This is a genomic window from Nocardia sp. NPDC056564, from assembly GCF_042793755.1.
Lineage (GTDB): Bacteria > Actinomycetota > Actinomycetes > Mycobacteriales > Mycobacteriaceae > Nocardia.
Genome location: NZ_JBHTUR010000008.1, coordinates 283,880 through 338,666, shown reverse-complemented (window position 1 = coordinate 338,666; position 54,787 = coordinate 283,880). Strand labels below are relative to the sequence as shown.

The 54,787-nt window shown below is 67.4% G+C and carries 49 protein-coding genes and 1 pseudogene (1 of these 50 only partly in view); 17 read left to right on the top strand and 33 right to left on the bottom strand.

The genetic code is table 11. From position 1 onward, the window contains the following. Window positions 1-792: 792 nt before the first annotated feature. Window positions 793-1,740 (bottom strand): helix-turn-helix transcriptional regulator, encoded by a 948-nt coding sequence (locus tag ACFQ9K_RS22350; protein ID WP_378718005.1) that lies wholly within the window; start codon window positions 1,738-1,740, stop codon window positions 793-795. Window positions 1,741-1,839: 99 nt separating this feature from the next. Here ACFQ9K_RS22350 and ACFQ9K_RS22345 point away from each other — a divergent pair, with 99 nt between their 5' ends. The 3 genes from ACFQ9K_RS22345 (at window position 1,840) to ACFQ9K_RS22335 (ending at window position 3,918) form a co-directional block, all read left to right on the top strand. Further along, entirely contained in the window at window positions 1,840-2,250 is a 411-nt protein-coding gene (locus tag ACFQ9K_RS22345; protein WP_378718006.1) for a VOC family protein, read from the top strand. Window positions 2,251-2,581: 331 nt separating this feature from the next. Then, a complete protein-coding gene (locus ACFQ9K_RS22340) occupies window positions 2,582-3,136 on the top strand; it encodes a sigma-70 family RNA polymerase sigma factor (RefSeq protein ID WP_378983503.1) in 555 nt (184 codons plus the stop codon). Continuing rightward, window positions 3,133-3,918 (top strand): anti-sigma factor domain-containing protein, encoded by a 786-nt coding sequence (locus tag ACFQ9K_RS22335; protein WP_378983500.1) that lies wholly within the window; start codon window positions 3,133-3,135, stop codon window positions 3,916-3,918. The genes ACFQ9K_RS22340 and ACFQ9K_RS22335 overlap by 4 nt, the downstream gene beginning before the upstream one ends. Window position 3,919: 1 nt before the next feature. Here the strand turns inward: ACFQ9K_RS22335 and ACFQ9K_RS22330 are convergent, their stop codons facing one another. From ACFQ9K_RS22330 to ACFQ9K_RS22315, 4 genes are all read right to left on the bottom strand, one after another. Further along, complete coding sequence (locus tag ACFQ9K_RS22330) at window positions 3,920-4,792, bottom strand: cyclopropane mycolic acid synthase family methyltransferase (protein ID WP_378726595.1); 873 nt, start codon at window positions 4,790-4,792, stop codon at window positions 3,920-3,922. Between the two features lie 270 nt (window positions 4,793-5,062). Then, window positions 5,063-5,857, bottom strand: a complete 795-nt coding sequence (locus ACFQ9K_RS22325; protein ID WP_378726597.1) for an HAD family hydrolase — start codon at window positions 5,855-5,857, stop codon at window positions 5,063-5,065. A 126-nt stretch (window positions 5,858-5,983) separates the two neighbouring features. Next, window positions 5,984-6,574, bottom strand: coding sequence for an AAA family ATPase (locus tag ACFQ9K_RS22320; protein ID WP_378726599.1), 591 nt, complete (start codon window positions 6,572-6,574; stop codon window positions 5,984-5,986). A 69-nt stretch (window positions 6,575-6,643) separates the two neighbouring features. Continuing rightward, window positions 6,644-8,665, bottom strand: coding sequence for an Hsp70 family protein (locus ACFQ9K_RS22315; protein WP_378983495.1), 2,022 nt, complete (start codon window positions 8,663-8,665; stop codon window positions 6,644-6,646). A gap of 531 nt (window positions 8,666-9,196) precedes the next feature. On the opposite strand from ACFQ9K_RS22315, the gene ACFQ9K_RS22310 reads away from it, so the two are divergent. Further along, window positions 9,197-9,958, top strand: a complete 762-nt coding sequence (locus tag ACFQ9K_RS22310; RefSeq protein ID WP_378726603.1) for an SDR family NAD(P)-dependent oxidoreductase — start codon at window positions 9,197-9,199, stop codon at window positions 9,956-9,958. Window positions 9,959-10,137: 179 nt separating this feature from the next. Here the strand turns inward: ACFQ9K_RS22310 and ACFQ9K_RS22305 are convergent, their stop codons facing one another. From ACFQ9K_RS22305 to ACFQ9K_RS22265, 9 genes are all read right to left on the bottom strand, one after another. Further along, window positions 10,138-11,721 carry an FAD-dependent oxidoreductase gene (locus ACFQ9K_RS22305; RefSeq protein WP_378718823.1) on the bottom strand — a complete coding sequence of 528 codons (1,584 nt, stop codon included), beginning with the start codon at window positions 11,719-11,721 and terminating at the stop codon, window positions 10,138-10,140. A 1-nt stretch (window position 11,722) separates the two neighbouring features. Beyond that, complete coding sequence (locus tag ACFQ9K_RS22300; protein ID WP_378718825.1) at window positions 11,723-12,727, bottom strand: diiron oxygenase; 1,005 nt, start codon at window positions 12,725-12,727, stop codon at window positions 11,723-11,725. 156 nt (window positions 12,728-12,883) lie between these two features. Further along, on the bottom strand, window positions 12,884-14,020 hold the full coding sequence (locus ACFQ9K_RS22295) for an Hsp70 family protein (protein WP_378718827.1): 1,137 nt from the start codon (window positions 14,018-14,020) through the stop codon (window positions 12,884-12,886). A gap of 559 nt (window positions 14,021-14,579) precedes the next feature. Next, window positions 14,580-15,245 (bottom strand): hypothetical protein, encoded by a 666-nt coding sequence (locus ACFQ9K_RS22290; RefSeq protein WP_378718828.1) that lies wholly within the window; start codon window positions 15,243-15,245, stop codon window positions 14,580-14,582. Between the two features lie 253 nt (window positions 15,246-15,498). After that, a complete protein-coding gene (locus ACFQ9K_RS22285; protein WP_378718830.1) occupies window positions 15,499-16,494 on the bottom strand; it encodes a sulfate/molybdate ABC transporter ATP-binding protein in 996 nt (331 codons plus the stop codon). Further along, window positions 16,491-17,297 carry a sulfate ABC transporter permease subunit CysW gene (cysW, locus tag ACFQ9K_RS22280; RefSeq protein WP_378718831.1) on the bottom strand — a complete coding sequence of 269 codons (807 nt, stop codon included), beginning with the start codon at window positions 17,295-17,297 and terminating at the stop codon, window positions 16,491-16,493. The genes ACFQ9K_RS22285 and cysW overlap by 4 nt, the downstream gene beginning before the upstream one ends. After that, window positions 17,294-18,169, bottom strand: coding sequence for a sulfate ABC transporter permease subunit CysT (gene cysT / locus ACFQ9K_RS22275; RefSeq protein ID WP_378718832.1), 876 nt, complete (start codon window positions 18,167-18,169; stop codon window positions 17,294-17,296). The genes cysW and cysT overlap by 4 nt, the downstream gene beginning before the upstream one ends. A gap of 31 nt (window positions 18,170-18,200) precedes the next feature. Further along, complete coding sequence (locus tag ACFQ9K_RS22270) at window positions 18,201-19,247, bottom strand: sulfate ABC transporter substrate-binding protein (RefSeq protein ID WP_378718834.1); 1,047 nt, start codon at window positions 19,245-19,247, stop codon at window positions 18,201-18,203. A 202-nt stretch (window positions 19,248-19,449) separates the two neighbouring features. Continuing rightward, window positions 19,450-19,539 (bottom strand): Ms4533A family Cys-rich leader peptide, encoded by a 90-nt coding sequence (locus ACFQ9K_RS22265; protein ID WP_317983926.1) that lies wholly within the window; start codon window positions 19,537-19,539, stop codon window positions 19,450-19,452. Window positions 19,540-19,610: 71 nt separating this feature from the next. Between ACFQ9K_RS22265 and ACFQ9K_RS22260 the strand changes: the two genes are divergently transcribed. After that, complete coding sequence (locus ACFQ9K_RS22260) at window positions 19,611-20,669, top strand: M48 family metallopeptidase (RefSeq protein WP_378718836.1); 1,059 nt, start codon at window positions 19,611-19,613, stop codon at window positions 20,667-20,669. A 73-nt stretch (window positions 20,670-20,742) separates the two neighbouring features. On the opposite strand, the gene ACFQ9K_RS22255 is transcribed toward ACFQ9K_RS22260, so the two are convergent. After that, a complete protein-coding gene (locus tag ACFQ9K_RS22255) occupies window positions 20,743-21,009 on the bottom strand; it encodes a hypothetical protein (protein WP_378718838.1) in 267 nt (88 codons plus the stop codon). A 127-nt stretch (window positions 21,010-21,136) separates the two neighbouring features. Between ACFQ9K_RS22255 and ACFQ9K_RS22250 the strand changes: the two genes are divergently transcribed. Then, window positions 21,137-23,134, top strand: a complete 1,998-nt coding sequence (locus tag ACFQ9K_RS22250) for a glycoside hydrolase family 15 protein (protein WP_378718839.1) — start codon at window positions 21,137-21,139, stop codon at window positions 23,132-23,134. A gap of 12 nt (window positions 23,135-23,146) precedes the next feature. Here ACFQ9K_RS22250 and ACFQ9K_RS22245 read toward each other — a convergent pair whose 3' ends face one another. Together ACFQ9K_RS22245 and ACFQ9K_RS22240 are read right to left on the bottom strand one after the other, a co-directional pair. Continuing rightward, the gene (locus ACFQ9K_RS22245) at window positions 23,147-24,946 is read right to left on the bottom strand and encodes a dynamin family protein (RefSeq protein ID WP_378718841.1); all 1,800 of its coding nucleotides are present in this window, start codon (window positions 24,944-24,946) and stop codon (window positions 23,147-23,149) included. 74 nt (window positions 24,947-25,020) lie between these two features. After that, window positions 25,021-27,258: a hypothetical protein gene (locus tag ACFQ9K_RS22240; RefSeq protein ID WP_378718843.1), complete on the bottom strand. Its 2,238-nt coding sequence runs from the start codon at window positions 27,256-27,258 to the stop codon at window positions 25,021-25,023. Window positions 27,259-27,640: 382 nt separating this feature from the next. Between ACFQ9K_RS22240 and ACFQ9K_RS22235 the strand changes: the two genes are divergently transcribed. From ACFQ9K_RS22235 to ACFQ9K_RS22225, 3 genes are read left to right on the top strand one after another with little or no spacing between them, the layout of a single operon-like run. Continuing rightward, complete coding sequence (locus ACFQ9K_RS22235; RefSeq protein ID WP_378718845.1) at window positions 27,641-28,018, top strand: hypothetical protein; 378 nt, start codon at window positions 27,641-27,643, stop codon at window positions 28,016-28,018. A gap of 23 nt (window positions 28,019-28,041) precedes the next feature. Next, entirely contained in the window at window positions 28,042-28,731 is a 690-nt protein-coding gene (locus tag ACFQ9K_RS22230; protein ID WP_378718847.1) for a response regulator transcription factor, read from the top strand. After that, window positions 28,728-30,074, top strand: a complete 1,347-nt coding sequence (locus tag ACFQ9K_RS22225; protein WP_378718849.1) for a sensor histidine kinase — start codon at window positions 28,728-28,730, stop codon at window positions 30,072-30,074. Before ACFQ9K_RS22230 ends, ACFQ9K_RS22225 begins: the two co-directional genes overlap by 4 nt. A gap of 10 nt (window positions 30,075-30,084) precedes the next feature. Here the strand turns inward: ACFQ9K_RS22225 and ACFQ9K_RS22220 are convergent, their stop codons facing one another. Both ACFQ9K_RS22220 and lepA read right to left on the bottom strand, forming a co-directional pair. Then, window positions 30,085-30,669, bottom strand: a complete 585-nt coding sequence (locus ACFQ9K_RS22220) for a Uma2 family endonuclease (RefSeq protein WP_378718850.1) — start codon at window positions 30,667-30,669, stop codon at window positions 30,085-30,087. Between the two features lie 106 nt (window positions 30,670-30,775). Then, window positions 30,776-32,623 carry a translation elongation factor 4 gene (lepA, locus tag ACFQ9K_RS22215; RefSeq protein WP_378718852.1) on the bottom strand — a complete coding sequence of 616 codons (1,848 nt, stop codon included), beginning with the start codon at window positions 32,621-32,623 and terminating at the stop codon, window positions 30,776-30,778. Window positions 32,624-32,924: 301 nt separating this feature from the next. On the opposite strand from lepA, the gene ACFQ9K_RS22210 reads away from it, so the two are divergent. Then, on the top strand, window positions 32,925-33,476 hold the full coding sequence (locus ACFQ9K_RS22210) for a type II toxin-antitoxin system PemK/MazF family toxin (RefSeq protein WP_378718854.1): 552 nt from the start codon (window positions 32,925-32,927) through the stop codon (window positions 33,474-33,476). A 55-nt stretch (window positions 33,477-33,531) separates the two neighbouring features. Here ACFQ9K_RS22210 and ACFQ9K_RS22205 read toward each other — a convergent pair whose 3' ends face one another. The 4 genes from ACFQ9K_RS22205 to ACFQ9K_RS22190 all read right to left on the bottom strand — a co-directional run bounded on the left by ACFQ9K_RS22205 (window position 33,532) and on the right by ACFQ9K_RS22190 (window position 38,002). Then, complete coding sequence (locus ACFQ9K_RS22205) at window positions 33,532-34,317, bottom strand: aquaporin (protein WP_378718855.1); 786 nt, start codon at window positions 34,315-34,317, stop codon at window positions 33,532-33,534. A 97-nt stretch (window positions 34,318-34,414) separates the two neighbouring features. Further along, entirely contained in the window at window positions 34,415-35,257 is an 843-nt protein-coding gene (locus ACFQ9K_RS22200) for a transglutaminase domain-containing protein (protein WP_378718856.1), read from the bottom strand. Continuing rightward, entirely contained in the window at window positions 35,254-36,225 is a 972-nt protein-coding gene (locus ACFQ9K_RS22195) for an alpha-E domain-containing protein (protein ID WP_378718858.1), read from the bottom strand. Before ACFQ9K_RS22195 ends, ACFQ9K_RS22200 begins: the two co-directional genes overlap by 4 nt. 7 nt (window positions 36,226-36,232) lie before the next feature. After that, the gene (locus ACFQ9K_RS22190) at window positions 36,233-38,002 is read right to left on the bottom strand and encodes a circularly permuted type 2 ATP-grasp protein (RefSeq protein ID WP_378718860.1); all 1,770 of its coding nucleotides are present in this window, start codon (window positions 38,000-38,002) and stop codon (window positions 36,233-36,235) included. A gap of 269 nt (window positions 38,003-38,271) precedes the next feature. On the opposite strand from ACFQ9K_RS22190, the gene rpsT reads away from it, so the two are divergent. Both rpsT and ACFQ9K_RS22180 read left to right on the top strand, forming a co-directional pair. After that, window positions 38,272-38,532, top strand: coding sequence for a 30S ribosomal protein S20 (gene rpsT, locus ACFQ9K_RS22185; protein ID WP_378718861.1), 261 nt, complete (start codon window positions 38,272-38,274; stop codon window positions 38,530-38,532). Between the two features lie 163 nt (window positions 38,533-38,695). Further along, entirely contained in the window at window positions 38,696-38,947 is a 252-nt protein-coding gene (locus ACFQ9K_RS22180) for a hypothetical protein (RefSeq protein WP_378718862.1), read from the top strand. Here the strand turns inward: ACFQ9K_RS22180 and ACFQ9K_RS22175 are convergent. Further along, window positions 38,931-39,866, bottom strand: coding sequence for a helix-turn-helix domain-containing protein (locus ACFQ9K_RS22175; protein WP_378718864.1), 936 nt, complete (start codon window positions 39,864-39,866; stop codon window positions 38,931-38,933). The two genes, ACFQ9K_RS22180 and ACFQ9K_RS22175, sit on opposite strands and share 17 nt — an antisense overlap. 125 nt (window positions 39,867-39,991) lie before the next feature. Here ACFQ9K_RS22175 and ACFQ9K_RS22170 point away from each other — a divergent pair, with 125 nt between their 5' ends. The 3 genes from ACFQ9K_RS22170 to ACFQ9K_RS22160 all read left to right on the top strand — a co-directional run bounded on the left by ACFQ9K_RS22170 (window position 39,992) and on the right by ACFQ9K_RS22160 (window position 42,333). Further along, window positions 39,992-41,062, top strand: coding sequence for an aldo/keto reductase (locus ACFQ9K_RS22170; protein WP_378718866.1), 1,071 nt, complete (start codon window positions 39,992-39,994; stop codon window positions 41,060-41,062). A 116-nt stretch (window positions 41,063-41,178) separates the two neighbouring features. Further along, window positions 41,179-41,811 carry a maleylpyruvate isomerase family mycothiol-dependent enzyme gene (locus ACFQ9K_RS22165; protein WP_378718867.1) on the top strand — a complete coding sequence of 211 codons (633 nt, stop codon included), beginning with the start codon at window positions 41,179-41,181 and terminating at the stop codon, window positions 41,809-41,811. Window positions 41,812-41,859: 48 nt separating this feature from the next. Beyond that, window positions 41,860-42,333, top strand: a complete 474-nt coding sequence (locus tag ACFQ9K_RS22160) for a GNAT family N-acetyltransferase (RefSeq protein WP_378718869.1) — start codon at window positions 41,860-41,862, stop codon at window positions 42,331-42,333. Window positions 42,334-42,440: 107 nt separating this feature from the next. Here the strand turns inward: ACFQ9K_RS22160 and ACFQ9K_RS22155 are convergent. From ACFQ9K_RS22155 to ACFQ9K_RS22130, 6 genes and pseudogenes are all read right to left on the bottom strand, one after another. After that, a pseudogene (locus ACFQ9K_RS22155) lies at window positions 42,441-43,673 on the bottom strand (LCP family protein); the annotation flags it as partial. Window positions 43,674-44,710: 1,037 nt separating this feature from the next. Further along, complete coding sequence (gene holA / locus ACFQ9K_RS22150; protein ID WP_378718871.1) at window positions 44,711-45,679, bottom strand: DNA polymerase III subunit delta; 969 nt, start codon at window positions 45,677-45,679, stop codon at window positions 44,711-44,713. Between the two features lie 143 nt (window positions 45,680-45,822). Beyond that, a complete protein-coding gene (locus ACFQ9K_RS22145; RefSeq protein ID WP_378718872.1) occupies window positions 45,823-46,074 on the bottom strand; it encodes a hypothetical protein in 252 nt (83 codons plus the stop codon). A gap of 57 nt (window positions 46,075-46,131) precedes the next feature. Next, window positions 46,132-46,422 (bottom strand): hypothetical protein, encoded by a 291-nt coding sequence (locus ACFQ9K_RS22140; protein WP_378718874.1) that lies wholly within the window; start codon window positions 46,420-46,422, stop codon window positions 46,132-46,134. A gap of 39 nt (window positions 46,423-46,461) precedes the next feature. Next, window positions 46,462-49,368, bottom strand: a complete 2,907-nt coding sequence (locus ACFQ9K_RS22135; protein ID WP_378983491.1) for a ComEC/Rec2 family competence protein — start codon at window positions 49,366-49,368, stop codon at window positions 46,462-46,464. Between the two features lie 348 nt (window positions 49,369-49,716). Then, window positions 49,717-51,048 carry a helix-hairpin-helix domain-containing protein gene (locus ACFQ9K_RS22130; RefSeq protein WP_378983487.1) on the bottom strand — a complete coding sequence of 444 codons (1,332 nt, stop codon included), beginning with the start codon at window positions 51,046-51,048 and terminating at the stop codon, window positions 49,717-49,719. 350 nt (window positions 51,049-51,398) lie between these two features. Between ACFQ9K_RS22130 and ACFQ9K_RS22125 the strand changes: the two genes are divergently transcribed. Then, window positions 51,399-52,181, top strand: a complete 783-nt coding sequence (locus tag ACFQ9K_RS22125; RefSeq protein WP_378718880.1) for a DUF5984 family protein — start codon at window positions 51,399-51,401, stop codon at window positions 52,179-52,181. On the opposite strand, the gene ACFQ9K_RS22120 is transcribed toward ACFQ9K_RS22125, so the two are convergent. After that, complete coding sequence (locus ACFQ9K_RS22120) at window positions 52,157-52,669, bottom strand: GNAT family N-acetyltransferase (RefSeq protein WP_378718882.1); 513 nt, start codon at window positions 52,667-52,669, stop codon at window positions 52,157-52,159. The two genes, ACFQ9K_RS22125 and ACFQ9K_RS22120, sit on opposite strands and share 25 nt — an antisense overlap. 676 nt (window positions 52,670-53,345) lie before the next feature. On the opposite strand from ACFQ9K_RS22120, the gene ACFQ9K_RS22115 reads away from it, so the two are divergent. Then, window positions 53,346-53,831 carry a hypothetical protein gene (locus tag ACFQ9K_RS22115; protein WP_378718883.1) on the top strand — a complete coding sequence of 162 codons (486 nt, stop codon included), beginning with the start codon at window positions 53,346-53,348 and terminating at the stop codon, window positions 53,829-53,831. A 59-nt stretch (window positions 53,832-53,890) separates the two neighbouring features. Here the strand turns inward: ACFQ9K_RS22115 and ACFQ9K_RS22110 are convergent, their stop codons facing one another. Beyond that, window positions 53,891-54,733: a DegV family protein gene (locus ACFQ9K_RS22110; RefSeq protein ID WP_378718885.1), complete on the bottom strand. Its 843-nt coding sequence runs from the start codon at window positions 54,731-54,733 to the stop codon at window positions 53,891-53,893. Between the two features lie 3 nt (window positions 54,734-54,736). Next, window positions 54,737-54,787, bottom strand: partial view of a diglucosylglycerate octanoyltransferase gene (gene octT, locus ACFQ9K_RS22105; protein ID WP_378718888.1) — the 3' end only. 636 nt of this gene lie beyond the right edge of the window; 51 of the gene's 687 nt are visible here — the last part of the coding sequence; its start codon lies off the right edge, out of view; its stop codon occupies window positions 54,737-54,739.

Sequence of the window (54,787 nt, the reverse complement as noted above, 5' to 3'; positions counted from 1 at the left end):
TGACCGCGCGATCGTGCGAGTACCAACCCCGTGAAGTCCCGTTCAGCCACCAGCTCCCTTCCGAACGGGAGGTGGCTGTGGCATCGGCCCAGTAACGCCCCCGTCATGTCCCCTCCGACAACCGATCACCAGCCGAACAGAACATGACCGCGCGATCGTACGAGCACCTCCCCGGGAAGTCCCGTTCAGCCACCAGCCCCTTCCGAACTGGAGCTAGCTGCAGCATCGGCCGAGTAGCGCCCCCGTCATGTCCCCTCCGACGACCGATCACTAGCCGAACGGGACATGATCGCGCAATTGTGCGAGTACCAGCACCGTGAGGTCCCGTTCGGCGATCAGCGCCCTTCCGAGCGGGAGGTGGCTGCGGCATCGGACGAGTAGCGCCTCCATGGGGGCCCTTCCGACGACAGATCGCCTGCCGAACGGGACGTGACCACGGCATCGGACTAATGCCGCCTCCATGGGATCCCGTTCGATGGCTGAGTGTGCTTGCGGCATCGGACGAGTACCGCGCCCTGTGGCCGGCCCTGGCGTTGGGGGCGCGGTGTTGCTCCAGTGCGATTTCTATGAACACCTGCCTGGTGTCCCACTGGCAGCCGGAGGCGAACGGATTGGGAAATCAGCCGGACACCCACCTGCTCGAAATCCCACCGACGACCAGCCCTGCCGAGTCAGTCATACTGCGGCGGCGGTCGAGTACCGCCTCTAATAGGTCCCGTTTGCTGTGTGCGTCTCCGACGGGGGACATGGCAAACGCCTCAGCGCGCAGGCTGCGGGGGGCATGTTCGGTGACTATCGCTCCTGGTAGCGGTCGAGGAGTTCGGTTGCTATTCGGACTAGTTCGGTGCGGACTTCGGGTGGGTCCAGGACTTCCAGGGAGGCGCCCCAGCCGGCTAGTTGCTGGGCGAGCATCCAGGGGGTGGGGGCGGTGACTTGGACTTGGATGCGGCCGTCGGGGGTTGGGCCGGTGACTACGCAGTGCCGGCCCTGTTGGTTGCGCAGGATCGGGAGGAGGTGGTCGGGGACGAGGACGGTGGCGGCGGTGGCGGCGCGGCGTTGTTCGAGTTCGTCGACCACCTCGTTCCAGGTGGCGGAGAGGTCGAAATCGGTTGGGCGATAGGCGGGTTCGTCGGTCAGGACGGCGTCGACGATGCGGTCGACGCGGAAGGTGCGCTGGCCGTTGTCGGTGCCGGCGATGAGGTACCAGATGGCGTCTTTGTCGATCAGGCCCCACGGGTCGACCAGCCGCTCGGTGCGTTCGCCCTGCTTGCTGGCGTAGCGCAGTCGAACTTTGTTGCGCTGCACCACTGCTCGCTGCAATAGCGCAACCACCGGAGGCAGCTCACGATCCGTCTGGCCCCATCGGGCCGGGTCGATCACCACCGCATCGGCCGCCGCGGCGGCATCGGTGCGGAACGGCTGGGGCAGGGCCCGAACCAGTTTGCGCAGTGCGGACTTCACCTCCGGCAACGCGTTCGCGGACGGCCCGGCGAGTAGGAACAACGCGCGCGCCTCCCCCGCGGTCAAACCCGTGAGGTCGGTGCGCGCCCCACCGACCAGCGACCACCCACCACCGCGACCGGGCTGCGGATACACCGGCACGCCCGCCGTCGACAACGCCTCGAGATCACGGCGCGCGGTCGCGACCGACGTCTCCAGTTCCCCGGCGACCTCAGCGGCCGTCACTCGTCCGCGCGTCTGCATCATCAGCAGAATCGCCACCAATCTGTCCGCTCGCATACACACAATTCTGCCCAGAAAAGTGCTCATTCGGTGAGCACTTCAACGCGGAGGATGGGTTTCACCAAGCAAGGCACGAACCGATGAAGGAGATCGACAATGCTGCGAGGAATGGCGACGAGCACGTTCTACGCCGACGACCTGGAGGCCGCGAAGGACTGGTACACCGAGTTCCTCGGCGTCGAGCCGTACTTCACCGTCCCCGGCGGCTACTACGAGTTCCGCATCGGCGACTACCTGGCCGAATTCGGCCTGGTCAACCGCGCGTACGGCCCGGCGGGTGCGCGCAACGCCCCCGGCGGGGCGATCGTCAACTGGCACGTCGACGACCTCCAGGCCACCTTCGACCGCCTGCTCGAGCTCGGCGCCGAGGAATACGACCCGATCACCGAGCGCGGCGTGGGCACCGGGTTCGTCACCGCCTCGGTCGTCGACCCGTTCGGCAACGTCCTCGGCCTGATGTCCAACCCGCACTACCTCGAGGTGCTGGCCGCAACCGGCCCGGCCTAGGCAGAAGAACGGAGACATGGTGCCGGACGGGACTCGTTCGTCCGGCACCATGCCCCGCCGCGTGTCCCGGCCGGTCGCCTCGGCCTGGACACTGCGCGAGCCGCCGCTGGCAGGCAGGCTCCGCATAGGAGTCGCAGCCGAAGCGCCCGCGGATTGGTCTGGATTTCTACGGCGCGCGGGGCAGTGCGGACGTTGCGGGGAATCGGTCGTCATATGATCTGGCCCACATCCGCCGCTGCCGTGGCATACGGCTTCCGGCTCGGTCAGGTTTGGAAGGACACCTATGGTCAGCCGCGCCCCAGCTCTACCCGGCGCCCGCACCCTCGACGACATGACCGCACAGGCGAACACCCCGGAACTATTACTGCGCCGCGTGGCCCGCGGCGACGAGCAGGCCTTCGCCGCGCTCTACGACCTCGTGGCCGGCCCGGTGCTCGGCATCGTCGCCGCTGTTCTGCGCGACCCCGCCCGGTCCGAAGAGGTCACCCGGGAGGTGCTGCTGAAGATCTGGCTCGAGGCGGCCCAGTTCGAGGAACACGGCAGCAGTGCCATGGCGTGGGTGCTGACCATCGCGCATCGCCGCGCCGTCGACCGGCTGCGCTATCAGCGTGTCAACGGCGAAAATGACAGCCGCGCAGAGCAATTGGCATCACAGCACGGATCCGATGGAGTGGTGGCCACGGCGCTGGGCACGCTGGAGCACGCGGTCCGGGGCAGGCTGGACGAACTCACCGACCCGCAACGCCGATCGATCGTCCTCGCCTACTACGGCGGCCACACCTATCGCGAGATCTCCGAGGCGCTGGATACGCCGGTCGGCACGATCAAGGCCCAGATGCGCGACGGTCTGCTCCGTCTGCGGGAGAGTTCGGGAGCTCGCTCGTGACCACATCCGACCCGCATACCCGCACGGGCGCTTACGTTTTGGACGCGTTGTCCACCACCGAACGGGTGGTCTTCGAGCAGCATCTGGCCGAGTGCGCGGACTGCCGCACCGAGGTCGACGAGCTGAGCGAGGTCGCGCTGCAGCTCGCGGTCGCCGTGCCGCCGTTGTCCTCCGCGGAGCTGAAAGACCGGGTGCTCGCCGATGTTCGGGCGCGGCCGCAGCGGCGCGTCGACCAGGCGTCCGGGCAGACACAGCTGTTGCCCGCGGTGGATGCGCTCGGCCGTACGGACATCATGCCCGCGCTGAATGGGTTGTCGGACAGCGACATTCCGCCGCGCCGGGAGTGGGTCATCCGGGCGGCGATCGGTCTTGGCGCGGCGATCGCGTTGGTCGCCGTCTTGATCACCGGCCTGTCGTTGATCCGTGGCGAGCAAGGCGGCGAGGCGGTCGCCGCGGATCAGGTGCGCGATGCGGTCACCTGGAACGGCGCACTGACATCCGGCGACGGAACGGCCACGGCGGTGGTGTCGTCCGGCGTGGGCAAGGTGGTCGTCACCGCAACCGGACTGCCCACGCCGGACGACGGGCACGGCTATCAGCTGTGGACCATCCCGGCCGACGGCACGCCGCGTTCGGCCGGGATGATGCACACCTCCGGCGAGCGCGCCGAGCTGACGACGGACCTGACCGGAGACGCCGCGCTGCTCGCCATCACGGCTGAACCGAGTAATGGGTCGGTTCAGCCGACGACGCCCATCCTGGCGCGAATTCCGTTGCGCTGAGCTACTTCACACAGGTGAACTGCATGACGTCGATGTGCCCGGCCCGGAAGTGGTGGGCACATCCGGTCAGGTAACGCATGTACGTCTGATAGGTGTCCGGACCACACAGCGCCTCGGCCTCGTCGCGGCGCTCGGCCAGGGCGGCCGCCCAGAGGTCGAGGGTCTTCGCGTAGTGCAGTTGCAGCGGATGGATTCGCTCGATGGAGAAGCCTGCGCCCTCGGCGTACTGGCGGATGCCCGGCGGGAATTTGCTGCTGTGGAAGGGCAATTGGCCGCCGGGGAAGATGACGTCGCGGATGAACCGGAAGAAGTCGATATCGGTCCGGTCGAACTTGATGTCGTGTTCACGCAGGTAGGTCAGGCCGTAGACGATGATGCTGTGCAACAACATTCGGCCATCCGCGGGCAGAATGCGGTAGGCGAAGTCGAAGAACTCGGCGTACCGCTCGTGCCGAAAGTGTTCGAACGCACCGATACTGACGATGCGGTCGACCTTGTCATCGAACTCCTCCCAGCCCTGCAGGCGGACCTCGGCGCGACCGCCGTAGCCGCCCTCGTCCAGCATCCCCTGGACGTAGCTGTGCTGGTTCTTGCTGAGCGTCAGCCCGATGACCTTGACGTCGTAACACTCCAGTGCGCGCATCATCGTCGAACCCCAGCCGCAGCCGATGTCGAGCAGGGTCAGGCCGGGCCGTAGATCGCACTTGCCCAGTGCCAGATCGATTTTCGCGCGCTGCGCCTGTTCCAGGGTGTAGTCGTCCTGCTCGAAGTACGCGCAACTGTAGGTGCGGGTCGGATCGAGGAACAGGGCGAAGAATTCGTCGGACAGGTCGTAATGGGTTTGCACCTCCGCATAGAACGGCGTGCGGGTCATGTCGATAACCTCCGTCGAGTCCATCGATGGTCGACCGGTCCCGCGAATACGACGGGATCGGCCGAGGAACAGGCGATCGAGCAGCGGCATCGCGGACGACACCGGGACGTTCACGTAGCGGCGATGCTTGGCCAGGCGACGGTCCTGACATCAGCTACGAACATCCGTGTTCACAATAGCGTATATACATAACCCACCAACAGGGGCGGTGTGTTCGATGTCAGACCCGCGCGGTGGTGGGCCGAAGTCAGGGTGAGCCGCGGTGCCGCGTTACGGACGGAACCAGCGCTCCAGCACGGTCGCCACGCCGTCCTCGAGGACGTTGCCGGTGATCTCATCGGCCAGGTCTCTGACGGCGGCGGGTGCGTTTGCCATGGCGACGGAATGGGCTGCCCAGTGGAGCATTTCGCGATCGTTGTAGCCGTCGCCGATGGCGAGGGTGGCGGCGCTCGGGACGTCCAGGGCCAGGCGGAGGCGTTCGAGCGCCCAGCCCTTGGACACGCCCTGGCGGGAGACGGTGAGCCAGGGGCCGAATTCCCCGTGCACCCAGCTGGCGCCGGGCACCTCGAGCGCGTGCAACAGGCGCAGCATTTCCGCCAGCGAACCCTCCGGCCACCAGCCGTTGAGCCGCGGGGTGGGCTCGCTGCTCAGCGCGCTGTGGTCGACGAGCAGGTAGTCGCCGAGCGAGTACTCCCCCGGGCTGTCGCCGGTCGCCCAGTAGCCGACGCCGACCTTCTCCACGGCGAAGATCATCTCCGGGATCAGCGCGCGCAGGGCGAGGACGGCGGGCGCGGGGTCGAAATCCTGCACGGCCAGCGGCTGTCCCTTGGCCACGTCGACGTGCACCGCGCCGTTCGAACACAGCGCGTGCCCCTCGACGAGCCCGAGTTCGGCCAGCACCGAACGGGTCGTCAGCACGGTCCGACCGGTCGTCACCACCACATGCGCACCCGCCTCGACCGCGGCGCGCACGGCCGCGGCCACGCGCTCGCTGATCGGGCTGCCGGTAGCGAGCAACGTTCCGTCTACATCCAGCGCGATCAGCTGGGGTCCCCCGTCGGCCATCACCTCATTGTGCCTCGGCCCCGCGGTGCGCGTCCGCCGATTACCCGCGCCGAGACCGCCACGCACGTCCGATGTTTCAGCCGGTGCGGCTCCCGAGCGAAGTGCGGGTTTCGGATCGGGAGCGCATCAGCGGGTATGGCGGAGTACAGCTTTGGCCAGGTTGGCGGGTGTATCCGTGGTGGTATCGACGGTCATGTCGTAGGCGATGTGGTGGGCGTGAACGCTGTGGAAGTGGCCGCGGGCCAAGCCGGGCTCGTTGCCCCGGGCCTGTTCTCGCCGCTCCGCGACGGCAAGTGGGCAGGTGACAGCTACCAGTCTGACGTCGAGGCCGGCGAGGGCGGTCAGCCACATCGGGAGCAGGTCCGGGGCCAGCAGCATCTCATCGATGACCAGGTGGTCGCCGCCGTGAGCGAAGGCGGCAGCGGCGGCGCAGGCCGAACGCAGCATCCGCTGACCCACCTCGCCGTACCGGATGACCAGCAGCGGGTGCCCATCGGCGGCACGACCGGTGCGGTCATACCAGAAACCGGCGCGGCTCGACGGCCCGTCCCGTCCCCCACCCCAGTTGGGCGGTACCAGATCGAAAAGCGTGTCGATACCCCAGTAGACGAACGGAACGTCGCTCTCGTCCTGGATGCTGCGGGCCAAGGTCGTCTTCCCTGAACTCGATGTCCCGTTGAGGAAGATGACCCGGCTCGGGACTCCACCGCTCCGCATTCGGCAACACTATCGAGTCCCACTGGCGCGTATGGTCTCCCGACGGAAGTGCCGGATCGGGCCCGTGCCTCAGTGGGCGCCGGGGCCGCCACCTGAGCCACCTGAACCGCCGGAGGAGGAGCCGCCGGACGACTCGCCGCCGGACGTGCTTCCCCCGGACGTGCTCCCACCGGACGTGCTGCCGGCGGAGGTCGAGCCGGACGTGGTGGAGCCGCCGGAGGTGCTGCCGCCGCTGGTGGACGTGCCACCTGAGGTGGTGCTGCCGGATGTGGTTCCGCCCGAGGTGGTGCCACCCGCGGTCGTACCACCGGAGGTCGTGTTGCCCGCGGACGGGGTGTTGGAACCGCTGTTGGTGCCGCCCGACGTGGAACCGCCGGTCGAGGTTTCACCGGGGGATGTGCCACCGCCGGAACTGGATTCGCCGGCGGATCCGCCCGACGTGGTTCCGCCTGCGGACGTGCTACCCGGGTTCGATCCAGCCGTTGAGCCTGAAGTGCTTGTGCTGGTTGATGTTCCGACGCCAGCCGTGGTTCCCGCAGTCGGGATGTCCACGGGGCCGCCGGTGGCGGGAGCGCTCGCGACGGGCACCGAGGCTGCCGGGTCCGGTACCGCGGGGGCCGGATTGGGCGCTGGCACAGCGGGTATGGAGCCTACCGGTGGTGTTACGGGGTTGCCCGCGATCGGAGTCGCGGGTTGGGCGGGTGCGGGGGGCTGTCCCGGCTGTGGGATGAGTTGACCGAAGGGCAGCGGGTTGATGAAGTACGCGGGGTTGGCGTAGGTGCCACCGTATGGGGTTGTGGCACCGGGGGTTCGGGGCTCGGTGTGCGAACCGAGGCGCGATTCGGCGACGCTGGGGCCGAGTTTGGTGGCGTGCGAGGCGGGGGTGATGAAGAGGCCGTAGGCCGAGGGTTTGGGCAGTCCGGCGCCGGCGGCCAGGGCCCGGGAGGTGGTCCAGCCCGCCGGCGTCGCCACCCAAGCGTCCCGGTGGCCGGCCAGGTCCGCGCTGGAGTCGTACAGCAAGGTGTCGGCACTCGGGGCGTCGAGGCCGGGGAAGTGTTCGAGCACCGGTGACGCACTGGGGCTGGAGGGACTACCGAAGACGGTCACCGCCGACATGGCGACCGCGGAAACCACGGCGGCACTGGAGAATACGGCCACGCGCGGCGAATGCTCCTTGCCGCCGGACGCCGCGAGGGCCATGGTGCGGGCGGCCATGAGGGCGGCGCCCGCGGCGACGGTCTGGCCGGGGTCGGCCGAAACCACCAGGGGGCGGCCGAGTTCGGCGAGGGTGCGGGCCACCTCGGCGGGGCGGGCCGCACCGCCGACCAGCAGGATGCGGCTGATATCGGACAGGGTGAGGTCGGCGGCTCGAACGGCGGCGCGCACCACCTCGAGCGTGTCGTTGATGTGCGCGGTGCGCAGGCCGTCGATGTCGACCATCGACAGCATCGACGTCGGCGTGGTCGTGCGCGGCCCGGTCTCATGGGCGTAGCGGGCGATCATCGCGCCGAGCGGACGACCGCCGAAGTCGTAGGAGCGCACGGGTTTTCCGACCATCGGATGGTTCTCCCAGTCGGGACCGACCCGCACGATGGTCACGTCGAGACTGGTTCCGCCGAGGTCGTAGACGAGCACGAAGCCGGGTTCCAGCGGACCGTGTTCGTGCTCGAGCCATTCCGCGGCCGCGACCGGCTCCGGCACCAGCGCAACGTCACCCGCGCCGGACAGATCGAGCGCCTGCCGCAGCAACGACACCTCTTTGTCCGAATACGTTGCGGGATAAGTGGCTACCGCACCCGACTCGGTCGCGGCCGGCTCGGCCGCCCGCAGCCCGTTCACCACGGCGGCCACCAGGTTCGCCGACGACCAGATGCGCCCGCCGACGATCATCGGCTCCGGGTCGCGGCTCAGGTCGGCGAAATCCGTTACAGCCATGCTGAATTGCGGGATGCCGCCGATCCGTAGCCCACCCGCGCTGTCGAAGGTCACCGCGGTGCGCCGGCTGCGCACGACGGGCCGGGTTCGCGCACCGGTCACCGAAGCCGTCATAGAGTTCACTGCGCCGATGCTGAAACCCAGACCTGTGGTCATATGCTATCCCGTCAACGTACCGAGACCACGTCCATCACACAGAGAACCATGTGGCCGCGGTCGTCTTCCAAACAGCCAGCACAGATTAGCTGTTCGGCTCGCTGGAAGGATGTGGAATAGACATGAACGGCACGAGAATGGCGAGAAACGTTTAACTCTGGATCACAATGATCCGGATCACCTGCGACTATGCTCTCGCGGCAGAATTGTTCAGCCCACTCGACAGGCACCGGTTCCGTACCGCCCCATCCGATCTGGTTACCTTGCAGCGATTCGGACAATGCTCCGATAACCGATCAAAAACCCGAACCGCGCCGAGAATCCGCCTTCACATAAGACACTGACCGGTCGGTAACCAAACCATAGCCAGCACTGACGATTTCAGCACAGCTCAACTCCGCCCGGGAGATGAATGACGCATCAACTCCAAGACTGTTTCCCGCCAGCACCGTCGGCCCGCACCGGCTTGACTGAGTTCCGCGACCGCACCACGGCGGTGAGATCGCAAGAACGAGAAGGGAAATGGAGACCATGGCGACACGGTTCGCGAACAAGGTCGTGCTGATCACGGGCGCCAGCTCGGGCGTCGGCCAGGCGGTGGCCCTGCGGGTGGCGAGTGAAGGTGCGGCTGTAGTACTCGGCGCCCGCGGCAAGGACGCGGGCGAGCAGGTGGCCGCCGAAATCCGGGCGGCCGGCGGACGCGCGTTGTTCGTGCCGACCGACGTGACGGTCGAGGCGGACGTCGAACGGCTCACCCAGGCGGCGCTCACCGAATACGGCCGCCTCGACGCGGCCTTCAACAACGCGGGCGCGCTCAACTCCTTCGGCCCGATCGGCGAGATCGACGAGGCAGGCTGGCGAGCCGACCTGGAACTCAACCTGACCAGCGTGTTCTACGGACTCCGCCACCAGGTGCCCGCGCTGATCGCCAACGGTGGCGGCGCGATCCTGAACAACGCGTCGAACCTCGGTGTGGTCGGCATGGGCTCGGTCGCGCCGTACGTGGCGGCCAAGCACGGCGTCGTCGGCCTGACCAAAGCGATCGCGCTGGAGTCCGCGGCGCAGGGCGTCCGGGTGAACGCGATCGTGTCCGGCGCGATCGACACCCCGGCGTTCCGCAACTCGATGGGCGCGACGCCGGAGGGTGCGGCCGCCATCGCGGCGCTGCACCCGCTCGGCCGGATCAGTCAGCCGGCCGAGATCGCGTCGTTCTGCGCGTACCTGCTCAGCGACGAGGCCGGCTTCATCACCGGCGCGGCGCTGGCCATCGATGGCGGTTTCACCGCGCAGTAGAGCTCGGACGGGTCGCCGCGCGCGACCCGTCCGAACGCGGTTGCGCCGCGCGCGAACCGTCAGCGCGTGGCGGAGGCGGAGAATTCGGCCTTACCCGGCCCGGCAGGGCACCATCGACGGCGACATTGGCGTCGATGGTGACGGCCTCGCGGGACCACGTGGTCCCGCGAGGAGTCTGCTCAGGAGCGCGTCAGCAGACGACGGACCGCGCCGCGGCGCTTGGTAGCGCCCGCCGTGCGGACCGCGGGCTGACGCCGGCGGATCAGGTGATCGAATTCCGCTGCGCTGCCTGCGGGTTCGGGCAGGCGACCGGCGTTGAAATCATCGGCCAGTTGCTGCACCGTCTCCTGCGCGCAGGACTTGTTGGTGCCGATGAAGCCGGTCGGACCGCGCTTGATCCAGCCGGTGACGTAGGTGCCGGGAAGCACCGCACCGTCGAGCCGTTCGAGTACGCGACCGTCCCGGTTCGGGATCACGTTCGCCGCGGCGTCGAACGGCAAGCCCGGCAGCGGCACTCCGCGGTAGCCGACCGAGGTGAGCACGAGACCCGCGTCGAGCCGCTCGGTGACACCGGACGCGACTGCTCGGGTGCGGCCGTCGGCATCGGTGACGAGCTCGTTGCGGCTCACCTCGATGCCGGCGACCCGATCGGTGCCGAGGATCTCGGTGGGAGAGGCCAAGTAGCGGAACACGATTCGCTTGCGTTCGCCGAACGGCCGGGCACTTACACTGTGCAGCAGGCGCAGCTTCTGCTCGACCTGGTACGGCAGACCCTCGGTCACCTCGGGCAGCTCACCCTCGATCGCGATGTCCACGTCCGCGCCGAGCAGGCCGACGAACTCCGGCACGGTGAAGGCGGATTCCAGCGGACCGCGACGGCCGAGGATGACCACCTCCTCGATCTTGCTCTCCCGCAACGCCCGCAGCGCGTACGGCGCGATATCGGTGGCCGCCAACGCATCCGGGTCACTGGTGAGAATCCGCGCGACATCGAGCGCCACGTTGCCGTTGCCGACGATCACCGCCCGCTGCTGCGAAAGGTCGAAGACGCGGTCCACGTGATCGGGATGCCCGTTGTACCAGGCGACGAAGTCGGTGGCAGAGATGTTGCCGGACAACCCTTCACCGGGGATGTCGAGCTTGCGGTCGGCGGACGCGCCGACGGCGTAGATCACCGCGTGGAAGTGATCGAGCAGCTCCTCATGCGAAACATGCGCGCCCACTTCGACATTCAGGTACGAGCCGAAACCGTCCTGGGCCGAGATGATGTCGAACAGTTCGCTGACCTTACGGGTCTTGTCGTGATCCGGCGCGACACCGTGCCGGGCCAGCCCGTAGGGCACCGGCAGCCGATCGAACACGGTCACCGACACGTCGGGCTGGGTCAACAGCTCGTCGGCGGCGTACATCGCCGACGGACCCGACCCGACGATCGCCACCCGCAGGGGTTGGCGTTCGGTGCGAATCTCGGCCGCGGGCACCGGCTTCGCCAGCAGCGGCCGCGGCCGGGCCTGCCGGTAGAAGTCGGCGTTGATCTCGATGAACGGCTTCTGCTCATCGGTCAGCTTCTTCGCCGACACGATCGCGTCGACCGGGCAGGCGGTGGCGCAGGCGCCGCAGTCGACGCACGCCTTCGGGTCCACGTACAGCATGTCCGCGGTCAGGAAATCCGGCTCGTCCGGCGTCGGATGGATGCAGTTGACCGGGCAGGCGTACACGCACGACGCGTCGCTGCAGCAGGACTGAGTGACGATGTAGGGCACGTCAGCCGGCCTTGACCGAACGCAGCGGCTCCGAACGGTAGCGGGTGGTGTGGCCGTCGATCTTGAGCAGCTTCCAGACCGCCTTGGCGACCGGGTTCATCAGGCCGATGTCCTTGGCCAGGGTGCGCACGTCGCCGAAGAAGTCGCTGAACTCCTGCTTGGATTCCTTCGACCCGTAGAACAGTTCCTTGCGCACGTAGTCCGGGATGTCGAATTCGCGCCAGAACGACCGCGGCGGGGTGAAGATCGAGCGGCCCAGGATGTACATGACGATCGGCATCGCGATCGACAGCACGAACTTGCTGCCCGGCTTCGCCTCGGGCACATGGATCTTCAGGAACTCGTGGGCGAAGGAGATGTGCCGCGCCTCCTCGGCCACGTGAATGGCCATGACGCCGCGCATGATCGGGTGCACGTCCTCGCCGGAGCGCAGGATCGCCTTCTGGATGTGATCGATCGGCTCCTCGCCGGCCAGCACCGCCATGAAGAACAGGTTCGGGAACAGCGCCGCGACCGGGGCGCCGAGGTACTTGAACTTGCGCACCAGCGGGCCCATGCCCGGCACGTCCTCGCCGATCCGGTTCACCATCTCCTGGAACATCAGGGTGTGGTTGTGCTCCTCGATCATCTCGTGGGAGCAGTAGCGGAACTCGGGGGAACCGTTGGGCAGGCCGAAGTTGTGCGTCACCATGCCGCTGATCAGGATGGTCTCGAACTGCAGGCCGACCTTGGCGACATTGGCCTGGCGGTACTTGCCGATCGCGATCTTGCGCTCTTCGGTCTGGGCGAGGTACCACGGGTGGCGACCGAGCGGATCGGCCGACACGGGCAGGATCCACCGTTCCGGGCCCGCCTCGGGCGCGAAGTCGGGGTTGTCCCAGTCGATGTCCTCGAACGGGTCGAAGTGCTTGTTGACCGATCCCTCGGAGAGCAACAGCAGCTTCGAGGCGTACTCCTGCGCCTTCTCCAGATCGGAATCGACCGGGGGCGTCACGGCTGTAGACATCGTCGTCGCTGCCTCTCCTCGTAGGTTTATCTGTTTCCCATAGTTACACCTACGACGAGGCGCGTCAACCCACGAAGACATAACGGACGAGGCCGCCCCTCCGATCGGTAGATCCGGCGGCGGCCGCCCTCGTCACCACCGCCGCCGGATCCCCGGTCAACGCAGCCCGAGCTGCGCCAATCCCACGACCACGCCGTCGGCGGGCAGCGCGAGCGCCATGCCGATGCCGGCGACGGACAACCCGGCGGCCAGCGCGACTCTGCTCAGTCGCTGCTTGGTCCGTTGCGACAGCACCATCGCCCTGGTGGCCGCGCGCCGGTGTGCGCCCTGGCGGCGCTTGCCGTGGTGTTTACCCGCCGATTCCTCGGCGGCGACGGCGGCCCGGCGACCGATGATCGCCGCGCCGTCCGCGATGGTTCGTTCCGGGTCGGGCGCCACGATCACCGGCCGGGCCAGCTCGCCCGCCAGCACCTGGGCCACCTCGACCGGCCGGGCCGCGCCGCCGACCACGACGACACAGTCGACGTCGGCCATGGTGACGTCCGCGGCGCGCAAGCACCGGTAGACGAGCTCCAAGGACGCCCGCACGTGTTCGATGCGCAACGCGTCCGCGGTCGTGCCGGTGACCGAGCCCGATATAGAGGCCGACGGCAACCCGCGCCCGGCCCGCGCGGCGACTAGCGCGCCGAAGGCCCGGCCACCGTATTCGGCGGAGTGCATCGGCTGGCCGGCGATCGGGTTGCTCGGGCAGCCCGCGCCGACCCGGACCAGCGTGACGTCCAGACTCGCGCCGCCTAGGTCGTAGACGAGTGCCAGCCCGGGCATGAGCGGGCCGCGATCGGACTCCAGCCAGGCCACCGCCGCGATGGGTTCGGCGACCAGCTCGACGTGGTCGAGTCCGATGGCGTCCAATGCGGCGCGCAGGTCGCCGATGTGCGCCTCGGTATAGCGCGCCGGATAGGTCAGCGCGATGCCCACGTTCCCGCCGTGCGGGTCGTGCTGCGGCCGATCCGGCAGCGTCTCGCCGATCAGGCACTCGGCGACCACCGCGACCAGGTCGGCGGGTGAGAGGGCACGGTGGCCGACCCGCGCCGACATGATGGAGCGCTGGGTCAGGTCGGCGAACTCGATGATCGCGCGCCCGTGCCGCGGGATCATGCCGACCCGGGCCAGACCTGTGCTGTCGAACGTGAGTGTCGTTCGGCGGGTGATGGATTGGGAGCGCTGCGCCCACCGGCGGCCCGGAGGAGCTTTCGCTGAACCCTCCTCCGCGAGCGCGGAAACCGTGTTCACCGTACCGATGCTCAAACCGAGACCAACCGCCATCGCAATCCTCTGATCGCCGAGCCGATTTGCTTCGAACTCTGTTCACGCAACCACTCCGCGACCGGCCTGCCAACCACCGGACACCACGTTGTCCGCAGCCCGCCTGTTTTGGAACAGGTTGCATAGCACAAGCATCCATCCTGGTCACCTGCCCTGGACGGCGGCGAATGCGGCGACCGCCGGATCTCAGTGCGACACGCCGATATTCAGCGATGTCCCATCCGTGTTTGCGGGAGCCCCGAACAACCGCACGGGCGCCCGGTCCCCGGCGTGCTACACGTTCTCACATGCGGTGATAGCCCCTAACAATCCCCGGAACACCGGACATGGCGCGACCGAAAGCGGATACTGTCTCGACTCGCCGAGGCCGAATCGACGACACACCGGGCCGCCCTCGGCTCGATCGCTACCCCGATACGGCTCCGACGCATCCGCATCACCGATCCCACGGCGTCACCAGCCCTCGACAGCCGACGGGTTCCGATGTGCCAGCGCAAGATCAGCAACGTCCCAGCAGCCGGATGATCTACCGCACCGGCTGCGCCTGATTCCGCACCGTCCGGCCGTTCGCGGTCTCCCGCAGGATGCACAACGCCATCTGCGCGGCCTGCTCCTGCCATTGCGCGTACAACGTGGGGAACGCGGAGCGCTGGGCGTCCTGCGCCGCTTGCCACAGCGGTCGATCCAGATAATCCGGTGCGCGAAAGAGCAAGGCGTCCAGGAACTTTCCGGTCGCGTACCACGGATCGGTCACCTGTTCCGGCGCACCCCAACCGGCCGACGGACGCTGCTGGAACAGTCCGAGCGAGTCGTGATCGACCGCGACGGTGAAGTTCCGCAGCGTGGACTCCTGCAGGGCGGTGGCCAGCGACACCACCGCGGCATAGATCGGCAGCCCGCGCCTGCGCACCACCTCGACGATCACCCTGGCGTTGTCCCATTGCTCCGAACTCGGCGCGAAATGCTGCTGCGGCCCTTCCACACCATGCGGAATCACCAATGCCGCGGCGCCGCCCGCACGCGGATCCGGCAACAGCGGAGTGGAATGCGCTTCCAGTGCCACCGGCGGCGCCGAGATCGGCCCGGAAGGATCGGCAAGCGGCGCCGGAGCGGCGAGTGCCGAATTCGCCTGGATGATCACGGCGGCGCTGACCGCGGTCAGCGCGAAAACAACTCTGTGGGTAACGGACATGGCGATGGATCAACTCCCCGCCTCCGACAAACACCCTGCTCATGCCAACAATATCGACAAGGTGAGCGGCGGCGATCGGCGGCCGGGGCGGATCCCCGGCCGGGCTGGACTACCATCACGAATGCATATTCAGCAATCACGTTCCGATAAATCCGGAACCCGCTTTCCCATTCAGACACTAAGAGTTGAGTCGAGAACTTTTCAGTTTCGACACGCCGCAATGGGGTATTGATTTATTTTCCCCCGCAATTCATTACTGCGCGGGCAACTCCGGGATTCTGGTCGCGCGGGCGTACACGGTTTCCCCGTCGGACAGACGCAGGGCCTCCGCGTCACCGCGGGTCACCTGCGCGGCGAACAGGTCACCGGTCGCCGCGTTGCGCAGCTCGACCCGCACCTCGAACCCGAGATGCACGACCCGTTCGACGGTCGCGCGGGTGACGCCCGCCGAAGCCGCGGTCCCCTCGTGCTCGGCCTGCGCCATGCTCGGCTCCCGGCCGACCCGGATGTCGTGCGGGCGCACCAGATGCCCGTTGAGCCGCGCCACGGCGCCGAGGAACGACATGACGAACTCGTTGGCCGGCCGGTCGTACACGTCCTCCGGCGTACCGACCTGCTCGATCCGTCCCTTGTTCATCACCGCGATCCGGTCGGCCACATCCAGGGCCTCCTCCTGATCGTGGGTGACCAGCACGGTGGTCACGTGCACCTCCTCGTGCAGCCGGCGCAGCCAGGTGCGCAGATCGGCGCGCACCTTGGCGTCCAGCGCGCCGAACGGCTCGTCGAGCAGCAGCACCTGCGGGTCCACGGCGAGCGCGCGGGCCAGTGCCATGCGCTGCCGCTGGCCGCCGGACAGCTGGGCCGGATAACGATGCTGGAAGCCGTCCAGACCGACGATGCCGAGCAATTCGTCGACCCGCTTGGTGATCTCGTGCTTCGGCCGCTTGCGGATCTTCAAGCCGAACGCCACATTGTCGCGCACGGTCATGTGCTTGAACGCGGCGTAATGCTGGAACACGAAGCCGATGTCGCGCTTCTGCGGCGGCACCCTGGTCACGTCGTTGCCCGCGATCAGCACGATGCCGGAGTCGAGGGATTCGAGTCCGGCGATCGAGCGCAGCAGCGTCGACTTCCCCGAACCCGAGGGCCCGAGCAGGGCGGTCAGCTCGCCCTTCGGGATGTCGATGGTGACGTCATCGAGCGCGGCGAACGAACCGTAGTTCTTCTTCGCATTGGTCACGGTGATCATTTGGTGCCCCGTTTGCGTTCGAGGAGGGTCATCAGCAGGAGGGTGACGAGCGCAAGGCCCATCAGCAGGGTCGCGGCCGAGTAGGCGCCGAAGGTGTTGTGGTCGTTGATGTATCGGCCGTGCACCAGCAGCGTCAGCGTTTGTGACTTGCCGGGCTGTGCGGACGACACCATGATCACCGCGCCGAACTCGCCGAGCGCGCGGGCCACGGTGAGCACGACGCCGTAGGTGAGACCCCAGCGGATGGCGGGCAGGGTGATCCGCCAGAACGTCTGCCAGCGGGTGGCGCCGAGGGTGGCGGCGGCCTGTTCCTGGTCGTCGCCGATCTCGTGCAGCACCGGCTCGACCTCGCGCACCACGAACGGCAGCGTGACGAAGATGGTCGCGAGCACCATGCCCGGCAGGCCGAAGATCACCTTGAAGCCGGCGCCTTCCAGCCCGCCGAACCAGCCGTGCACGCCCCACAGCAGGATCAGCGCGACGCCGACCACCACCGGCGAGACCGCGAACGGCAGATCGACGATGCCCTGAACGAGCGTGCGGCCGGGGAACTTTCCGCGCACCAGCGCCAGCGCGGTGAAGATGCCGAAGATGACGTTCAGCGGAACCACGATCGCCACGATGATCATGGACAGCTGGAAGGCCGAGATGGCCGCGGGGGTCGTGATCGAGTCGACGAACGCGCCGATGCCCTTTTCGAAGGTGCGCAGCAGGATGATGATCAGCGGCAACACCAGCAGCACCAGCAGGTAACCGAGCGCGACGACCCGCAGCGAAATCCGGGTGGGGCGAGAGAGATTCATCGCGACTCCTGTTCCTTGCGCACACTACGCTCGGCGAGCAATCGGAGCACGAGCAACGATGCGAAGGAAATCACCAGCAGCGCAACCGAAACCGCCGCCGCATTGATCGGCCGATCGATCTCGATCTGCTTCTGGATGTACTGCGAGGCCATTTCGGTCTTGCGCGGGATCGCGCCGCCGATCAGCACCACCGACCCGTACTCGCCGATCGCGCGGGCGAACGCGAGCCCGCCGCCGGAGATGATCGCCGGCCCCAGCGTCGGTAACACGATGCGGCGGAAGGTGGTCCAGTTGTCCGCACCGAGCGACATCGCGGCCTGTTCGACCTCGCGGTCGGCCTCGATGAGCACCGGCTGCACCGAGCGCACCACGAACGGCAGCGTGACGAACGCCAGCGCCACGATCAGTCCGGGCTGAGTCGCGTTGAGGTGGATGTCGATCGGGCTCTGCGGACCGTAGAGCGACAGCAGCACAATGCTGGCCACGATCGTCGGCAGCGCGAACGGCAGATCGATCAGCGCGTTGACGATCCCCTTGCCCGGGAAGTCGTCGCGCACCAGCACCCAGGCGATCAGGGTGCCCATCACCACGTTGATCACCGCGACCACGATCGAGACCAGCACGGTGATCCGCAGTGAGTCCACCGCCGCCGGCGCGCTGATCGCGGCCCAGAAGCCCGACCAGCCCTCGTCGAACGAGGTGACGGTGAGCGCGGCCAGCGGGAGCAGCACGATGACGCTGAGCCACAGCATCGCGATGGCGATGCCGAGCGGACCCACCGAGCCGGTCACCCGAAGCCACGACCAATCGAACCGGCTTGCGGGGGTACCGCCGGGAGTCTTCGTGCTCCCGGCGGTGCTGCTGTCAGTCACAGTCGTCCAGTATCCCGTGCGCCGAACCCGGCTACTTGGTGGCCTTGTCGTAGATCACCGCGACAGAGCCGGTGTTCGGGGTGAACAGCTCCTTGTCCACGGCCTTCCAGCCGCCGAGATCGCTGATGGTCCACAGCTTCTGCGGGGTCGGGAAGTCCTTGGCGAAATCGGCCGCCACCTTCGGGTCGACCGGGCGGAAACCGGCTGTCGCCCACGCCTTCTGGCCCGCGGGGGTGTAGAGGAAGTCACGGAACGCGACCGCCTTCTCCTGGCTCTTGCTGTTCTTGAGCACCGCGACCGGGTTCTCGATCTTGAACGTGACGGGCGGGATGAAGTGCTCGATCGGGTCGCCGTTGCGCTCGGAGAACAGCGCCTCGTTCTCGTAGCTCAGCAGCACGTCACCGGTGCCCTGCAGGAAGGTCTCGGTGGCCTCGCGGCCGGACTTCGGCTGCACCTTCACGTGATCCTTGGACACCAGCTGGCTCAGGTAGTCCAGCCCGGCCTGCGGGTTCTTGCCACCCTCGGACTTCGCCGCGTACGGGGCGAGCAGGTTCCACTTGGCCGAACCGGAGCTGAACGGGTTCGGCGTGACCACCTCGACGCCCGGCTCGAGCAGGTCGTCCCAGTCCTTGATGCCCTTCGGGTTGCCCTTGCGGACCACGATCGCGACGACCGAGCCGAACGGAATTCCCTTGGTGGCGTCGGCATTCCAGCTCGCGTCGACCAGGCCGGCGTCGACCAGGCGGGTCACGTCGGGCTCGACCGAGAAGTTCACGATGTCGGCCTCGGCGCCGTCCTTGACCTTGCGGGACTGATCGCCGGAGGCTCCGTAGGAGCCGTTGACGACGACGTTCTTGCCCTTCTCGGTCTTGTTGAACTCGGGCACCACCTTGTCGAAGCCGGGCTTCGGGACGGCGTAGGCGTAGAGGTTCAGCGTGCCGCCGCTGCCGTCGGCGCCGCCACCCCCGGCCGTGTCACTGGCTCCGCCGCCGCACGCGGTGAGGGCAACCGCCGCGAACGCGGTGAGGGCGGCGACAGCGGTACGTCGGCGCGGGGAGAGCCAAGATTTGCGAGACATCGGGGGGCCTTTCCTACGGACCGCCGGCTCGGGACCTCGAGCGGCGGAGGGAACTACTGTTGGATCGGTAGACCTGCCGCCGCGTCGATGCGAGCGGTGGCGTGGCTATCGGCCGGATAGGCCGTCAGGGTTCGGGGACGTCTGCGAAAAGGTTGCACGCCAGTCTACGAGGGAGGGACGCGCAAACGAGCCCGGTAGCCGATCAGCGACAGAGAATGTCGGCGACCGCGAGATTGCCGACCGCGATCAACGCCAGTTCATGGCGGACCCGCGGGACACAACTCGAAGACACGGGCAGACTGTAGCAGAGGCCACGGCCCGAGTTCGAATCACAGAGTTCCAGGAAGAGGGGGGTTTCATCCCATGACTAACAGCCCGGATCGGGTCCGCACGAGATTTCCCGGCATCAGCACTCGCGCGTGGGAGCACCCCGCCGACCGCACCGCGTTGGTCGCGCTGCGGACGCTGTCCGGATTCGACGCCATCCTGCGCACTTTGTCCGGTTTGCTGCAAGAACGCCAGCACCGGTTGCTCTACCTCGCGACGGCCGTGCGGGTGGACGAACGACAGTTCCGTTCGCTGCATCAATTGCGCGAGGACTGCGTCGCCGTGCTCGATGCCCGGACCACGCCGGAGATCTTCGTGTTGCAGAGCCCGCACGTGAACGCCTTCACCATCGGCATGGACCAGCCGTTTATCGTGCTGACCACCGGATTGATCGATCTGATGGATACCGAGGAGTTGCGTTTCATCGTCGGGCACGAGCTCGGTCACGCGCTGTCCGGGCACGCGGTGTACCGCACCATGCTCATGCATTTGCTGCGTATCTCCGCGAGCATCGGCTGGATGCCGGTGGGCGGCTGGGCATTACGCGCGATCGTCGCGGCGCTGATGGAATGGAGCCGCAAATCCGAGTTGTCCGGCGACCGGGCCGGGCTGCTGTGCGTGCAGGACGTGGACGCGTCGGTGCGCGTGCACATGAAGACCGCGGGCGGCACCTGGATCAAGGAGATGAACCATGGCGCGTTCCTGGCCCAGGCCGACGACTACGAACGCTCCGGCGATCTGCGCGACGGCGTGCTGAAGCTGCTGAATCTGGAATTGCAGAGCCACCCGTTCTCCGTGCTGCGCGCCGCGGAACTGCGCCGCTGGATCCAGAGCGGCGAGTACGACCGCGTGCTGGCCGGCGACTACCCGCGCCGCGACCAGGACAAGAACACCAGCATCTCCGAGGAGATCAAGGAAGCGGCCCGCACCTACCGCACCAACTTCGACCAGTCCGAGGACCCGCTCATCCGCACGGTCCGCAACCTCGGCCGCGATGTCGGTTCAGCGGTGAGCACGGTCGGTCAGGAGGTCGGTGAGACCGTCTCCAAGATCGGCAAGCGGTTCAACGACTGGCGCACCGGCGAGGCCAACTAGCGGGTGACGAGCCAGGCGACGACAACCAGGACGAGCAGGGCGATCAGGGCCAGCTGGACGCGTGAACGGGGCATCAGCGGGCACCGCTCTGCACGGTGCGGCGGGTCTCGCCGGTCGTGAGGTCGGCGGGCACCGTGTCGGGCACGGCGGGCAGCGGCTCCGCGACGCCGTGCCTGCGGTCGAGGATCCGCAGCAGGGCGCGCAGCGTGCGGTCCAGCAGGTAGGCGATGGCGAAGCTGACCGGGACCATGCCCACGAGCACGACGAGGAACTGCGGGATGAACGGGAGTCCCGCGACCCACAGCTCGAAGCTGTCCCACCAACCTGCGATCTGATGCACCTGCCCAGCCTAGTAGGTCCACCTGAGAGCCGGGCAAGGTGAATATTCGGTCACGGCGCCCACGGCAAACATGGCGCGACGGCACACACAGTGGACGGGAGGCTCCCGCGGGCCCGAAGATGAGGGGATGTCGTCCATCGAGTCTTCCGACGATCTCACCGTCGATGAGCCCTATGACCTGCCGGTGCCCAGCCAGCTGTCCGACACCCGCGGCCGCGGCGCGTTCCCGCCGATCGACGATTACGCCTTCCTGTCCGACTGCGAGACCAGCTGCCTGATTGCCAGCAACGGTTCGGTGGAGTGGTTGTGCGTCCCTCGGCCGGACTCCCCCAGCGTCTTCGGCGCGATGCTGGACCGCAGCGCGGGGCACTTCCGGCTCGGCCCATACGGCGTCAACGTGCCGAGCGCGCGCCGCTACCTGCCCGGCGGGATGATCCTGGAGACCACCTGGCAGACCGAGACCGGCTGGCTGATCGTGCGCGACGCGCTGGTGCTCGGCCCGTGGCACAACAACGATCAGCGCTCCAGGACGCATCGCCGCACCCCGATGGACTGGGACGCCGAGCACATGCTGTTGCGCACGGTGAAGTGTGTGAACGGCACGGTGGAACTGGAGGTGAGCTGCGAGCCGTCGTTCGACTATCACCGGGCGGTGAGCCGCTGGGAGTACACCGGCAAGGTCTACGAGGAGGCGACCGCGGTCCGCACCGACGACCCGAGCGCAGGCCCGAGCCTGGTGCTCACCACCGACCTGCGGCTCGGACTCGAGGGCCGCGAGGCGCGCGCCCGCACCAGGATGTCGGAGGGCGACGAGCGGTACATCGCGCTGACCTGGTCGGAATTGCCCGCACCCAAGTCCTACGCGGACGCGGCGCAGAAGATGTGGCAGACCACCGAGAGCTGGCGGCAGTGGATCACCCAGGGCAACTTCCCGGATCACCCGTGGCGCAACTACTTACAGCGCAGCGCGCTGACCCTCAAGGGCCTCACCTACGCGCCGACCGGCGCCCTGCTCGCCGCCGCCACCACCTCGCTGCCAGAAACGCCCGGCGGTCAACGTAATTGGGACTACCGCTACACCTGGGTGCGCGACTCCAGCTTCGCCCTGTGGGGCCTGTACACGCTCGGGCTCAACCGGGAGGCCGACGACTTCTTCGCCTTCCTGCGCGACGCGACCACCGGCGAGAACGGCGATGCCGTTCCGCTGCAAGTCCTTTACGGCATCGGCGGCGAACGCGAGATCACCGAGGAGACGCTCGATCACCTCAGCGGCTACGACCGGTCGCGGCCGGTGCGCATCGGCAACGCCGCGTACAACCAGGACCAGCACGACATCTGGGGCACCATGCTGGATGCGGTGTACCTGCACGTGAAGTCGCGCCAGCAGGTGCCGGAAACGTTGTGGCCCCTGCTGGAACGTCAGGTGCACGCGGCCATCGCGCACTGGCGCGAGCCCGACCGCGGCATCTGGGAGGTGCGCGGCGAGCCGCAGCATTTCACCTCGTCCAAGGTGATGTGCTGGGTCGCGCTCGACCGCGGCGCGAAACTCGCTGAGCTGCACGGCCAATACGAGAGCGCCACCGAGTGGTACACCATCGCCGATGAGATCAAGGCCGACATCCTCGAGCACGGGGTGAACGCCAACGGCGTGCTCACCCAGACCTACGGCGGCGAAACCCTGGACGCCTCACTGCTGTTGGCGGTGCTGACCCGGTTCCTGCCGCCGGACGATCACCGGATCCGCGCCACCGTGCTGTCCATCGCGGACCGGCTCACCGAGAACGGCCTGGTGCTGCGCTACCGCACCGACACCACCGACGACGGATTGACCGGCGAGGAAGGCGCTTTCACCATCTGCTCGTTCTGGCTGGTGTCTGCCCTGGTGGAGATCGGCGAGCTGCAGCGCGCCCGGCACCTGTGCGAGCGGCTGCTCGGCTTCGCCAGTCCGCTGCGCCTCTACGCCGAGGAGATCGACCCGCGCAGCGGCCGCCACCTCGGCAACTTCCCGCAGGCCTTCACCCACCTCGCCCTGATCAACGCGGTCACCCACGTGATCCGGGCCGAGGAAAACCGGCACGCGGGCGGCTTCCAGCCCGCCCACTCCCCCGCGAACAACCCTGGGTAGCAGGGCTTTTCGTCAGGCAGCCAGACTGTCGGCCTGCTCGCGCAGGCCGCGCAGTTTGCCCAGTTGCGCGTCGACCTGCTTGATTCGGTCCCCGCTGTGGTCGCCGTATTTCTGGTAGGCCGATTCGGCCAGGCGCAGTGCCTCGTCCGCCTGCTTGGCGTTGTCGCCCGCGATCTCGGTGAAGTGGTCGCGCAGCACACGCTGCATGGCGCGCAACCGATTTCGCGATTCCTTGCTCACCTGGAAGATCACGTCGTCCATCAGGCGGGCCACCGCGACCTTCGCCTCGGCCCGCCGGCGGGCCTTGAGATTCTTGCGCTCGTCCCACAGGGCGTTGATGCCGAGCAGCACGCCCGCGCCGATCGAGTACCAGTTCACCAGCGACATCTTCAGGATGCTGGTGACCAGGCCGACCATCAGGATGCCGCCGTAGGAGCCGCGCAAAGCGGACAGGAACTGTTGTCCCACACGCGCTTTCGCACTCTCCAGCGGTTCGAGCGACTGCACCTGCTCGAGCACCTCGCCGGGGTTCTCCAGCCGCATGTCGGGCAGCGGCGCGGCGCGGTTGTCGGCCAGGAACTTCGATGCCACCTGCTCGGACAGCTCGACCGAGCGGTAGTGCGCCATCACGAAGTTCTCTTCGACCGCCTCGCAGATCCGCGCGTCCAGATCGGTGCCGAATTCCTTCCAGCGCCGCGCCGGATCGTGCTGCATGATCTCGGCCTCGGCGTCGCGCACCAGGCTGCGCAGCCGGTGCCGCAGGTCGTGTTCGATGTCGGCCATCAGCTCGGTGCTGCCGTCGACCAGCGTGACCTGCCAGTTCGACGTGCGCTGGCGCTGCTGCTCGGCGTCGTCGCGGGCCCGGACCAGCTTGTCGGTGATCTCCGCGCGCATGCGCGGATCGCGCAGCGACTCGACCTCGTTGCGCAGGGTCAAGCCGAGATGGTCGCTGACCAGCCGGATGTCCTGCACGGCGGCTTCCAGCGCCACGCTGTCCGCGCGCGCGACCACGTAGTCACGCAGGTGATCGATCAGCTGCGGCACACCGGATTCGATGTCGCGCTGATAGTTTCCGGTCAGCCCGGCCTGTCGGTGCAGTTCGGCGGACACCGGGGCGACCGCGAAGCCGAGCCCGGCCGCGTCGAGCAGATCCCGGTTGCGCTGCTGGGTGTGCGACCAGTGGGAGAACTGGTCGATCTTGTTCAGCACGCAGATGACGGTCGGGCAGATCTGCTGGATGCGTTGCAGGTAGGCGATCTGATCCACGGTGAGTTCGGTGGCCGCGTTGGTGACGTAGAGGACCGCGTCGGCGGCGGCGATCATGGAGGTGGTGGTGCTGTCCGCCCCGCGCGCGCCCGGCGCGTCCATGACGACGACGCCGTCGGCAAGCAGCGGACTCGGCTGGGTGAACTCGGCCCGGATCACGCCGAAACCGGAGATCGCCGGCCCTGGATCGAGCGGATCGACCGGCTGCCGCTCGGTGCGCCCGTCGACCGAACGCACCAGCGTCGCGGTCGGTTCCGGCCCGTACTCGACAATGACCGGCACGCTCAGGTCGCTGTCGGTCGCGCTGACCGACGCCCCGACCAGGCTGTTGACCAGCGTGCTCATGCCGTTCTTCGGCTCGCCGACGACCACGAGGCGCACCCGAGGGTCGCTGACCCTGGCCCGGACCATGCCCAGCCGACTGCCGAGATCGTCCCGCCCCGCGAATCGGGTCATCTCCCGCAGTTCGTCCAGAATCCGGATCAGCGGCGCCATCGCGTCCGGATGTTTCACCGTCGCGGCCTTCAGCCCGGCTGCGGCAGACAACCTGCCTCCTTACATGCGTTTGCTCTTGATCGACATGGACGCCCCCTGCGACCTTCTGGTCACCACAAGCTCGGTTACATCAACGCTATGTCCAAGCCGCCCGGCACCATGTGGTGGGTCTCGGCCATCGTCGATTCCGGCAGCAGCCCGCCGGACAGGCCGCCGCCGGCCGCGACCGCCAGGGTCGAGTGGTCGGTGTAGTAGGCGTGATCCTGGATCGGCACCGCGGTCGTGTCGACCAGGTGGGTGCTGTTGATCGGGTCGGCGATCGCGTGCGGCTTCGGATCGATCGTCGTCGGCGGCTTGTACGTCGGCACCGGCGCCTGGGTCGGCGCGGGGTTCTGGAAGGTCGGCACCTCGTGCGTCGGCACCGGCACGTCGTGGGTCGGGACCGTGGTCGGCAGGTCGGCCGTCGGCACGTCCGCGGTGGGCACATCCCGGGTCGGCACGGACGGTTCCGGCTGGGTCGCCGTCGGCACGTCCCTGGTCGGCACGGTCGGCTGGGTGGTCGCGCCGCCGCTGGTGCCGCCGTGGCCGGTGCTCGGTCCGGTGGTGCCCGGCGTGGTCACGCCGTCGTCGGACGGAGTGGTCGGGGTGTGCGTCGGCTGGCTGCCCGTGGTCACCGGGACCTTGGTGGTCGGCACGTCCGGGCCGGTGGTGATGCCGCCGGGCGACGTCGACGGATGGCCCGCGCCCGGCACCTTCGTCGTGACGTCCGGCGTCTTCGGGACGCTCGGCGTGGTCACGTCGGACGGCACGGTCGGGACCGGGACGGTCTTGGTGATGGTGGTCGGGGTGTTCGGGGTGGTGACCGAGCCGTCCGAGTGCTTGGTCGTATCGGTCACCGGGGTCGGCTTCACCACCGGCGTCGGCCGGGCCTGATCGAACAGCGCGGGCGTGGCGGCGGCGGGCACGGTCAACACCGACGGACCCTGCGGCGCCGTATAGACATTCGCGATCGGCGTGGTCGCCACGTCCGGCTGGATCGTGGTCTGCAACGGGGTAGCGGCGACGACCGGCGGGGCCACCGCCGGCGCGGCGGTCGCAACCGGCGCCACGACGACCGGCGCGACCGCGGCGGTCGCCACGGGTGCGGCCACGGCCACGACCGGCGCGGGCGGGGCGATCGGCTGCACGATCGGCTGTGCGGTGGCGGCCGGTGCGGACGACTGCGAATGGTTCGAGTGGTGCGTCGACGACGGGGTCGCGGTGGTGAGTCCGCCGACCGCGCCGGGCAGGCCGTGGCCGGACACGTTCGGATCGGTGACCGCGCGGCCGCTGCCGTCGGGCACGTGCAGGCCGCTGCCGAGGAAGTCGGTGAACTGGTCGAGCTGGTCGCCCACGTGGCCGATGCCCGCGTCGACCTTCATCTCGGAGTTGAAGTAGATGCCCTGCGGGCCGATGCCGAAGTCGACCGACCACTGGGTGCCGACGAAGATCCCGAGCGGGTCACCGCCGCCGTCGCCGACGCCGTCGAACGGGCCGGTGCCCGCGGTCGAGGCCGCGTGCGAGCCGGGCAGGTCGAAGGCGCCGGAACCCGGCGCGACGAAGCCGTTCGCACCCGGCAGACCGAAGCCGTGCCCGGCTTGACCGAGCCCGTGGCCGGGCAGGCCGAAGCCGTGGCCGCCGGGCAGATCGAGGTCGTCGGTGTTGCCGGCGGTACCCGGCAGGCCGAAGCCGTTGGACGCGCCCGCCTCGGTTCCGGGCAGGCCGATGCCGCCGGTCGAACCCGGCAGGCCCATCCCGGACTGGCCCGGGCTGGTGCCCGGCAGGCCGAAGCCCGACTGGTTCGACGGACCGGAGGTGCCCGGCAGTTCCATGCCGTGCTGCCCCGACTGTCCGCCGGGCAGGCTGGGCAGGCCCATGCCGGACTGGCCCGCGTCGGTGCCGGGCAGCGGGAAGCCCGCGTCGGTGCCGTGGTAGTCGCCGCCGAGCGTCGGCAGCGGCAGATTCGCGCCGCCCGCGTTGGCGCCGGGGAGGTTGAAGCCGGGAGTGTGGTGCGCGACCGGCGAGTTGCCGCCGTACGGCAGCGGCGCGGGCTCGACGACCTGGTCCGGGAAGGTGATCACCGGGGAGGGGATGTCGGAGTCGGGATCGCTGTTGTGCGCCCAGCCCGCGTTGCGGCTGTCCGCGTGCGAGGAGCCGGGGTGCGCCGGGACGCCGCCGCCGTTCGCCGCGACCAGTGCGCCGCCGGTGACGTACGCGCCCGCCCTGGCGACCCGTGCGACGCCGGTGGCAACTCGATAGGCGGTGTCACCCGTGCGCTCGGCTGCCTCGGTGGCGTCGTCATCGAAGGGCAGGTCACGCGTCATGAAAGCTCCATCTCGGGTTTCCAGCAACCATCCTCACCAGCCGGCCAGACCGAGTGAAGATCACCTAACACTATTTCGGGAAAACCCGACTGTCACATTCTCCAGGACTGTAGAGACTCCACAGGTGGCGAGCAACACAACCTTGCCATCCCGAAAACCAGAACGGAAGCCCTATTTCTAGTGGGTTATCCAACCGAATGCGGGCTCAAATATGCACCATGACCAGGTCAGATTCTGACACCCTCCGGCCGGCTCGAACAGCGGCCAACCAGACCCTAAGAGTTCTCTAACGATTGCTCAACAAGTGGTGAAGATCCTTTGCCTACGGTCGATTTCGTCGAACCAGTCGGACGACAGCATCGATCTGAAGGAGTCACCCCTCATGACTGCACTCATCGGACGCCGGGTCGCCGCCGTGCTCAGCGGCACCGCGCTCACCGCAGCCCTGATCGCGGGCATGGCGGGCACCGCCTCGGCGCAGCCGGCACCGCCGCCCATGCCGACGCAGCCCGGTCCGTGGATCGCGATCGACCCGGTCCCCGGCGAACCCGTCGTGTGCCCGGAGCCAGGGCCGGACGGGCCGGTGGTGATCACCCACGGCGAGGGCGAGGAGGGCCCGTGGGTGACCATCGAACGCGGCGACCTGCCGCCCGGCGCGGTGCCCGCGATTCCGCTCGACGCCCGGCCCGCCGCCCCCGCGCCGGCTTTCCCCGCGGTTCCGTCCGACGAGCCGGGGTGCGTCGTCGCCTACGCCCGCTGACCGGCCGGGACTACTGTTGATCCATGACCGGACACCGGATCTTGGTCGTGGACGACGAGGTTCGTGTGCTCGCGTCGCTGCGACGCGGGTTGGAACTCTCCGATTTCGAGGTAGTCACCGCGGGCGACGGCGCCGAGGCGCTGGCGATGGTGCGCAGCACCTCGCCCGACGCCATGGTGCTGGACGTGAACATGCCGACGCTGGACGGTGAAGGCGTGGTCACGGCGTTGCGCGCGATGGGCAACGACATCCCGATCTGCGTGCTCAGCGCGCGCAGCGCCGTGACCGACCGCATCGCCTGCCTCGAACGCGGCGCCGACGACTACCTCACCAAGCCCTTCGACCTGGGCGAACTGGTCGCCCGGCTGCGCGCGCTGCTGCGCCGCCGGGTCGCCACCGAACGACCGGACGCGCAGGTGCGGGTCGGCCAGGTGCAGATCGACCTGGCCGGGCACCGGGTGCTGGCCGCGGGCACCCCGGTCGACCTGACCAAACGAGAATTCGAGGTGCTCGCCATGCTCGCCGACAATCCGGGCATCGTGCTCGGCCGCGAGCAGATCCTGTCCACGGTATGGGGTTACGACTTCACCACCGACACCAATGTGGTCGACGTGTTCGTCTCCTACCTGCGACGCAAGCTGGAAGCGCCCGGCGCGCCGCGGGTGGTGCACACCGTGCGCGGTGTCGGATTCGTCTTGCGGGAGCAGCCGTGAAAAGGTCGCCGTCGCTGCGCACCAGGGTGGCATTGGTCTCGGGGGTGGTCGCGGCGCTCGTCGCGCTCACGCTGACCATCACGTTCGCCGCGTTGCTGAACGCGACCGGCGAGCGACAGTTGGACGAGACCGTCTCCTCGATGGCGGTTCGGGTCGCTCCACCGTTGAAAAGTATTCCGGCGGAACGGGTTCCGGGACCGCCGGCAGCGGCTCCCGGGCTGCCCGTGCCCGGACAACCCGCGCCCGCGCCGACCGCAGGGGCCGATGCTCCCGGCTACGCGACCGAAGCGCCGAGCGCGGCGACCGAGATCCCGGACGATGCGGTCATCGCCCGAAACGGCGACCTGCCGCCCGACATGGCGATCACCCGGGTCGACGGCCTCCCCGGCGTGCTCGTCTCGCTGGATCCCAACCGCGACGTCGTCGCCTCCGCCATCCACCGCAGCCAGCTCATCGGCCTCGGCATCGGGGTGGCCGGCGCGCTCACCGCCGCGCTGCTCGGCTGGGCCCTGGCCGGTTACGCCGCCCGCCCGCTGCGCAGGCTGGCCACCGCCACCCACGGCATCGACACCCTCGAGGAGCTCCCGCCGCTATCCGGCCGTGGCGCACGGGAAGCCGAAGAACTCTCCGACGCCATCACCCGCATGCTCACCCGCCTCGAGGCCGCGCACCGCGCCACCAACCACGCCTTGACGAGCGCCCGCGACTTCGCCGCCGTCTGCGCCCACGAACTGCGCACGCCGCTCACCGCACTGCGCACCGACCTGCAAGTGCTGGCCACCAAGGAGATTCCCGCCGAACAGCGCGGCGCCATCCTCAACGAGGTGCTCTTCGCCGAGCAGCAGATCGAGAACACCCTCACCGATCTCGAACGGCTCGCCGTCGGCGAACTCACCGAGCCGGACGTGTTCGAGCCCTTCGACCTCTGTGAAACCCTCGACCGCGCAGCTCAAGACGCGCAGCGTCGCCACCCTGCCGTCCGGGTGGAACTCACCGAATGCGAGCCCGTCACGGTGACCGGCCTGCCCGGCGGGCTCATGCTCATCGTCACCAACGCGGTAGCCAACGCCGTCCAGCACGGCAGAGCCGACACGGTCCGCATCTCGGTAAACCGTTCCGACGCAGATCAACTGGAAATTCTCATCGACGACGACGGAGCCGGAATCCCGGAATCCGTCTGCCCCAACGCCTTCGACCGTTTCGTCAAGGGCCCCGGCTCCCCCGGCTCCGGCCTCGGCCTGGCCCTGGTCCGCCAGCAAGCCGAACTCCACTCCGGCACCGCCGAACTCACGCGGAGCCCGTTGGGCGGAACCCGTCTGCGCGTACTGATCGAAACTCGATAGAACTCGAGCCTCAGTCAGCGAAGTCCTTGAGTTCTTCCGTGTCGATGGTGAGATCAATCGGCGCAGGTAACGTGATCTGGCGGCCGATGGCGTAGTAGTGCACATCTGTGTAGCCGTCACCGTCGGGCTGGGTATAAACGACAACCTGGCCCTCGTCACGATCGATCAGTAAGTAGATCGGAATTCCCGCCTGGGCGTAGGCGACCGGCTTCTCCACCCGATCGCGCCGGTTGGTGTCGGAATCACGTGACGTCACCTCGACAGCCATCACCACCTCATCGGCTGACGCCCATTCGCCCGCCCCACGGAACGCGCCTCGTGGGGCCAGAACGCCATCAGGGCGTGCTCGCCCCTTTCGATACTGCCCAACGGCCAAACCTTGTCCGGTGACGTACAGGAATAGTTTCGGATTCAACGGCATGAGCAACATCAGCAACCAGTTGAGAATCTCACTGTGGTCGCCGTCAGGCATTCGTTTGACCCCCATCCGTCCGTCGATCAGTTCGAGCTGGACCCCTTCGAGTTCGCGGGCTGCCGCGCGTTCGATCGCCTCGAACTCCTCCGTGAGGAATGTGTCCTCATGCACCGCAGTCATCGCCATCCTCCCTGGTTCAGCACCGCTCGCCGACGGATTCTGCCTCATAGCTCACCACCTACTAGGCATTATCCCTGGATTCACGGGCACACGCTGGATCGACGCCCTACTTGCCCTTCGGCTTGTCCGACGCGGCGTCCGAGGACAGCGCGGCCACGAAGGCTTCCTGCGGGACCTCGACGCGGCCGATGGTCTTCATCCGCTTCTTGCCTTCCTTCTGCTTCTCCAGCAGCTTGCGCTTACGGCTGATGTCGCCGCCGTAGCACTTGGCCAGCACGTCCTTGCGGATGGCGCGGATGTTCTCGCGCGCAATGATTCTCGAGCCGATGGCGGCCTGGATGGGCACCTCGAACTGCTGGCGCGGGATGAGCTCGCGCAGCTTGGTGGTCATCTTGTTGCCGTAGGCCTGCGCGGCGTCCTTGTGCACGATCGCGCTGAACGCGTCGACGGCCTCACCCTGCAACAGGATGTCGACCTTGACCAGCGCCGCGTCCTGCACGCCGGACTCCTCGTAGTCGAGGCTGGCGTAGCCGCGGGTGCGCGACTTCAACGAGTCGAAGAAGTCGAAGATGATCTCCGCCATCGGCATGGTGTAGCGCAGCTCGACCCGGGTCTCGGACAGGTAGTCCATGCCGCCGAGCTCGCCGCGCCGCGCCTGGCACAGCTCCATGATCGAGCCGATGAACTCGCTCGGCGAGATGACGGTGCACTTCACCATCGGTTCGTAGACGTGCCGGACCTTGCCCTCCGGCCAGTACGACGGATTGGTGACGGTGTGCTTGCTGCCGTCTTCCATCTCTACGGTGTAGACCACGTTGGGCGCGGTGGAGATGAGGTCCAGATCGAACTCGCGCTGCAACCGCTCGCGGGTGATCTCCATGTGCAGCAGGCCGAGGAAGCCGCAGCGGAAGCCGAACCCCAGTGCGACAGAGGTTTCCGGCTCGTAGGTCAGCGCGGCGTCGTTGAGCTGCAACTTCTCCAGCGCGTCGCGCAGGTCCGGGTAATCGGAACCGTCGACCGGGTACAGACCCGAGTACACCATCGGGCGCGGCTCGCGGTAGCCGACGAGCGGTTCGGTGGCGCCGTTGCGCGCGGCGGTCACCGTGTCACCGACCTTCGACTGACGCACGTCCTTCACGCCGGTGATCAGGTAACCCACCTCGCCGACGCCGAGCCCCTGGGTCGGCTTGGGCTCCGGCGACACGATGCCGATCTCCAGCATCTCGTGCGTGGCGCCGGTGGACATCATCTTGATCTTCTCGCGCGGCGTGAGCTTGCCGTCCACCACGCGGACGTAGGTGACGACGCCGCGGTAGGTGTCGTAGACCGAGTCGAAGATCATGGCGCGGGCCGGCGCGTCCGGGTCGCCGACCGGCGCGGGCACCTTCTTGATGACCTCGTCGAGCAGTTCGGTGACGCCGACGCCGGTCTTGCCCGACACCCGCAGCACGTCGTCCGGCTCACAGCCGATGATGTGCGCGATCTCGCCCGCGTAGCGGTCCGGGTCGGCGGCGGGCAGGTCGATCTTGTTGAGCACCGGGATGATCGTCAGATCCTTGTCCAGCGCCAGATACAGGTTCGCCAGCGTCTGCGCCTCGATGCCCTGGGCCGCGTCGACCAGCAGCACCGCGCCCTCGCAGGCTTCCAGCGCGCGCGACACCTCATAGGTGAAGTCGACGTGGCCGGGCGTATCGATCAGGTGCAGCACGTAATCGGTGCCGTCTACCTGCCACGGCAGCCGCACGTTCTGCGCCTTGATGGTGATGCCGCGCTCGCGCTCGATATCCATCCGGTCCAGGTATTGGGCGCGCATCGCCCGCTCCTCGACCACACCGGTCAGTTGCAGCATCCGATCGGCCAGCGTCGACTTGCCGTGATCGATGTGCGCGATGATGCAGAAGTTCCGGATCCGCGACGGATCGGTGAACGTCGTGTCGGCGAAGCTGGCGGGCACTCCACTCCTCAGGGTATCGGCAAACTGCCGTCTATCGTCCCATGAGCAGTACGAAGCTTCCGCCAGCGGTGTGGCGAAGTGTGGTTCGACCCGCTCGCGAGCAGTGTGCGCGGACACATTCGGCGCCGAACGGCTATGACCCGCGTGGCACCCACACTCGGCTTCGTCCCTGCTAGCGAAGGCCATTGCCCGGCCTGGCCCGGCGGTGCGGCAGCGTGAGCCCAGATCGGCAGATTCGTGGTTCGGTGGGGGCGGTCGCGGCGCGGGTGAGAAGACGGCGATGCGCCGTTATATTGCGAATATGGCCCGAAGTTGGAACTCCCTCGGCAAGCAGCTCGGACTTATCGCGAAGGAGCAGGGTCCCAAGATCGTCAGGCAGCAGGGACCGAAGCTGGTGGAGCGGCTGGTCGGATCGCTGTCCACCCGGCGCACGCCCGCGGTGAAGGTGCGCCCGGCCGCGTCCACGCCGGTGCCGACGGCCGAGCGCGCCCGCCAGATCGTGTACTCACCGCAGTTGGACGGCCGCGCCGATCCCGGCGAAATCGTCTGGACCTGGGTGCCGTTCGAGGAGGATCCGAGCAACGGCAAGGACCGGCCGGTGCTGGTGGTCGGGCGTGATCGCCGGACGCTGCTCGGACTGATGCTGTCATCGAAGGCGGACCGGGCGCACGACCCGAACTGGGTCGGCATCGGCAGCGGCAACTGGGATGCCGAGGGCAGGCCGAGCTGGGTCCGGCTGGATCGGGTGCTGGACGTGCCGGAGGCAGGCATCCGCCGCGAAGGGGCGATCCTCGAACGCAAGACCTTCGACCTCGTCGCCCACCGCCTGTGCGCCGAATACGCTTGGCACTGAACGGAATAGCAAACGGGCCCACCGACACCGGGTCGATGGGCCCGACTACTGCGATTCAGGAAAGCAGGTTGCGCGAGCGGCCGAACAGCAGGCCGTACACCAGCGCGCCCAGTGCGCCGCCGATCAGCGGGAACACCACGAACGCCCAGACCTGGCCCATCGCACCGTCCTGATAGGGCGCAACGGCGAGGCTGCGGGCCGGGTTGACCGAGGTGTTGTCCACCGGGATCGAGATCAGGTGGATGACCGCGAGCGTGACGCCGATCGACAGGCCGGCCAGCGGCACATCGGAGAGCTGATCGGTCGAGGCGAGCACCACGAACACCAGCAGCGCGGTCAGCATGACCTCGATGATGATCATCGCGGCCAGCCCGTACCCGTTCTCCAGCACGACCTCACCCATCGGCCCCTTCAGCGCCGACGGACTGTGCTGCCCCCAGCCGTTGGCCCCGAGCCCGTCGGCCGCGCGGTCATAGGACGGCAGGTTCTTCGCCAGCGCGAACAACACCAGCCCGGCCAGGAACCCGCCGATCAGCTGCGCGATCCAATAACCGACCGCGGTGACCACGCTGATCCGCCCGAGCAGCAGATGCCCCACCGTCACCGCGGGATTCACGTGGCAACCGGAGATCGGCCCGATCGCGTAGACGAGGAACAGCAGCGTGAGCCCGAAGGCCAATGCCACCCCCAGCGCCCCCACCCGCGACCCGGCCAGAACGGCGGTGCCGACACCGCCCATCACCAGGACAAACGTGCCGAGCGCCTCCGCGCCCCATTTCTTGCTGTCGGTAATGGGCCCGTACTCGGTGACCTCTTCGACGAATTCTTGAGCCGTTGACATCTGTCCACCTTCCGCGTTCCAGACAAGTAGCTATTGCCAGCCGTGGTATCGCTGAGAAACAGTGCCGTTCAAGATCAACGGATTTATCTGACGGACGCTACGCGAGTCGGGTGATCTCTACAACGACCTCGAGATCGGTGGAGCCACCGCCGGAGAAAATTCCTTTCAACGGCGGCACATCCGCGTAGTCACGGCCGACACCGACGGAGATGTGTTGTTCGTTGATGGCGATGTTGTTGGTCGGGTCATAACCCCACCACATGCCGGTCCAGGCCTCTACCCAGGCATGGGACTGCCCGGCTACGGTCACGCCGATTTCGGCCGCCGGGTTCGGATGCAGATAACCCGAGACGTATCGACTGGGAATGCCCATGCTGCGCAACAGCAGCAGGGTCAGGTGCGCGTAATCCTGGCAGACTCCCTGCCGCGCGGCGAATGCCTGCACCGCGGAGGTGTGTACCGATGTCGTGCCCGCCAGGTAATTCATTTCCCGGTGCACCCATTCCGCAGCGCGGACAACGGCTTTCGCCGGCGGCAATCCTTTCGCCAATTGCCTGGCGATACCGGCAAGCTTCCGATCACTCGGCACGGAGGACGTCGGCGCGAGCATTTCGTCGAACCGATCGGCGACCCGCGGGTCGTGCAATTCATCCCAGTCCAGCTCCTCCGCCGGACCGGCGAACGGCTCGGTCTCCACCACGGACGAGCCGGTGACCTCCAGTTCGGTATGCGGAGCATGCAGATCGAACGCCGTGACCGCCGTCCCCCAGTAGTCGGTATACCGGTAGGAGCGAGTGGACGGCTCGGTCTCGACCCGATTGAGGATCACGTTCTGCCTGCTGTCCGCGCGCGGCGTGAGCCGGGCCTCGTTGAACGACCGCGTGACCGGCGCGTCGTAGACATAGCCGGTGGTGTGCACCACCCGGATTCGCCAGCTCATGCTTCGCCCTCCACCTGCACGTTGCCGTTGCGGTTGTGGTGCAGGTCGGTCCACGCCACCCACGGCGCCGCATGGAAGTACTGCAACGCGATCGCCTCGCTCACCTCGCGGCACGTCTTCTGCAACGACATCAACCGGTTCTGCAAGTCCTCCAACAGCACACCGGGCGGCAGGAATTCGAGCTCGCTCCGCGCGCGCCCCAGCAGCCGCTGCGCCTCATGCCTGGCCCCGACCCGGCTGCTCGGCCGCTGATCCAGTTCGGCCAGACAGGTTTCGGCCACCCGCACCGAGTGGAACACCGAACGCGGGAACAGCCGGTCCAGCAGGATGAATTCGGCGACCAGGTTGGCGTCGAGGGCGCCGCGGTGGGTGCGCAGGTAGGTGTCGTGCGCGCCGGCCGAGCGCAGCACGGTCACCCAGGCGGGCGAGGAGGTTCGGTCGCCCGCGCGCGAAAGCAGCAGCCGGACAGTCATGTCCACGCGTTCGATGGAGCGGCCGAGGAGCAGGAAGCGATAGCCGTCGTCGCGGCTGAGGGTGGAGTCGGACAGGCCGGCGAACATCGCGGCCCGGTCCTGCACGTAGTGGAAGAACTCGTGCGGGCCGAGGCTGCGGGCCGCCTTCTCGGCGACCGCGAGTCCGATGTAGGTGGCGTTCAAGCACTCCCACATCTCGCTGGAGGTCACTTCTCTTGCACCCCTGGCATTTTCGCGCGCGTTGGCGATCGAATCGATGATCGAACCACCGTCGTGACTGAAGGCGACCAGGTCGGTGACCGACCAGACGTCCAGGGTTCCGTCCGGTGGCTCGATACCCAACACCCGCAACAGGACTCGCGAGGTGCGATCCGGGTCGACGGTCGCGTCTTCGAGCAGCTGATGCACCGCGACATCGAGGATTCGCGCGGTGTCGTCAGCGCGTTCGACGTAACGTCCGATCCAGTACAGGGATTCCGCGTTGCGAGCCAGCATCAGCGCGTCACCACCCTTGCCGCGGCGATTGGGTTTGCCGGCACTGCCCGGATAGCCGATCCGATTGCGGCAGTTGGTCTTCCGATAGTCGATGCCCCCGCGTTTGCCGCTGCTCCTGCTGTTGCTGCTGCTGTTGCTGATTCGCCTGCGACGCGGTCAGATCCCGCCCCACCTCCCGCGAATCCGATTGCGGCGGTTCGCCGACCAGTTCCGCCCCGGCCAACTCCCGATCCGCCAGCGAATCCCGTCCCGACAGCACCCAGGTGTCCTTGCTCCCGCCGCCCTGGCTGGAATTGACCACCAGCGAGCCCTCCGGCAGCGCGACCCGGCTCAGCCCACCGGGCAACACCCACACCTCGTCACCATCGTTGACCGCGAACGGCCGCAGATCGACATGCCTTGGTACCAGCTCGTTTCCGACCTTCGTCGGCACCGTCGACAACTGCACCACCGGCTGCGCCACCCACCCGCGCGGATCCGCCTTGATCCGCCTGCGCGCGGCCTCCAGTTCCCGCGGCGACGCATCGGGCCCGATCACGATGCCGTACCCGCCGGACCCCTCCACCGGCTTGACCACCAGCTCGCCGATCCGATCGAGCACCTCCGCGCGCTCGTCGTCGAGCCAGCAGCGATACGTATCAACGTTCGGCAGCACCGGCTTCTCGTTGAGGTAGTACTCGATGATCGTCGGCACATACGCGTAGATCAGCTTGTCGTCCCCGACCCCGTTGCCGACCGCACTGGAGATCACCACATTCCCCGCCCGCGCAGCATTGAGCAGCCCCGCGACGCCGAGCACCGAATCCGGCCGGAAATGCATGGGATCGAGGAATGTGTCGTCGATCCGGCGGTAGATCACATCGACTTGCCGCTCACCCGCCGTGGTCCGCATGTACACGACGTTGTCGCGGCAGAACAGGTCCCGCCCCTCGACCAGCTCCACGCCCATCTGCCTGGCCAGCAGCGAATGCTCGAAATACGCCGCGTTGTACACCCCGGGCGTCAGCACGACCACCGTCGGATCGGCTTCGTTCGGCGCGGCCGACGCCCGCAGCGCCGCGAGCAGATGACTCGGATAGTCCCCGACCGCCCGCACCCGGTGCGAGGAGAACAGATCCGGGAAGACCCTCGCCATGGTCCGCCGGTTCTCCATCACATACGAAACCCCGGACGGCGACCGCAGATTGTCCTCGAGTACCCGGAAGTCGCCGCGCTCGTCCCGGATGAGATCGATGCCCGCCACATGAATCCGCACCCCGTTCGGCGGCACCAGCCCCGCCGCCTCGCGGTGGAAGTGCTGACACGAGGTGACCAGGCGTTTCGGTATCACCTCATCGCGCAGGATGTTCTGCTCGCCGTACACATCGGCGAGAAACAGCTCCAGCGCCACCACCCGCTGCTTGATGCCGCGCTCGAGCTTGGCCCACTCCGCGGCCGCGATCACCCGCGGCACCAGGTCCAAGGGGAACGGGCGTTCCTGACCGGACAGCGAGAAGGTGATGCCCTGGTCGATGAACGCGCGATCCAGCGCTGCGGCACGCGCCGCGAGGTCGGACACGTCGATCGGGGCGAGGGCGGCGAACAGCCCCTTGTACGGCTGTCGCACCCGGCCTGCGCCGTCGAACATCTCGTCGAACGCGTTCGCATAGCGCCCGGGGCGATAACCCTCGAATAGCCCGGGCGGTGCGACCTTGCCGTTGCCGCCCGCCCGCCCGTTCGTACCGACCGGTCCGGACGCGGCGGATCGCGCCGAACGTGGCGGGGAGGCGGGAGTCATGCAAAAATCGTGCTACACGCAGCAGCAATGCTGTGTGTGACACAGGTAAATTTCTCGCATCATAAGTCCGCCGCCGACGACATATCCCGCTCCCCCACCGACCGGTCGGTGCGCTGAGGGCGAGACGGTCCGGTGCTGATTTCGTGCGCCGAGCGGCGGCTGGTATCCTCGACCTTCGGCGTTGCGTTACCCCTTTTCCAGGGTGCGACGCACGCGTAAGAACTTTTCCGGCACAAACCACTCAGCGACAGGAACACGAGGAAACAGGCGTGGCCAACATCAAGTCCCAGTTGAAGCGGATCCGTACCAACGAGGAAGCGCGCAAGCGTAACCAGTCGGTCAAGTCCTCGCTGCGCACCGCGATCCGCAGCTTCCGGGAAGCCGCCGCGGCCGGCGACAAGGAGAAGGCCGCCGCGCAGCTCCAGTCCGCGAGCCGCAAGCTCGACAAGGCTGCCTCGAAGGGCGTCATCCACGCCAACCAGGCGGCCAACAAGAAGTCGGCCCTCGCGCTGGCTCTGAACAAGATCTGATTTCCCCGGTACCGCTCCGGTACCACAGGCATTGACGCAGCCGCCGTGGCCTCGACGACCACGGCGGCTTTTGTCGTGCTCATCCCCCGGTCAGCGCACTGTTCCCGCTAGGGATTGCGGATCGGCCCACAGCCTGTCGGTGGTTCCAGCTACCATTCGGCGCATGGTTACCGTTTACGCCAATCAGACCGTGGTCCGTGGCGAGGATCTGCCCGACGTGATCCGCGCCGCCGAGGTCCTCGGCCTCGGGGTGAAGATCGAGAACGTGATGGTTCCCATCGACGATGAGGGCAATTACTCGTTGGAATGGGTGGTCACGCGCGACGACGAAGTGCCTGTGTACGACGACTGGGAGGGCCGCTATGAGGAGTCCGAGGACGACGAAGAGGAGCTAGTACTCAGCTCTGTGGAGTGAGTCCTGGCGATGTCCGATCGACCAACGGCGCCGGATCGGCCGCAAGCCGGTCCAGCGCCGTCTGAGAATCCGCATCGGCCGCGCGATAGATGACGATGCGCTGGTCCGGATCCTGCAGCGGCATCAGGACCTCGTAATTGACCACCACGCGCCCGACCGTCGGATGCCGCAGCGGCTTGGCCCCGCGTCCGTTCACCTTCACATCGTGCTGAGCCCAGGCCTGCGCGAACTCCGGGCTGTCGGTGAACTCGGCGATCAGATCGCTGAGCACCTGGTCCTCGGGATGCGCCGCCCAGGCCGCCCGCAGATCGGCGATGCCCTCGCGGATGATCCGCTCGCGCTCCACGTAGAAATCACGCATGCTCGGCTCCATCAGGCACAGCCACATGGTGTTGCGATGCCGCGGCGGCAGCGTGTCGAAGTCGATGATCAGCCGGGCCATCTCCCGATTCCAGGCCAGGATGTCGTAGCGATGGTTGACCAGCATCGCCGGTAGCGGCGAAAGATCGTGCACCAGCATGGCCAGCGCGGGGGCGGGCACCGTGCTCGGCTTGCCCGCGTTCGGCGGCCGCTGCTGGGCCAGATCGAACAGGTAGGCGCGCTCGTCGGCATCCAGCCGCAGCGCCTTCGACAGAGCCTCCAGCACGTCCGCGGACGGACGCAAGCCGCGTCCCTGCTCCAGCCGGACGATGTAGTCGGTGCTGACCCCGGCCAGCTCCGCCACCTCCTCGCGCCGCAGCCCCGGCGTGCGCCGCGCCTGCCTGCGCGCGGGCAGCCCGAGTTCACCCGGCATCAGGCGTTCGCGCCGGTCCCGAAGGAACGCCGCCAACTCGTGGGTCGGATTCGCGGCGCGCACCGGCCCGCCATTGCCGCTCGGTCGTGCGCCGGCACCGTTCGTCGCGTTCACCGTTCCAGTCATCGCCTTCGATATTACGGCTGCATAGGACTGGCTTTCCCAGGAAGAAGCTTCCCTTACCCATCCACTCGCACCGTTCCAGACTGGGTTTCATCACCAAGGACGCACCAACGACAAAGGAGCTGGACATGTCCGGAGCCCGCACCCTCGATACCTACCGGCTGCTCGGCCGCTCGGGTCTTCGGGTGTCTCCGCTGTCTCTCGGCACGATGACCTTCGGCGCCGACTGGGGCTGGGGTGCCGATAAAGACGAGGCGCGCAAGATCTTCGACACCTACCTCGATCGCGGTGGAAACTTCATCGACACCGCGAGCCAGTACACCAACGGCACCTCCGAGCAACTGCTCGGCGAATTCACCGCAGACAATCGCGAAAGCCTGGTGCTGGCAACGAAATACACGATGCTGCGCCGCCCCGGCGACCCCAATTCCGGTGGGAACAACCGCAAGAGCATGTTCGCCTCGGTCGAGGCCAGCCTGCGCAAGCTCAACACCGACTACATCGATCTGCTCTACCTGCACGCCTGGGATTTCATGACCCCGGTCGACGAAATCCTGCGTGGCATGGACGATCTCGTGCGGGCGGGCAAGGTGCTCTACGTCGGCATCTCCGACGCGCCCGCCTGGCAGATCTCGCGCATGCAGACCATCGCCGACCTGCGTGGCTGGTCACCGCTGATCGCCTTGCAGATCGAATACAGCCTGGCCGAGCGGACCGTCGAACGTGACCTCATTCCGATGGCTCGCGAGCTCGGACTCGGCGTCATCCCGTGGTCGCCGCTGGCCGGCGGCGTGCTCACCGGCAAGTACACCCGCGAGGACCTGGTCCACGAGGCCGCGGCCTCACCCCAGGGCACCCGCAAGGACGTGGTCGCCGCCCAGGGCTCGCTCACCGAGCGCGCGCTCGACATCGCCGACGTGGTCAAGGAGATCGCCGGCGAGCTCGGCAAGACGCCCGCCCAGATCGCGCTCGCGTGGACGCTGCGCAATCCCGGGGTCGCCTCGCCGATCATCGGCGCCCGCACGGCCGCCCAGCTGGAGGACAATCTCGGCGCCCTCGACGTCGAATTCGATGCCGCACAACTGGATCGGCTGGCGCAGGTCAGCGCGATCGAGCTCGGCTTCCCGCACGACATGCTGGCGCGGCCGATGACCCGCAACGTCATCTCCGGCGATCTGAAGGTCGTTGGGCGCTCCTGAGCGACGGGTATTACGCGGTGGTGCGGGCCAGGCTCGCACCACCGCGTCGTGCTGTGCGGTGAATTTCACCGGCGCGCGTCGTCAGTATCGGTGACGACACCGAACCGGAGGACACAGTGGACCGAGATCAGATCCTGGCCTGGGTGCGAGCCGAACGGCTCAGCCTCGCCGACTTCTTCGCCGAGCTGGACGAGCACGAGTGGGACGTGCGGTCGCTGTGCCCCGACTGGACCGTGCACGAGGTGCTCGCGCACGTCACGCTGTCCAGCACGGACACCCTGTGGGGAACGCTCGTCGGGATCGTCCGGGCGCGCGGTGATTGGAACCGGATGAACACCGACCAGGCGCGCGAACACGCGGCACGGTTCACCTCCGCGGAGCTGATCGAGCAGTTGCGGCAGTCGGCCGGGTCCGCTCGTCGTTCGCCGGGCGCAAGTCCGCTGGATCCTTTGGTGGACATGCTGATTCATGGACAGGACGTCGCACGCCCGCTCGGCAGGGTGCGTGCGGTGCCCGCCGAGCAGGGCGGCGCGGCGCTCGACCATGTCCTGCGCAGTCCGTTCTACGGTGCGCGCAAACGGTTGCGCGGGATTCGATTGACCGCGACGGACGCGGACTGGACGGGCGGCAACGGACCCACGGAGATCAGCGGGCCGCTGAGTGATCTGCTGCTCGTCGCGACCGGACGTACCGCCGGCCTCGCCGCCCTGACCGGACCGGGAGTGCAGCGGCTCACGGCCGCGCTGTGAAGGTTGTTCCGAGGAAAATGGCTCGACACGCGCGCTAGCGTTCTCGCTATGGATCTTGTGGCACGGGCCTACAGCAGCCCCGATGCGCAAAAGCTGATCGCCGAGCTGCAACAGGAGTACGTGGTCCGCTACGGCGGCCCCGACGCCACCCCCACCGATCCGACCGAGTTCGAACCGCCCCTCGGCGCCTTCCTCGTCGGCTATCTCGACGGAACCCCGGTCGCCTGCGCCGGCTGGCGTTCCCGCGACGGCGACGACCCCGGCTTCCGCGACGGCGACGCCGAACTCAAACGCATGTACGTCGCCGCGGAAGTCCGCGGCCGCGGACTGTCCAGGCAACTACTGGCCGCCATCGAACACAGCGCCACCGCCGCCGGCCGCCGACGCCTGGTCCTCGAAACCGCCGACCAACAACCAGAAGCCGTCAACCTCTACACCTCCGCCGGCTACCACCCAATCCCCGGCTTCGGCCTCTACCTCGACGAACCGGGCAGCCACTACTTCGGGCGAGAACTGCCTTAAGGCGTGATCCGTTCTACCGAAGAACACCACTATCGATCACGCCGGTGAGTTGGGCGCGATCAATTGACGCAGGGGATGCTGTCGCCAGTGATGGTGGCGGACACGGGGTTTCCGGCATCGGGTGTTGGGGTTGGGGATTCGGTGGGGGCGGTGGTTTGGGGGCGGGGCGGGTTGTACAGGGCGGCGGTGGGGTCTGGGTCGCCGAAGGCGGTGCGGACTTCGCGGCGGATGGCGGCCGGGTCGATGATGTTGACGTCTTGGCCGTTGATGTTGTCGTAGCGGAGTACCGGAAGTGTGCGGAATTCGATGGCCGGACTGTCGGATGTGCCCAGGGTGCGCAGGAAGTCGGTGATGTTCCAGCCGTCGGACAGCACGATGTTGCGGTGCGCGACGTCCATCAGCGCGGACAGCTTGCCGACGTCGGTGAACGTGCCCGCCTTGCGCAGATCCAGCGCGACCGAGGTGAGGAAGGCTTGCTGACGGTGGGTCCGGTCGAGGTCACCGTTCGCCAAACCGTGGCGCTGCCGGACGAAGGCCAGCGACTGAGCGGGATCGAGCCGCTGCCTGCCCGCCGGGAATTCGGCGCCGGAGTAGTAGCTGTCGTTCACCGGCTTGTTGAGACAGACCTCGACACCGCCGAGCGCCTTGGCCAGGTCGTAGAAGCCGGCCAGGGTGACCTCGGCGAACCGATCGATCGGCGCCCCGGTCAGGTCGCGCACCGCCTGCACGATCGACGCCCGCCCCGCCTCGCGCCCCGCACGCTCCAACGCCTTGCTGTCGGTCACGCCCTGGTTGATCAACTGGTCCTGGACCGCGGCCTTCTTCAGTCCGTACGCTTCCTTGATCTTTATCTTGGTGTAGCCGGGAATGCCGGCCACCTGCACGTAGTCGTCGCGCGGAATCGAAACCGCGACAATCTTTTTCATATCCGCCGGAATGTGCACCAGGATCAGCGTGTTCGCGTTGTACCCGCCTTCCTCACCGTCTCCCGCGTGCAACTGATCGAGAATCTCCTTCGGCAGATCATTCCCGTCCTGATCCTTCCGGGTATCCAACCCGATAAGCAGCACATTCACATCACCGGCCAATGACCGCGGAGCATCCACCCCCAACGCCGCCGACCTGGTGAACCCCCTATCGAACCGCCCCTCGGTCGCCCACCCCACCGCGGTCCCGGCCAGCACCGCCACCGATACCCCACCGGCGAGAACCTTCAGCACCGTTCGCCCCACCCGCCGCTGCGGCGGCCGATGCGCACCACCACTGCGCCGCCGGCCGCGCCAAGCACGGACCCGCCGGGAATCCTCAACCGGAAAGTCCGGTGCAGTTCGCTCGTCCATAATCAAATCCAGTTTGACACGATTTGATTAGCCATCAATTAGCCGAATTCGTCACAAACGCATCCATCAGGCCTTCGAAAGCCCGAACTCGGCGCCCAGCATCGCCATTCCGAAAGACCTGTCGAGAACAGACAAACCTCACTCGACGTCGCGATCTACGGCAACACGCGACCGACCATCGAAATCGCCTAAGCCAGCAGGTTTGCTCGATCCTCGGCTATTGAGTTCTCCCTCACATGTGTCCCACCACACATGCCACTACCCCTAATCGGGTGTCTCAGACCGAATACTGCGCCACATCCCAGAACTAGATCTCACCCAGCGAACCGAACGGCATGGCGAATAACGAGCAATGGATACGACGACAATCGCAGCACCAGCCGAACACACCAACAGACCCTCAATAGGGCCGCCCTTTCCCACTAGATCGCCCTACACCCAAGGGCGACCCACGCTCAACGGGACATGACGGCAGGGCTACTCGCACAATGCCTCCACCAGGTCCCGTTGAGCATGGTCGCCATCCTGGCCATTGCGACTGGATCGATGGGCGGCCTCGACGACGTTGGACAGGCTGAAGTTCCTGGGCGAATTCCACCGCAGGCCAACGACTTCGATTGCATGCAGCCCATTAGGACACAGCCAATACCCTGTACAGACCGATCAGCTCCCTGCAAACTGGTCGACTCCTACGGGACGCGCAATCCTAGTGCGAGTCAGTTACTTTCACTCTTGACGCGGCATTCCCCTGAATGAGGGTCCACAGCTACGGCCGACCAGGCAGGTCGATTTGCGGTGAGACCAGCCCACTCTGACCAGGACGCCACCCTAGGGCGAGTACCGGCTCACCGTGCGCGCCGGAGGGCCATGGCGATCACCGCGCCCTCACGTGCGGCGCGCGCCGCACGTGAGGTCCAGTTCCTCGCACCACATCGCAGCTGATCGTCCGCGTCCAGGCCAGGAGGCCTGCGAAGGCGGTCGCGTCCAAAGCGGCTGGTCAGCTCGTAGGTGGCGGCCGGATGGATGCCCAGCCGCGGTCAGCCTGCGGAGTGTAGGTCCAGGATTTGGGTGAGGGCGTGTTCGAGGGCGTAGTTCGCGTCGGCGGCGCCGCCCTTGACGTCGGCGTTGAGGGCGGCGACGACTTGGAGGGCGGAGCCGATGGTGGTGGGGGTCCAGCTGCGGGCCTGGGCTTGGGCCTTTTTGACCTTCCAGGGGGGCATGCCGAGTTGCTGGGCGAGCTTGAACGGGTCGCCGCGGCCTGCGGAACCGACGCGGGCGATCGTATGCACGGAGTCGGCGAGGGCGTCGGCGAGCAGCACGTGCGGGACGCCGCGGTCGTTCGCCCAGCGCAGGGCCTCCATCGCGCCCGGACGGTCGCCGGTGACGGCGAGCTCGGCCACGTCGAAACCGGTGACCTCGGCTTTGCCCGAGTAGTACTGATGGACGGCGGCGACGTCGATCTTGCCGCCGGTGTCGGCGGCCAGCTGCGAGCAGGCGGCAGCCAGCTCGCGCAGATCGGAGCCGACGGATTCCAGCATCGCCTGCACGACGTCACCCGCGACGCGCACGCCGGCGTTGCGGAACTCGCCGCGCACGAACTCCACCCGCTCGGTCGATTTGGTGATCTTGGCGCAGTCGTGCACCACCGCACCGGCCTTCTGCAGCGCAGGCACCAGTGCCTTCGCTCGTCCGCCACCCGAATGCAGCACCACGAGCACCACGCCCTCCGGGGGATCACCCGCCGCGGCGGTGATCACCGCGACCGCGTCCTTGCCCGCCTCGGCCGCCGACTCCAGGATGATCACCCGGTCCTCGGCGAACAACGACGGACTCAGCAACTCCGCCAGTTCCGCGGTGCTCGCGTCCCCCGCCCGCATCCGATCGATCGGCACCGCCTCGGCATCCGGCGCGAGCGCCCGTACCTGCGCGGTGACTTCTCCCACCGCGCGCTCGACCAGCAGTTCCTCGTCCCCCAGCACCAGGTGCAGCGCGGGTCGCTCGCTCATGACGCCACCTCGCCGGCGGTAGCCTCCGCCATCGGCGAAGGCACGCCGTGTCGTTGGTTCACTCGCTGACGCTCGCTGGGCTCGGTCACGGCAGCGATCCTACGGTCCCCCACCGACAGACCCGCGCCGCAGGTTCCGCGTGTTCACCGAGCACCCCGCAGGACCCGCCAACTCGCGTCGACGACACGCCAGGTCAGCTCCCGATCGAGGCGGTCGAAGTGTTCTCCCCGATACGTTCGCGGAAGCCACAGCAGCGGGTCAGCGAGTGCCACCCCGAACGGCGTTTCCACCGCCGTGCCGAAAGCCGTTGCCCGGTAGCGAGTTCCGGTCTCGACCTCGACCACGACCACGGTCGGGCCAGCGGTTCCGTTGTATTCGCCGCACGAGACGACCAAGTATGGCGCGCGTTCGCCGATCAGCGCTGCGGGAGCGGAGATGAATGTCGCCCTGTTTCACGAGGCTCCGTCGCAACGGTGGTCCGCTTTCCACGCGGCGAGGCCGTCGCGGATCGCGCCGGACTTCCGGGCAAGCCGCTCCGGGTCCGCGGCCTCAACCTCCCGCACCATACGAACGTGCTCATCGAACTCCCGGCGGAGCGACTTCTCCTCGATGGTCCTGGCCGCGAATGCCGTGAGCGTGATCCTGCCGGTCTCGGCGGCCGACTTGGCCGCATCGACAAGATCTGCGCGTAGCCGCATACTCACAGGCTTTCTCACCTCCTTCCACGCTACGTAGTTCTTCACGGGTTGTAATGCGGGTTGCTGTACACCGTGTGCGGGTCGTCATCGCGCACTCACCACGCGCAGCGATTGCCCCTCTCCCAGGACGAGGACGTCGCCGAGCTGGTCGGTCCGGGCGATGGTGGTGCCGAGTGCGGATAGCTCCGTGAGGATTCCCGCATTCGGGTGACCGAAGGTGTTGTCGGCGCCGACGCTGATCACGGTCAACCGTGGGTGCACGGCCGCGAGGAATTCGTTTGTGGTGGTTCTCGATCCGTGGTGGGGGAGCTTCAGGACGTCTGCGCGGAGAGATACGCCGGTGTCGAGCAATGCACGTTGCGCGGGAGCCTCGATGTCCCCGGTCAGCAGGATTCGGCCGGCGGGGGTGCTCGCGGCCAGGACGATCGAACGATCGTTGGCGTCATCGGCCTCGGCACCAGGAGTGGGCCGCGACCCACCCGGCGCTGGCGCGAGCACCGCCAATTCGACTGCGCCGAAGCGGAATACCTGTCCGGCCGAAAGCGCTAGCAACGAGATATCAGCTTCTCGCGTTACCGCCAAAACCCGAGCCAGTCCGTCGACTCGCGCACCACGCCGCAACCCCGAACCACGCGAATCACCTGACGAGGGTCGCTCGTGCGGCACCGCGCACCGCTCTCCAGTCGGTTGACATGAATCACCGACCATCTGGCATAGCGCGGCAATCTCCCCAACTGACCGGCCGCTTCCGAAGTCACCATTATGTTCGGACGAATCATGTTGCACCTGTGGCGAAGTCGATCCGTGCACGAATTCACAGCCACTGCCTGATCCGGTTTCATGCGCACGACCACCCGTCGAGCCGGAACCCGATTGTGCAGCAGGCTGCATTCCCTCGGCGACCGCAGTATTACCTGCATTCGGTGCCAACCCTTCGAGCTCATGCGGTCCAACTGCCACCGCCGCAACGGCGCGCCCGTCCACCGCTCCACTGATACCTCCGATGTGATCGGCGTGCGGATGCGTCAACACCAGTAGCGCGATGCGAGATATACGCAAGCGGTCCAGACAATTCCGCATCGGACGCGCCTCCGGACCGACATCGATCACCACCGCGGTGCCCGCCCCGACGGACAGGACGAACCCGTCACCTTGCCCCACGTCGCAGGCGGCCAGCACCCAGCCGGCAGGTGGCCAGCCGGGATGCCAGATCCGCACCGGTATCACCACCGCCGCGACACCGAACGCCACAGTCAAAACCACTCTGCGCAGGACAGCGAAGCGCAATACGAGAATGCCTACCGCAACGACCACGCAGGCGATCACCCCGCCGAGCGGTCCGCCAGGCACCTCGACCGACGAGCCCGGCACGTCGGCGACGTGCTCGGCGACGAACAGCAACCACCACATCGGCGGTGCGGCACAACGCACGACGAGCACGGCTGGCGGCAGCCAGACGCAGGCCAGCACCGCGCCGACAGCACCGATCACAGTGATCGGCGCAATAACCGGCTCCACCAAGACATTCGCGACGATCGCAACCAGATTGACCTTCCCGTCCAAGGCGACCATCAGCGGGGTGGTGACCACGAAAGCACCTGCTGCCACGGCAACGATCTCGGCGGGCACCCGCCGCCAACCCCGCGCCCGTAACCAATCCGCCCAACTCGGCGCCAGCAGGATCAATCCGGCCGTCGCGCCCACCGACAGGGCGAAGCCGACGGAAACCGCGAGTGCCGGCCACACGGCGAGCAGTCCGATGATTGCCGCGCACAGTGCGGGCAGCGCCTGTTTCCGACGCCCGGTCACCAACGCCAGCAACGTGATCGCGCCCATCGCCCCGGCCCGCAACACACTCGGATCGGGTCGCGCGATGATCACGAACATCACCAACGCCGCGGCGGCGATCAGCGCCCCGGCGCGTGGACCTAGAGTCAGCACCCGCACGGCCAAGAGCACCGCTGCCAGCAGGATCGTGAAATTGGCACCGCTGACCACACAAAGATGCTCCAGACCTGCGATTTCGAACTCCTCGCGAAGTTCGTCAGGCAGTGCGGACGTATCTCCGTCGACCAACGCGGGCAACAATCCGGCCGGTTCGGCAGGTAACGCGCGGGAGGCCGCGGTAGCGAAATCCGTTCGCACGGAATGGGCTACCCGCTGCCACCACGGCAACCCACCAACGGGCCGCGGCGGACCATGCGCAAGCAACATCACCACCGTCAGATCGCGACGCCCCGGCAAATCCACCCGCGCCGGAAATTCGACCGCCTGCCCCGGCACCAGCTCAGCCCACGCGTCACCGGACGCCAGAACAACCACCGACCCACCGGCCCGCACCGTCGTCTCCCCGAGTCGGTACTCGTCCAAACTGCCCCGCACCACCCACCGACTACCCCCGAACGACTTGCCGCGCACCGCCTTCGGATCACCACTGGGCGTCACCACCACCCGCACCGACATCCCCGCCGCATTCCGCAACGGATGCGTAGCCACCCGATGCTCCCGCCACGCCGCGGCCACCGCGAACCCCGCTGCCAACAACACCGCGGCCAACGCCACCACCGCAACAGCCCGCCGCCGCTCCCCTCGATGCGCCATCCCCCACAACAACAAGACCCACAACCCGATCGCCACCAGCACCAGCGCGGCCGCGAGCAGCACCCCCGCCACCCATCCCGCCGTCAAGGCGACAAGCGTTGCGCCCCAACAACAAACCGCCGCAGGCAACAGTCGAGCATCAAGCACCTCCGGCTCATCATCAACTCCCGGATCTCCGCTGTCGCCCTGCCCGTTCTCCCTTCGCCGGCCCGCTACCCTCCGACCGACATCACCCAAAACTCGACCGCTAACCCACCCCGCACCACGGCGACTCGTGTCCCTCCCATCGCTGTGCCGCCCGACCTCGAGTTCGTCACGGTCTTCAATCTGACGACCCCGGTCGAACTCCGCACCGCCAGAAATGTCGACATGGGCGCTCGCCCCAGCCACCTCGAGGACAGCGCTACGACGTCGACTACCCGTGCGGTCTTCGTTCCTCCTCGAACCGGCGTCGAAATCGCCGCCCCGCTCACTGCGGGTACCGAGTCCATCCCGCGGACCAGCATGCCGACCAGGGGCAACCAGACCACCGCCCGATCGCGGTAATCCTGCTGTTGGACCGAACTTTTCGCGAGACGAGTGAGACCGCGCGCTCATGTCGCCGCCCGTCCACCGCGTGCACCGGGTCCGGTTCCACGCTCCGCGATCGGACCACGCGCTGTCACGTTCTCACCGCATCGCCGAGATCTCGACGCCGGTTCGGCGCCTGCCGAGAGCGCGACTCCGCCGCCGCCGACCTCATACCTTCACCAGCTCACGCAGGCGGGCGAGGCGAGCGGGGCCGATGCCGTCTACTTGGCCGAGTTGGGTTACGTCGGTGAAGCGGCCGTGGGCGGTGCGCCAGGTGATGATGGCTTTGGCCATTACGGGACCGATGCCGGGCAGGGCTTCCAACTCGGATTCGGTTGCGGTGTTGAGATCGACGCGGCCGGAAGTGGTTGGCGGGTTGGCGGATCCGGATGGCGAGGTCGAGGGCCGGCCGCCTGCGTTGATTGTGGTGCTGCCGAGTTTCGGTGGACCTGGGTTGGGACCGGGTGGACCTACGAGGACCTGGTCGCCATCGGTCAATCGCTGGGCCAGGTTGAGACCGGCGAGGTCGGCGCCGTCCTGGGCACCGCCCGCCGCGGTCAGGGCATCGGCGACGCGTGATCCGGCGGGGAGCCGTACCAATCCGGTGCGGTGCACCAAGCCGACGACGCTGACGACCAATTCGGCGCCTGCCGCCATATTCGTTTCGCCCGGAACCGGCTCGGCCACAGGCGATCCGGCCGCGCTCGGCGGTTCCGCACCCGCCACGCGCGCGACGACGGGGGCCGTGGTGGTGCGTACGGCGGGCACCGGCGGCACCGGGCGGGCAACGGGTCGCTCCTGAAATATGACGACGGCGGCAATCACCATCGCCACCACACCGAGCGCCAGCAGCGTGCAGATGCCGCGGCGGCCGGGATCGAGCCGAGCGCCTCGAAAACGCTCCGGCACAAGGCGATTCCGCCATCCTCGAGCCGAATCAGGCTCGTCCAGCCAGCCGGGTGAGCGCACCTCGCCGAAGTCGTCGTCATCATCGTCCGGCTCAGCCGGCAGCTCCGCGAGATCCCACCGCCCCGCGCGTGCGGAACGCGCGGCACCGGCATTCAGCTCGGCAAGATCAAACCGCCCCACCCGCCGGGACACCCCGTTCGCACCCCAGCCTGCCTGGCCCAACCGCCGTCCTTCTGACGACTCGGCATCCACCGATTCCAAGTCCGGACTCGCTTCACCCCGTCGCTCGTCCGCATCCGGCACGCCATCCACCGACTGGTCCACATCGGGCACGCCGTCCACCGGCAACTCATCGCGTACCCGTACCTCCGTGCCTGCGGGGAACCCCGCACTCTCATCCGACTCAACCGAGCGCCGAGCCGCATTCCGAGCGGCAGCCCTCGAGGACCCACTCCGTGCCGGGAAGACCGTTTCCTCAGTCCACATTGATTTTTCGGGTAATACCGCTGTCTTGCCACCACCCCAGGCAGCCGACCGCCCGCCCGCACCCCGCCCCAGACCCACCGGTGCTCGCCCGTACACCGAATGCATATCGGTCCCTTTCCACCGGTTACGTGCCGGTTCGCCCAATCCGCCCGGCGTGGGTAGCGCACCGAGTTGCGCCCGACGACCACCGAGGGGACGCGAAGCTTCGCCCGCGCCCGCGATCCCCGTCCGGCTGGCACCGACGCGGCTCGTCAGTGCGCCGAGCCGTCGCTGAATCCGCTCACGTTCGTCCTGTCGTGACATGAGGGCGACGCTAGCCCCCGACCGCGCCGAAAGATCCCGAGCGACCAGGCAATTCGGCTCATCTGTTGACAACCGCCCGGGTGTGGACAACTCGCCGACGCGCGCGGATCGATCGTCGGGCGTGGCGGGCGCCGAGGTGCAAAACTTGCCCGGTGATCCGATTCCGCTTCGGCTTGTCGCCGCTGGACCGAGTCGGACCGTGGGGAGATCAGTACCGGACTCTGCACTGGTTCGCGCTCACCGAGGGTTGGTACTACATCGATCTCGGCGACCATGAGCTACTGCGCTTTTCCGAGCGCACAACCGACCTGCTCCGGTCCCAAGCCGGACACCGGGAGATGCCGCACGACTGCTATGTCGAGTATTACGTGGCCCGGCTCTGGGAGGACGTACTCACGTTGCTACCCGGCGCACTGGAACCGGCGCCGGGCGACCTGATCGGCTTCGTCGGCGCCGAATCGACGAACTGGTCGTGGGCGGACACACCCGAGGTCGACGCCGCGTCGACCTGGTACGGCGACCGCACGCTCGACACCGGGTACCTGTGGTTCGGGCCGCACATCCGGTGGTGGCGAACGGTCGACGGCGACTCCGATTCCGTCACTGTCGCTTGGCGTTACCCGATAGATCCGGAGAGCGAAATCGAGTTCACCGGTCCCTCCTCCGGCAGCGTCAGCGTGTCTACCGACGAATTCCGCACAGCCGTAGTCGAATTCGATCGATCGCTGATGTCCGCGATGAGCGATCGGGTCCGTGAGTTCGAAGCATCCGGTCCGCCCGCGGGTATCGAGATCGATCTCGACCTATTGCTGCACGAGCACGCGGATCGAGCGCGCTGGCTGGCGCTGGCGCAGACGCGTCGACCCGACACAGACTGGGACGCGGTTCGCATCGGCGCCCGAACCCTGCGTCAATCCGACTCCGCGACTTGCTGATCGGACAGTTCCCTGGCGTAGCAATTCGACAGCGGCAGAACCTCGTAGGGCGGGAAGATGGGGATCCGGTGGTATCCACTGCGCTCGTAGAACCGCACGGCCTCCGGTTGCAGATGACCGGTCTGCAAGATCAACCGCGGTAGACCTTGTTCGCGCGCAGCATCTTCCGCCGCGGCCAGCAGCAGCGGTGCGACACCGGACCCTCGATGACCCGGTCGCACGAACATCCGTTTGAGCTCCAACTCACCCGCGTTCCAGCGCACCGCGGCATGCCCGACCGGCTCCCCCGAATACACGACAAAAGTCCGATGCACTGTATCCGGATCGACCGCATTCGGATTCACCCGCAACGTCTCCGCCAGATACGCATATCGCGGCCCCACCTCCGCCGCCATCTCCGCCCGCAAGACCTCCGCGTCCGGATGCCCCCACTCAACTACCGCCACCCGCAACGCCGACCGAACCGACTGCCCCGCAGAACCCGTCACCCGGCCACGCTAACCACCACCCCCACCCCACACACCCCTTCCACTCACCCCGATTATTGTCCGCACTCAGCTAGCTCCCCATCTCGAGACGCCGCCCGATCATCAACCCCGCCGAACACCCACCGAGCAGACACTCGCCAAATGCCACCCCCGGCATCAACCCCTGACCTTCGCCTCAGCCCCGTCCCCCTCACGGTTCAGATAACCACCCAACGGGACATGACAACGGCGCCACTCGACATTTCACTCACCCACGTCCCACTCGATGCGGGAACGAGCGCCGAAGGGGGCATGGTCGTGGCGCCTCTCGCGTTCGGCGCTGGCCATGCCCCGATCAACGCAGCCGGTCCGACTCGCCGACGCCGGCCGGACTTCCTCCCTGAGCGGGCCACACCGAGAGCCACTTCCCACGCATCACCGCAGCCACGTCCCACTCACCGAGTACACACCCATCGAACGGCACACCACCGAGCCATCACCTGACCTTTCACTCAACCAAGTCCCACTCGCGTAGCAATCGGCACCCAACGGGACATGACCACAGCATTAGTCGACACTCGGCTCAACCAAGTCCCACTCGCGTAGCAATCGGCACCCAACGGGACATGACCACAGCATTAGCCGACACTCGGCTCAACCAAGTCCCACTCGCGTAGCAATCGGCACCCAACGGGACATGACCACAGCATTGGCCGACACTCGACTCAGCCACGTCCCACTCGCCGAACCAGCAGACACCCAACGGGACACCACCACAGCATTGGCCGACATTCGGCTCGACCACGTCCCACTCGCCGAACCAGCAGACACCCAACGGGACACCACCACAGCATTAGCCGACACTCGGCTCAACCACGTCCCACTCACCGAACCAGCAGACACCCAACGGGACACCACCACAGCATTAGCCGACACTCGACTCAACCACGTCCCACTCACCGAAGCAGCAGGCACCCAACGGGACATGACCACAGCATTAGCCGACGTTCAGCTCAGCCAAGTCCCACTCGCCGAAGCAGCAGACACCCAACGGGACATGGCCGGGGCATTACTCGGCATTTGGCTCGGCAAGGTCCCGCTCGACGTTGGGATAGGCACCCGACGGGACATGGCGGTAGTGCTAGTCGACAATTGGCTCAGTCTGGTCTCGCTCGCCGTGTAGAGGAGCGTCGAACGGGGCAGGGGGCGGCGCGGGCTGAGTTGGTGAGGTTCTGTGCGGGGTTAGGCGCAGCCGCCGGGGAGGACTAGGACGCCTACGGCGCCCAGACCTAGGTGGACGCCCAGGGCGGGGCCGAATTCGGCGATGATCAATTCGCGGATGCCGGGGATGAGTTCGCGGAGTTGGGCGGCGACGGTTTGGGCGGCTTCTTCGGCGCCGAGGTGTTGGACGGCTACGGCGGCGCCGTCCTCGCCGGCCGCGTCTACCGCCGCGGCGACGAGTTTCGCGAAGGCCTTGGAGCGGGTGCGGACTTTTTCGCGGAGCTCGAGGCGGCCCGCCACGATGTGGAGTAGTGGTTTGGTGACCAGATCGCTGCCGAAAAAGGCTGCGGCGGAACTCAATCGGCCGCCTCGGCGTAGTTGCTCGGTGCGGTTCACCAGGATGAAGGTGCGGGCTCGGCCTGCGGCGGACACCGCGGTGTCGTAGACGACGTCCAGGGACGCACCGGAAGCCGCCCGGCGCGCGGCGGCCAGGACCGGGAACCCGGTGGCGAGGCCCGCGCCGAGGGAATCGACCAGGCGCACCCGGTCGGCGGCGTCCATGTCGCGGACGGCTTGCCTGCCCGCTTCCCAGGTGCCGGAGAGCTGGCGCGAAATATGCACCGCGACAACACCATCGCCGCCGCTGCGCGCCCATGCCGCCTCGTAGACGGCGCGTAGCTCGCCGGGCGATGACGCCGAGGTGGTCACTGTGTCGGAGCTGTAATCGATGTCGACCGGATCGACGCCTTCGCGGATCGCACGGTCACCGATCAGGACGTGCAGGGGTACGACAGCGATATCGAGCTCGGTGGCGAGTTCGGCAGGGAGGCTGGCGGACGAATCTGTCACGACCACGACGGCCACGGACTACCGAACCTCCTGCAGGGCCTTCACCATCGCATTGGCCACAGCTGTGTG

Excerpts from the sequence above, each read along its gene's own strand:
- ACFQ9K_RS22350 (WP_378718005.1), bottom strand. The coding sequence starts at position 1,740 with ATGCGAGCGGACAGATTGGTGGCGATTCTGCTGATGATGCAGACGCGC.
- ACFQ9K_RS22345 (WP_378718006.1), top strand. The coding sequence starts at position 1,840 with ATGCTGCGAGGAATGGCGACGAGCACGTTCTACGCCGACGACCTGGAG.
- ACFQ9K_RS22340 (WP_378983503.1), top strand. The coding sequence starts at position 2,582 with ATGACCGCACAGGCGAACACCCCGGAACTATTACTGCGCCGCGTGGCC.
- ACFQ9K_RS22330 (WP_378726595.1), bottom strand. The coding sequence starts at position 4,792 with ATGACCCGCACGCCGTTCTATGCGGAGGTGCAAACCCATTACGACCTG.
- ACFQ9K_RS22325 (WP_378726597.1), bottom strand. The coding sequence starts at position 5,857 with ATGGCCGACGGGGGACCCCAGCTGATCGCGCTGGATGTAGACGGAACG.
- ACFQ9K_RS22320 (WP_378726599.1), bottom strand. The coding sequence starts at position 6,574 with ATGCGGAGCGGTGGAGTCCCGAGCCGGGTCATCTTCCTCAACGGGACA.
- ACFQ9K_RS22315 (WP_378983495.1), bottom strand. The coding sequence starts at position 8,665 with ATGACCACAGGTCTGGGTTTCAGCATCGGCGCAGTGAACTCTATGACG.
- ACFQ9K_RS22310 (WP_378726603.1), top strand. The coding sequence starts at position 9,197 with ATGGCGACACGGTTCGCGAACAAGGTCGTGCTGATCACGGGCGCCAGC.
- ACFQ9K_RS22300 (WP_378718825.1), bottom strand. The coding sequence starts at position 12,727 with ATGTCTACAGCCGTGACGCCCCCGGTCGATTCCGATCTGGAGAAGGCG.
- ACFQ9K_RS22290 (WP_378718828.1), bottom strand. The coding sequence starts at position 15,245 with ATGTCCGTTACCCACAGAGTTGTTTTCGCGCTGACCGCGGTCAGCGCC.
- ACFQ9K_RS22285 (WP_378718830.1), bottom strand. The coding sequence starts at position 16,494 with ATGATCACCGTGACCAATGCGAAGAAGAACTACGGTTCGTTCGCCGCG.
- cysW (WP_378718831.1), bottom strand. The coding sequence starts at position 17,297 with ATGAATCTCTCTCGCCCCACCCGGATTTCGCTGCGGGTCGTCGCGCTC.
- ACFQ9K_RS22270 (WP_378718834.1), bottom strand. The coding sequence starts at position 19,247 with ATGTCTCGCAAATCTTGGCTCTCCCCGCGCCGACGTACCGCTGTCGCC.
- ACFQ9K_RS22260 (WP_378718836.1), top strand. The coding sequence starts at position 19,611 with ATGACTAACAGCCCGGATCGGGTCCGCACGAGATTTCCCGGCATCAGC.
- ACFQ9K_RS22250 (WP_378718839.1), top strand. The coding sequence starts at position 21,137 with ATGTCGTCCATCGAGTCTTCCGACGATCTCACCGTCGATGAGCCCTAT.
- ACFQ9K_RS22240 (WP_378718843.1), bottom strand. The coding sequence starts at position 27,258 with ATGACGCGTGACCTGCCCTTCGATGACGACGCCACCGAGGCAGCCGAG.
- ACFQ9K_RS22235 (WP_378718845.1), top strand. The coding sequence starts at position 27,641 with ATGACTGCACTCATCGGACGCCGGGTCGCCGCCGTGCTCAGCGGCACC.
- ACFQ9K_RS22230 (WP_378718847.1), top strand. The coding sequence starts at position 28,042 with ATGACCGGACACCGGATCTTGGTCGTGGACGACGAGGTTCGTGTGCTC.
- ACFQ9K_RS22220 (WP_378718850.1), bottom strand. The coding sequence starts at position 30,669 with ATGACTGCGGTGCATGAGGACACATTCCTCACGGAGGAGTTCGAGGCG.
- ACFQ9K_RS22210 (WP_378718854.1), top strand. The coding sequence starts at position 32,925 with ATGGCCCGAAGTTGGAACTCCCTCGGCAAGCAGCTCGGACTTATCGCG.
- ACFQ9K_RS22205 (WP_378718855.1), bottom strand. The coding sequence starts at position 34,317 with ATGTCAACGGCTCAAGAATTCGTCGAAGAGGTCACCGAGTACGGGCCC.
- ACFQ9K_RS22200 (WP_378718856.1), bottom strand. The coding sequence starts at position 35,257 with ATGAGCTGGCGAATCCGGGTGGTGCACACCACCGGCTATGTCTACGAC.
- ACFQ9K_RS22195 (WP_378718858.1), bottom strand. The coding sequence starts at position 36,225 with ATGCTGGCTCGCAACGCGGAATCCCTGTACTGGATCGGACGTTACGTC.
- ACFQ9K_RS22190 (WP_378718860.1), bottom strand. The coding sequence starts at position 38,002 with ATGACTCCCGCCTCCCCGCCACGTTCGGCGCGATCCGCCGCGTCCGGA.
- ACFQ9K_RS22180 (WP_378718862.1), top strand. The coding sequence starts at position 38,696 with ATGGTTACCGTTTACGCCAATCAGACCGTGGTCCGTGGCGAGGATCTG.
- ACFQ9K_RS22175 (WP_378718864.1), bottom strand. The coding sequence starts at position 39,866 with ATGACTGGAACGGTGAACGCGACGAACGGTGCCGGCGCACGACCGAGC.
- ACFQ9K_RS22170 (WP_378718866.1), top strand. The coding sequence starts at position 39,992 with ATGTCCGGAGCCCGCACCCTCGATACCTACCGGCTGCTCGGCCGCTCG.
- ACFQ9K_RS22160 (WP_378718869.1), top strand. The coding sequence starts at position 41,860 with ATGGATCTTGTGGCACGGGCCTACAGCAGCCCCGATGCGCAAAAGCTG.
- holA (WP_378718871.1), bottom strand. The coding sequence starts at position 45,679 with ATGAGCGAGCGACCCGCGCTGCACCTGGTGCTGGGGGACGAGGAACTG.
- ACFQ9K_RS22130 (WP_378983487.1), bottom strand. The coding sequence starts at position 51,048 with ATGCATTCGGTGTACGGGCGAGCACCGGTGGGTCTGGGGCGGGGTGCG.
- ACFQ9K_RS22115 (WP_378718883.1), top strand. The coding sequence starts at position 53,346 with ATGACCACAGCATTGGCCGACACTCGACTCAGCCACGTCCCACTCGCC.